The sequence below is a fragment of the Streptomyces sp. NPDC096323 genome (assembly GCF_040302845.1).
Classification (GTDB): Bacteria; Actinomycetota; Actinomycetes; order Streptomycetales; family Streptomycetaceae; genus Streptomyces.
The window spans coordinates 109,896-167,031 of the sequence record NZ_JBEOSI010000002.1; the positions used below are offsets into that span (position 1 = coordinate 109,896).

Sequence of the window (57,136 nt, forward strand, 5' to 3'; positions counted from 1 at the left end):
GACGTCGTAGACATTAGCATCCTGATCCGGGCGAGGAAAAATCGAAATCCTGGGCGACGGGGCGGGCGCCGACCTGGCCACCCGGACGCAGGCCCAGAGCAGCACGTCCGGCCCCGGGAGCCAGGGGCTGCGGGTGTCGGGGGCGACCAGCCAGCGAGGCCCGGAACCGGACGGGCCGCAGGTCAGCGGGGGCACCGTCACCGCGTCCCCCGCCCCGTGACAGAGCAGCGGGGGCACCTTCGGGCCGCCGTCGTCAGGCGCCGACGAGTCCCCGGCGGACCGGGTCCCCGGGCCCGATCCCCACTCCTCCCAGTCCAGCAGCGAGGGAAGGCGCTGGGCGGTGCCGGGGGAGGCGAACAGCAGCATCCGGCCGCGGTGCGTGGCGACCGGGCCGGAGCCCGGACCGTCGGCCCACAGGTGCTCCAGCATCCGGCGTCCGAAGAGCGTGGGCACGTTCACCACGTCGAAGGCGGAACCGCACGGCAGGACCCCGGGTGCGCAGGGGTGCGACTCCCATTGGGCCAGGGTGCTGCGCGGATACGCGGTCGCCCCGGCCAGCCAGGCGGCACCGGCCGCGGTCACCTGGGCCGTCTGATGGCCGGCCTGCTCACGCAGGACGGCGAAGATGTCGGCGCCCTCACCGCCGTGATCGTGAGGACGGGGTCCGTCGCCGAGATGCAGGGTCGTTTCGTCTGGCAGCCATGCGGTCATGCACCCAGGTCTACCGGGAGTGACCGTCCGGAATCTGTGAGTTGCCGAAAATCGGGACAGGGTGGGGTGGCGAGGAGTATCTTGCCCACCTGGCATATGCCAATGGTTGTACCCGGAGTGATCGCGGGGGAAGGACTGTCGCTGCGTCAGGGCCTGGGGTCGTTCAGCAGGCTCCGGCCGAACTCGACCATCTTCACCGCGTAGTCCTCGGTCCACTCCGCCCGCTGCGCGATGTCCGCGGTCGTCAGCCGGTCGAACCGGCGCGGATCCGCCAGCTGCGCCGCCGCGATCGCCTGGAACTCGACCGCCCGGTCCGTCGCGGCCCGGAAGGCCAGCGTCAGCTCGGTGGCACGGCTCAGCAGCTCCTTGGGATCGTCCATCGACTCCAGGTCGAAGAAGTGCTCGGGATCGGCGACGGCGGCCGACGGCTCGAAGAGCAGGGGTGCGGGGCGCAGCCGCTGCTGCTCGTTCCGCTCGGGTTGTGCCATGGGGTTCTTCCTCCTCCGGTCGGCCCGAATCGGCCACCCTCCATTGTCCAGGCCGCCGCAAGGGCGCTTTCGGGCGTGCGCGACGGTCCGCCCGCGCGCCGTCGCGCCGCACGCGCCCCCGTGCACAACGCGCCCGGCGCACCCCGTGTTCCGCCAGGTGCGCCGGCACCGAATGGCTGGCCGCCCGTTCCCCTCGAGTTCCCCTGCACGACACCGCCCGGAACCGGGGCACCGGCCCCGACGCTCTCCGGCCCGCGCATGACGTGCGGACCGGAGAGCCTCAGGGCCGGTGGGAGTCGAGCCAGCACCATCGCACCAGCTCCCGCGCCTCCTCCGGCAGCAGATGCTCCGCGGCGAGCAGCTCCTGGTAGAGCCGGTAACCCTGGCCCGCCAGAGGCCCGGTGAAGGGCGCGATGACCGTGATCATGACGGTCGGACGCGTCGGCTCAGGCCTTCCGGTCGCCACGGGGGAACCTGGTGTTGAGCAGGGCATGCGTGAGCAGACCCAGTACCAGTCCCCAGAAGGCGGAGCCGATGCCGAACAGGCTCATGCCCGAAGCTGTGCACAGGAAGGTGACCACCGCGGCGTCCCGGGTGCCGGCCTCACCGAGGGCCGTGGTCAGGCTGCCCTGGAGTGCCCCCAGCAGCGCGACGCCGGCGACGACTGCGATCAGCGCGGTCGGCAGACCGGCGAACAGGATGACCAGCACGCCGCCGCAGGAGCCGATCAGCAGGTACCAGAAGCCGCAGGACATGCCGGCGATGTACCGGCGGCGCGGGTCCGGGTGGGCCTCCGGGCCGGTGCAGATGGCGGCGGTGATGGCGGCAAGGTTGACCGCGTGCGAGCCGAAGGGAGCCAGCAGGACGGACATCGCGCCGGTGGAGCCGATCAGCAGCCGGTCGTCCGGCTTGTAGCCGGCTCCCTCCAGCACGGCGGTGCCCGGGGCGTTCTGCGAGGCCAGGGTGACGACGGCAAGCGGGATCGCGATGCCGATCAGCGCGGCCACCGAGAAGTGCGGCATGGTGAGGACGGGATGTACCAGGACACTGCCCGAGCCAAGGGCGAAGTCCAGCCGGGTCGTCACGAGAGCGGCGCCGACTCCGGCGAGCAGGGCGACCGGTACGGCCCAGCGGACGCTGATCCGCTTCATGACGAAGAAGGCGAGGAAGGCGCTCAGCACGATGGCGGGGGAGACCTTCAGCTCGGTGAAGATGCTGACACCGAACGAGAAGAGGATGCCCGCGAGCATCGCGTTGATCACACCGGTGGGCACGATCCGCATCAGCCGGCCGAACAGGCCGCTGTATCCGATCGCGGCGATCGCCACGGCGCTGATGAGGAAGGCACCGATGGCCTGCGCATACGGGTAGTCACCGAGGTTGGTCATCAGCAGGGCGACGCCGGGCGTCGACCAGGCGGTGATGATGGGCATCCGGGTGCGCCAGCTCAGGAAGAGACAGGTCAGCCCGGAGCCGATGGAGACCGCCCAGACCCAGGACGCCGTGTGGGCCTGGTCGAGGTGGCCGGCGCGGGCTGCCGCGAGGACGACGACCAGCGGTCCGGAGTAGGAGACGATCACGGCGATGAGACCGGCGAGGACCGCGGAGAACGACCCGTCCCGGCGTAGCGAATACCGCGGAGCGGCTTCCGGGGCCCCGGGGCCCTCGGCGGTTGTGTCGCCGTCGGGCGTGGCTTCAGGGGTGTTGTCGGAGGGTGGAGCGGTGGGTTCTGTGGCAGTGGACACGGTGTCAGATTTCCTTTGCGGCTTTCTCGAGGGCGTGTTCGAGGTCGTTGATCAGGTCGGCCGGGTGCTCGAGGCCGATGGAGAGGCGGACCATCTCACGCGGCGAGCGGCTGCCCGCGCCCTCGAAGGTGAAGCGGTGCTCGATCAGGCTCTCCGTGCCGCCGAGCGAGGTGGCGCGGATGAAGAGCTCGCAGTTCTTCGCCGTCTGCAGTGAACGCTCCCAGGGGCCGTCCACGTAGAGGGAGAGCATCCCGCTGAAGCCGCCGGTCATCTGACGCGCGGCCACCGCGTGGCCCGGGTCGGAGGCCAGGCCCGGGTAGCCGACCCGGCTGACCAGCGGGTGGCCGTCGAAGTGCTCGGCTATCTCCATCGCGGTCGCGGAGATCTGCCGCATCCGCGGGTGGAGTGTCCGCATCCCGCGCACCAGCAGGTACGTCTCCAGCGTGCCGAGAATCGGGCCCGCGAGCTTGCGGTGCAGGTCGATCCGCTCCCACAGCTCGTCGAGCACCGCGCCCCGGCCCGCCTCGCCGCGCTCTCCGGCGACCAGAAAGCCGGCCATGATGTCGGAGTGGCCGTTGAGGTACTTGGTCGCGGAGTGCATGACGAGGTCGGCGCCGAGCTCCAGCGGGCGGGTGTGCACGGGCGTCGCCACGGTGTTGTCCACGGCCAGCAGGGCGCCCGCCGCATGGGCCAGTTCGGCGCAGGCGGCGATGTCGGTGACCAGCCAGGTCGGGTTGGCCGGCGTCTCGATCCACACCAGGGTCGTCGGCGCCGCCGCCACCGCCTCGGCGACCGCAGGGAGGTCGGTGGTGTTCACCCGGACCACCTCGAGATTGCGCTGCGGCGCGAACTCCAGCAGCCACTTCGTCAGCCCGAAGTAGAGCGTCTCGGAGACCACCACACGCGACCGGTCGGGAAGGCACTGGAACACGGCGGTCGCGGCCGCCATACCGGAGGAGAACAGGGTGGCGTCGCTGCCGCCCTCCAGGCCCGCCACGACCAGTTCGGCCTGCTCGTAGGCGGGCGTCCCCTGGTCACGGAGGTATGCGCGTCCGCCGGGGGTGTCGTACGCGCCGTCACGCCCGAAGGTGACGCCCAGGGCGATCGGCGGCGGTACGGCGCCGGTCGCGGGGCAGCGCCAGCCGTCGGCCTGGGCGGCGAGGGTCTCGCGCCGCATCGTGCCGGGCGCCCACGGGGTGTAGAGCTCGCGGTTTCTGATCTTCATGACGCTGCTTCCTGGTCGAGCCGGAGAAGTCTCGCGGCCAGCCGGTCCGCCTCACGCAGGGCGCGCGAGGGAGAACCGGGCGACGGAACATAGTGGTTGTAGAAACTGGACCCCTCGGTGAGCGGTCCGAAGGCTGAGACGGTGGACGACGCGTCACCGGCGGCGTCCCGCACCCGCAGGGCGCCGTCCACCTCGATGCCGAGCGACGCCCCGGCCGCGCCCAGCCGGCGCAGCCGGCCCCGTACGAGAAGTCGCCGCAGCAGCTCCCCGTCCGTGTCGGGGGACCCGGGAGCCGCCAGATGCGCGCTGACCAGCCAGTCGACCCGTACGCTCGCCGTCGTGGCCAGCGCGGTGGACTCCAGCCGCCAGCCGGAGCCGTCGCGGACGGTACGGGGCGCGGGTCCCGGCCCGGGGGTGAGCATGCCCGCATCGGCGAGGGCCAGCACCTCGGCGGTGCGCTCCGCGTGAGGGCCCGTCACCAACCGGTTCAGCTCGCCCGTGAACCGGGTGAAGAACCAGCGGGTGGACGCCTCGGTCAGGCCCGGGGCGTCCACCGCCTGCCGGATGGTCTCGCGGTGGTCGCGCAGCACTTCGAGGGCGGCCTTCAGAGGGCTGGCCTCGACCCCGCGCAGCGCCTCTGTCAGGTCCTCGTTGACCGAATGCAGGAACCACTTGCCGTACCGGTCGGCGTCGGCCAGCGCCTCACGAGGCACCGTCTCCGCGAGCAGCCCGGCCGCGGTGCAGGCCGGGTTCGCAGCCGGTCCCGTGCCGATCCGGTCGTCCAACTCCGCCCGCAACAGGGGCAGTACCTGGCTCTCGAAGTCCAGCCGGCCGTCGGCGGCACCGTGGCGCAGCTCCCGTACCGCTTCGGGGGTGAAGTGCCGTGCAGGGGAGACAACCCGGTCGGGGCGGAACTCCGGCCGGGACCGGTAGGGCAGTCCGGAACGGCTGACCCAGGTGATCCGGGGCTCCCGCCCGCTCGGCACATACCGCGGCCGCTCGTCGGTCCCGGTCCCGAAACGTCCGCCCCGGCCCACGGTGAGCGCCGCGATGACGTCCATCGCGGCGAGACCGGTGCCGAGGACGGCCACCCGGCCGCCGTCGGGGACGCCCGCCACGGCTTCGGGCAGCGGGTAGGGGGTGCGGACCCACCGGTCGGCGGGTACCGGCGCACGCTCGGGCAGCGCATGGCCGAGCGTGAGCACCACGGAGTCGGCCGTGAGCTCCCGCCCGTCGGCCAGCATCACCCGCTCGCGGCCGTCCCGCCGGACGACATCCGTCACTTCGCTCCGGTGGTGCGTGACGTGGACCCAGGGCGCCGCCCTGTCGCAGATCTCGCGCCAGCACCAGGCGAGGTACTCGCCGAGCACCCGGCGGGGCAGGTAGTCGGCCGGACACACCGGGCGCCCGTGGCCGCCGTACACCCAGCCGTCGCCGGTGCGGCCGAGGCCGCGCTCGCGCGCCCACTCGAAGAGCGTCGGGCCGCCCGGTGCGGTGACCGGACGGCCGAGCATCGGCCCGTCCGCGAACCCGGTGACCTGCGCGGCGATCGTGTTGAGCAGCAGGTAGTCGGGCTGCGGCCGGTGCAGCCCGGTGCCCGGGACGCCCGGGTCGCACACCTCCACGGCGGCGGGTACCCGGTGTTCGGCGCAGAGCGCGACGATCCGTTCGAGTACGGACAGGGCGCGCGGCCCCGCGCCGACCAGGGCTATGCGTACCGCGTCGGTGCCGCCGGCTACCACCTGCGCTCCTGGCCGAAGAAGCCGGGGACGGCGACCGTCTCTTCCCGCTTGCGGGCCTGGTCCAGGACGTACGCGCCGACCGCCAGGTCGAGCACGCCGAGCCCGAACGGCGAGAAGACCACGGCCCGTCCCGGATCGGTCGTCACCTCGCCGGACAGCACCTGGGCGAGCGTGCCGGTGACGAACTCCCGCCCGCCGGTGAGCTGTTCGGCCAGATGGGGTGAAGTCTGCGCCTTCATGCAGTGCTCCACGTCATCGAGCACGTTGTCGGCACCGAGCAGCAGCTCCGGCGGCAGGTCGCGCAGCGAGATGTTCAGCACCACCTGCCCGGGCCGCAGCCGGGTGTCGGCGGGCACATACGGCTGTGCGGCGGTGGTGGCGAAGACGACCAGGTCGCAGTCGAGCGCCTCCTCCAGCGAGCCGGTGGTGCGGGCGTCGAAGCCCAGTGAGCCGACGTGCGCCGCGAGGCGGGAGGCGGACGGCTCGTGCAGGTCGTGGCAGAGCACCTCGTCGGGCTGCCAGCCCGCCGCGGCCAGGTAGTCGGTGATGGTGCGGGCGATGACGCCCGCACCGATCACGGCGGTACGCCCGCTCAGCGCGGCCCCGCCGCCCAGGGTCCGCGCCGCCAGGGCCGCCGAGGCCGCGGTACGGGCGGCGCTGATGCCGGCCGCCTCGAGGAGCGCGATCGGGTAGCCGGTGCGGTAGTCGTTGAGGACCAGTACGGCCGAGGCCCGCGGGTTCCCCTCGGCGACATTGGACGGGAAGCTGGCGATCCACTTGATGCCGGCCAGGTCGGTGCCGCCGCCGAGGTAGGCGGGCAGCGCGATGATCCGGGCGTCCGGCTTCTCGGGGAAGCGCAGGAAGTAGCTGTCGGGGTTGACGCTTTGTCCGGCCTCATGGGTGAGGTACGCGGAGCGCACCAGCGCGATGACGGCGGCGCGGTCCTCGTCGAGGACGCGGGAGGCGACGTTCCCGGGAACGATGTCGAAGGTGGTCATGATGGTGGGCCCCTTATGTGTGGGCGGGCGTGGTGTGCGCGGGCTCGCTGCGCCAGTCGGGCAGTCGCCGGTCCGCCCAGCCGTCGTCGTACACGGTGTCGAGGTAGCGGTCGCCGAAGTCGGGTGAGATCACGACGACGGTGCTGTGGTCCTCCAGCTCCCCCGCCAACTGCTCCACGGCCGCGAGAACGGTGCCCGTCGAACCGCCCACGAGCAGGCCGTAGTCGGCGGCGAGCCGGCGGCACATGCGTACGGCGCTCTCCTCGGGCACGGACACCGTCCGGTGCACCTGATGCTCGTCGAAGAGCTGCGGCTCGCGGCTGGACCCAAGGCCCGGGATGTGCCGGGGCCCGGCCGGCTCCCCGAAGGTGACCGAGCCGACCGAGTCGACGGCGACGACCTTGGTCCTGGAGGGCGGCCCGAAGTAGGCGGCGCAGCCCATCAGGGTGCCCGCGGTCCCGGTGCCGACGAACAGGTAGTCGGGGTCGCCGACCGAGATGCGGATGGAGTGGGCGGTGCGGACCGCGTGGGCGGCGACCGAGGCCTGGTTGGCGTACTGGTCGAGCCAGATCAGCCCCGGGTCCTCGGCCAGCTTCCGCTCGATGCAGCGGATCCTGGTCTGCAGGAAGCCTCCGTTGGCGTCGCGTTCGCGGACGACCACCAGGTCCGCGCCGAGCACCTGCATCAGCCGGATGCTCTGGGCATTGGCGTTGGGGTCGGTGACGACGGTCAGCCGGTACCGCTTGGCGGCACAGACCATCGAGAGAGCCACGCCGAGGTTTCCCGAGGTCGACTCGATGAGGCGGGAGCCCTCCTTGAGGAGGCCCCGCTCCTCCAGGTCCTCCACCAGCGCGACGGCGGTCTTGAGCTTGACCGATCCGGCCGGGTTGAGTCCCTCCAGCTTGAGCAGGACGCGCAACTGGTTATGGAACCCGTGGAGATTGAGGAACAGGTCGTCGGTGACGACGTCGTGAACGCTTCCGAAAATCACGTTTGCTTCCTGGGCTCGCGGACGATTCCTGTACGCAGGGCGGCGGTGCGACGCCGGGCCCTCATCGGGCGGGCAGGGGCACGGGCGCCGCGGAAGCTGCGGCCGGCGCAGGGTGGACGGTGGTGGGTATCGCGCCCCAGATGAGAGAGGCGGCGGTACCGGCGAGAAGGGCGCGAACGAAAAAGCGCATGGCTGAGAAACCCCGTTGGTCGTGATGAAGGAGACGTGAGAAAGCCGTGAGAGCGGTGGTCGGCGCGTTGGTCGAGAAGCGCCCTCAGCCCCCGGCGACTTCTCGATACTCACGCACCGCCGGTCCTGTGCCCAGCGATCAAGGTTGCCGGATCAGGCCGTGGCCGTTCCCGGACACGAGGTTGGTCCAGCGTTCACATATCTCACGAACTGGCCATCTCTTACACGGCACTTGTCCTTCCAGTACATTGCGCAGTCGGTTGGGCACCTGTAGTGCACGAGCGGGGGGATAGATGGAGGACAACGAGACTCACGAACGCACGAGGCTGCTGTACGCCCATGCGCTGCGGGATCCCGACTGGGATCCGCACGCATTCGCGGACGCCCAGAGCTGGTCGAACGACCAGGTCACGCAGGCGATCCTGCACCTGGCGGATCTGCAGCTGCTCTGCCCCAACCCGCACGCGCCGAGCGGCTGGGCCGCAGCGGCGCCGAGCGGCGCGCTGGGACATCTGCTGGCCCACGGGCACCGCACGGTCGACGGGCTCACGAAGGAACTGCACCAGGTGTGGAACGCGGTGAGCAGGGTCATCGCCGACTATCACCCCGTGCACGCGGACCAGTTGGCGCACACCAGCACCGAGTTGCTGACCGGAGTGGCCCGGGTCACCGCCGCGCTGGAGGACATCACCCGATCCGCGAAGCAGGAAATCGTCTCGCTTCACCCGGGCAAGGCCGTACCCCCGGAGATGATCGAGGAGGGCCTGGCTCGCGACCGCCAGGCGCTCGCGAAGGGCATACGAATCCGGACAGTGCATCTGCACACCACCGCCTGCACCCCACACATGGCTGCCTACCTGGACGATCTCCAGGCCCTCGGCGGCAAGGTCAAGACCACACAGATGCTGCCGCTGCGGATGATCGTGGTCGACGGCACGTCGGCGATGGTCCCCGCACCGGCACCCGAGGGCGAGCTGGCGGCCCTGCTGGTGCACGGAGGCCCGCTCGCCGCTGTGTTCCTCCAGATGTTCGAGCACTGCTGGGTGACCTCGGCGCCCCTGCCGCTGTCCGGTCCGCGGGCCGCTGACCACTCGAAGGCCGGCCTCGGCGACCGCGAGTCCACCGTGCTCGCGCTGCTCGCGACCGGCGCCACCGACGAGTCGATCGCCCGCCGCCTCGGCGCCTCCGAACGCACCGTGCGCCGTATCGTCGCCGAGCTCATGGAGCAACTGGGCGCTACCAGCCGGTTCGAGGCGGGTGTACTGGCCACTCGCAGCGGCTGGCTCGGCCCGCTCCACGCCGAGCCCAGCCCGGAGCCGGCGAGGAGCGGGTCCGTACGGTAACGGCTCTTCCTAGGGCCGCCACGCGACGCGGTGGTTGGACCAGAAGTCGTACGTGGCCATCATCGCCTCCCAGCCGTCCGGGAATTTCACCGTCACGCCCAGCTGCACCGGCTCCGTCGACGGGTGCTCGTCCAGCAGGTCCGAGACGCCCTCGCGGCACACCACGATGCAGGCGTGACGGTGGCGGGAGGCCAGTACGCACAGCCGGCCGGTCTCCAGATGGAACGCGGTGGCGTCCGGGCGGCCCGACAGCGGGTGCAGGACCACCGTCACATCGAACTCACGGCCCTGGAGCCGGTTCGCGGTGTCCACCGCCACCCCCGTCACCCCGAGCTCGGCGAGCGCCGCCCGGACCGCTGCCGCCTGGTCGCGATGGGCGGTGCCGACCGCGACCCGGTCCGCCGTGACCGGGGCGGGGTCCGGGGAGCGCTCGCTGGTCGCCGCGCCGCCCCGGTCCAGCAGTCTGCGCACCACCAGGGCCACGGCCCGTACCGCCTCCGGGTCCGTGCGCGGGGTGTGGCGGGCCGGAAGCTCCAGCAGACCCCAGCCCGACTCCGCCGCCTCGTCCAGCACCCGGTCGGCCGCCGACCCGTCCGAGGCGACCCCGAACGACAGCAGCCGGTCGCCGTGGTTCGTACCGCTGCGGAACGGGGTGTACGGGTAGAACGCGTCCGAGACCAGCGGCGCCGCCGAGGCCGGCAGCCGCCAGGAGACCGGCAGCCGGTGCTGCGGCAACTCCGGGTTGTGCGCGAGCAGCGTGGTGACCGCGCTCGCCGACGGGTCATAGCTCAGCCCCGCCCACTGGTCCGCGCCGACGATCGAGAACGGGTCCAGCTGGCCCGGATCGCCGACGAACAGCGCCCGCTCGAAGAGCCCCGCCACCGCGAGCAGGGCGTCCGAACGCATCTGGTACGCCTCGTCGACGATCGCGTGGCCCCAAGGCTCGACGTTCTTCACATGGGCCCACTTCGCCGCCGTCGAGATGACGATGTCGAGCCCGGCCAGATCCGCCGCCTTCGCCGACTTCCGTACGTTGGCCAGGCCGTCCAGCACCTTGTCGTACGGATCGGAGTCGCTGCTGTGCAGCCGGCCGACCGGCAGGCCGGGTTCCTTCTCGGCGAGCCGCACCACCAGGTCGTCGACCTGGGCGTTCGTCTGCGCGACCACCATCAGCGGACGTCCGGCCGCCGCGAGCTCCAGCGCGGCGCGCACCACCAGGGTCGACTTGCCCGCGCCCGGCGGCGAGTCCACCACGATGCCGCGGGCGGAGCCGTTCAGTGTGTCGTCCAGGATGCGGCCGGTGGCCAGACCCGCCGCCGCGCCCGGGTCGAAAACAGCCGTCACAGCAGGTCCTCCGTGGTCACGGGGTCGGGGAGCTCGGCGGCCGTCGCGCCGCCCGGCGGGCCGCCGTGGGTCCACGGGGTCTCCTCCGGGTCCGGCAGCTGCGCGCCGCCGCGCTGGTCGTGCTCGAAGAGCGTCCAGGCGATGACGTCACCGGGCTCAGGCACCGAGCCCGGGGCGGGCTCCTTGGCGCGGCCCATCCGGTCGGTGATCCGCAGCACCAGCGACTGCGTGCCGTCGCCGCCGGCCCCGTCCGCCGCCGCGCTGCCCGCGAACTCGGCGGTCTGCGGCTTGCCGTCCAGCGAGCGGTAGACCTTCACGCGTTCGCCCAGATGCGGCTGCTCGGCCGTGCGGACCGTGACCAGCGGGCGCGGGGAGGAGCGCTTGGACTCGCTGTACGCCATCTCCACCGCGGTCACCTCGCCGACGAACGCCTCGCCCGCCAGCCGCCGCCCGGCCAGGACCAGCGGATCGTCCAGCGCCTCCTGGGCCTCCAGCTGCGCCTGCGCCGTCTCCCGCGCCGCCAGCTTCCGGGCGGCGGTCACCGCGTCGTCCCGGCGGGGCTGCGGCGGCTCACCGGCGCGCACCCGGTCGCGGTGGCCGGTGAACGACCAGCGGTCGCGCGTCCAGCGGTCCTCGGCCCTGGCCCCCTCCGGCAGTTCCCGCAGCAGATCCAGGCCCCGCCACACCGCGTCCCACGTCGGCCGCAGCACACCGGCCAGCAGTCCTCGGATCTCGCGCTCCGCCGCGGTCAGCTCGGCGAGTCGGGCATCGGCCGCCAGACCGTCCTCGGCGGCGGCGAGCGAGGTCCGCGCCCGGTCGTACTTGTCGATCGCGGGGGCCAGCAGCCGGTTGTCGAAGTCCGGATCGGTCGCCGGTCCGGCCGGCGGGCACAGCAACTGGTGTCCGGCGTCCCGGGCCAGCTCGGCGCGCAGCGCGGCCTCGGCCCCGGACTCGCCGGCCGGCGGGTCGATCCAGGCGAGCAGGGCGCCCAGGTGCTGGTCCTCCAGGGAGGACTGGCCGGTCGCCCAGTGCCGGTTCAGGAGATCGGTGCCGGCCAGCAGCAGCGAGGAGCCGGGCACCCGGGCCCGCTCGCCGTAGTGCGTCAGCCAGCGGCCCAGCAGCGGGACGCGGGCGGGCGCCGGATACGGGGTGTCCGGGTCGTCCTCGGCGGTGCGCCGGAACCGCATGGAGCGGCCGAGCAGCCGGACGAACTCGATGCCCGCCCGGCTCGGCACGATCAGCTGCGCCGCGTCCGTGCACAGCTCCGTCTCGACCTTGACCCTCTTGCCGGTGCCGGGGTCGGTCTCGCTCCGTTCGGCGGGCTCGACCCCGTCGGCGTACGACTCGATGTACGGCAGGACCGTCTCGGCCAGCTCGGCGAGGAACGCGAACCGCAGGTCCCGGTCGCGCGGCTGGGCGACGGCCAGCAGCCGGGGCGCGTCCCGGTCGGTGCCGACGAGCGCGCCGAGCGGGGCGCCCGCCTCGCCCGCGGTGGTGAGCGGCACCAGCACGAGCGGCCGCTCGCCCAGGTGACGGTGGCGGACGGTGGCCATCGGCTGGGCACGGCCGCTCTCCACGGCCTCCAGCCGGGCCAGGGTGCCGATCAGCGACATGGGGTGCTGCCCTCCAGAGCCTCGGCGCGCAGCGCGGCCGCGCGGAGCAGTGCGGCGACCGTCGGGTCCGCCGGATCGCCCTCCTTGCCGGCGGCCGCGGCGAGCACGCCGGTGACCGTGGTCAGCCCGCCGAGCTCACCGCGCACGCTCCGCCCGAGCGCCTCGACCGCACCGGCGGCGCGGGCCTTCGCCCGGCAGTGGAAGGCGAGCTCGCAGGCGGCCAGGCACTCCGGCGCGTACGCCGCCGTGACGGACTCGACCGCGGTGTCCAGCTCCTCCGGGGAGCACTCCGGATCGAAGGTCGTGCCCTCGGGCAGGGCCGCCGCTATGTCCTCGACGCGGGTGAGCCGGGTCAGCTGCCGGCGGGTGACCGCGCGCTGCTTGCGTACGTCGACGACGGAGGCGGCCGGCAGGTTGGAGAAGTCCTTGGGGCAGACGAGCAGCACCCGGTGGCCGACCTCCGCGCCCTCGGTCATCGCGGCGACCTGCTCCAGTGCCAGTACGTACACGGCGGACTGGCGGGCGGCCGCGCCCACCTTCGCCGCGTCGGCGGAGCCGTCGATCATGGGGAACGACTTGATCTCGACGACCGTCCAGGTGCCGTCGGGGTGGACCACCACCGCGTCCGGCTCCAGATAGGCGGGGGACCCAGCGACCTCCAGGGCCAGCATCGGGTGGTCCAGCAGCGCCCAGCCGCCCGACCCGGTCGCCTCGCGCAGGGCGAGCGCGGTGCGGGCCGCGCGGCCCTCGGGGCCGGCGGCGGTCAGATCGGGCGTCGACACGCCCCCGGGCGGTTCGCCGGGCTCGCCGAACGCCTGGTGCAGCAGGCGCATCAGCTCCGTGCCCCCGTCGGCCTTGACCCGGGCCTCGAAGGCGTTGCCCCGCATGAAGGCGAACTGGGACTGGCCGAAGGCGGCCGGTGAACCGAGCGCCGCGGCGAGCGCGCCCTTGTCGACCCCGGCCCCGTCGAGCAGGGCGCGCCGCTTGCAGCCGGGGTTGGCGGCCAGCGCGGCCAGCGCGCGGGCGTCCAGCGGGCGGGGCGCGACGGCCGGGCCCCTCAGCTCAGCGAGCCGCCGTCGCAGCGTCACCGCCTGCGGCTCTTCCCGCGGAGGCGGGGACATCGGCCGGGGCAGGCGGGCCGCCCGGTGCTGCTGCATCGGCGGGATCTGCGGAGGAGGTCCGCTGGCCGGGGATTCGCTCACCCGCGGAAGTCTTGCATCCGGCACTGACATCCGGGGACTTCGTGGCGACGGACACCTGTGCGAAACGGGCCTGGACGGCGTCCTTGACCCGGTCGGCCAGGCGCAGTACGGGCCTGGCCAGCAGCGCACCGACGCCCATGACGGCGGCTCCGGCGACGGCGTCGAGGAAGTAGTGGTTGGCGGTGCCCATCACCACGATGACGGTGATCAGCGGGTAGGCGATGCCGGCGGCCCGCAGGAGCGGGTGCCTGCCGTGGCGCCACAGGAGGATGCCGCACCAGAGCGCCCAGCCGACGTGCAGGCTCGGCATCGCCGCGTACTGGTTGGTCATCCCGCCCATGCCGCGCGGTGCGCTCGCCTCCGTACCCCACCAGCCGTACGAGCTGTACTGGGCCATCGTGTCGACGAAGCCGTGCCCGGCGGCCAGCAGCCGCGGCGGGCAGGTCGGCATCAGCGTGAAGCCGATGAGGCCCAGCATCGTCGACGTCATCAGCCAGGTCCTGGCCCTGCGGTACGCGGCCGCGTGGCGGCGGAACATCCAGATCAGGACGGCCGGGGTGACCAGATAGTGCAGCGAGGCGTACGCGAAGTCGGCGGGTATGCCTATCGAGGGGTGCGCGGTGAACAGCCGGTTGAGCGGGTGCTCGGCGTTGAGGAAGAGGGCCTTCTCCAGATCCAGGATGCGCAGCCCGTGGTCGACGGCGGTGGACACGTCGCCCCGGACCAGGAGCCTGCCGCCCGAGTACGCTGCGTACACCAGGGCCAGGAGCGGGAGCTCGGTCCACCAGCGGGGCCGGGGGCGCGGCGCGGGCGCGATGGTGGCATGCGGCATCCGGAAGTTCTCCATCAATGTGTTCACGCGGCCGACGGCGGGCGTTCCACCGTACGGTGCGGGTCGGCCTTCGTTCGCCCGGGGTGCACTTTCGCCGCACCCCTCAGCTGCTCGGATTCGTCTGTGGTCAGCTCTGTAGTCAGTGGGACGCCGGTGCGGCCCCACGGGTTGCCTCCCGCGAAGGTACGCGATGATGGAAATCCGGACGATCCGTTCCCCGTTCGTCCCGTCGACGTCCAAGATCTCAGATCCCGCATCTCAGGTCTCAGTTTTTCAGGGAGAGCTGTTCACATGGCACCGCGCATCCTGCTGGCCCGGCACGGCCGGACGGAATGGTCCGTCAAGGGCAATCACACCGGCAGGACGGACATTCCGCTGCTCGACTCCGGGCGCGAGGGAGCCAAGCTGCTCGGTGAACGGCTGCACCGCGGGCCGTGGGCGGACCTGCCCGGCCTGGAAGTCCGCACCAGTCCGCTCGTCCGGGCGTCCGAGACGTGCGCGATCGCGGGGTTCGGCGACCGGGCCGAACCGTGGGACGCGCTGATGGAGTGGGACTACGGGGCGTACGAGGGGATGACGCCCGCGGAGATCAAGGCGATCCGCCCCGACTGGTTCATCTGGCGCGACGGGGTGCCGTCGGGGGAGACCCTGGCCCAGGTGTCGGCCCGCGCCGACGAGGTCGTCGCGTGGGCGCGCTCGGCCGACCGCGACGTCCTGGTCTTCGGCCACGGCCACATCCTGCGGGTGCTGGGGGCGCGGTGGCTGGGCGAGGACGCGTCGTTCGCCGCCCGCATCCGCCTGGACCCGACGTCCCTGTCGGTCCTGGGCTGGGCGTACGGGGCGCCGGCGCTGGAACGCTGGAACGACACGGGGCACCTGGAGCGGTAGCGCGCGGCGCGGTGTTTCGGGGTGCGGTGTTTGCCCTCAAGCGCCGGGCGGGCTGGTTGGTGCGGGTCCTCCGCGGGGCGGCGGGGTTCCGTCCTCAATCGCCGGACGGGCTTGGTGGTGCGGCTCCCCCGCCGATGCGGCCGCCTTTGCCCGGTGGGTGGGGGTGGGGTCCCTCCGGGGCGTCTCCTCAGAAATGGCATGTGCGGCTGGGTGGCCTTCTGACCGCCGTCATACGCCATTTCCTGCGACGAACATCGACCCGGGTTCATCGCGTACCGGCGGAACGTTCGTCGTTTGAGGAGACGCCCCGGAGGGACCCCGGACCCCCACCCAGGCGCCTGAGGCGCGCCCCGCGGGGACCCGCACAACCAAGCTTGAGGGGCGGGCCGGCGGACGCGCCCTCCTAGGCCCCCGCCCCCGACACCGCATGGCGGTCCAGGAAGTCCCTGACGTCCACGGAGCCGCGGCCCTGGGGGCGGAGGACCGTGACCGCGTCGGACAGCATCGTCCGGATGCGGGACGACTGGACCTGGTCCAGCAGGTCGAGCACCCGGTGGCCCGTCGCCGCGGCCTCCTCCGTGAGGCCCGCCCGGGCCAGGTCCCAGGTCAGCTCGGCCCGGTACAGCGCCATGTTCCGCGTGAAGTGCGGGTCCTGCAGCCGCGTCGCCCGGCGTGCGTGGCGGGCGGCCCGCGACCAGTCGCCCAGCGCCGACCAGCACTGCGCCTCCAGCATCTCCAGCTCCGCCTCGCGGAAGAAGGTCATCCACTCCGGGTCCGCCGCGGACGGCCCTTTCCCGAACGCGGTGTGCGCCCGGCCGAGCGCCTTCTCGCAGCCGGTACGGTCCCCGAGTCCCGCCCGGCCCCCCGCCTCCCGCAGCGCGAGCAGCGCCAGCAGCCGAGGAGAGCCCAGCGGCCGGGCGGCCCGCTGCCCCGCCTCCGCCGCGCGCACGGATTCGCGCGGCCGCCCCGTGTCGCGGGCCAGGAAGGACGCGTTGCAGAACGCGTGCGCCTCCAGCGCCGGGTCGCCGGCCAGGCGCGCGGTGGCCAGCGCCTCCGCGTAGTGCGAGCGGGCGTCGTCGAACCGGCCGGAGTCATGGGCCAGCCAGCCCACCGAGATGGCCAGCTCACCGGCGCCGGCGTGCAGGCGGTCCGCCGTGGAGCGGCGGGTCGTGGTGCCGGAGTCGAGCAGCGCGTACGCCGCCCGCAGCGGCTGCGAGGCCCGCCGGTACAGGCCGTCACCGCCGTGCCGGTCGTCCAGCAGACGGATCTGCCGCACCGCCTTCTCGACGGCACTCACCTCCGCCTCGCCGACCCGGCGCTGCGCGGGCACGGAGGCGGCCGCCGGGCCGCCGAGCCCGAGGCCCAGGGAGGCGGCCGCCACCGCGGTGGTGCCGCTCGTCATGAATGCGCGACGCAGCACGTCGCTCTCCTCGTCGGTGTCGCTGCCGAGTACCAGCAGCGGGGAAGTCTGTGGTGGAGCGTCCGCCGCGGCCCGGGCTCCCCGGCCGCGTACCGATTCGCGCGGTGAGAAGCCCAGGTCCGCCAGGGTCGCCCCGGGGAACATGTGCAGGAAGACCCGCTCGTACGCGTAGTTGGGACAGCGGATCTCGCCGGACTCCACGCGGCCGATGTACCGGGCGTCGCACGCGACCTGCTCGCCGATCTCGCGAGCCGACCTGCGTACCGCGGCAGCGAACTCCCCGGCGGAGCGCGGTCCGCGCAGCCGCCGGAAGGCGAGGTTGGGAACTGCCCCTGTCGACACCATGGCGGCGCCCTCTCTGGTGCGAGCCGGGCGCTGTTTCCGGTGTCCCGGCGGAGCAAGAACGTACCTGCTGTGACAGTGCGCACACGCTGCGTTTAGTAATAAAGCAGACATCTCGCCCACAATCCGCCATGAACTGCCACCCTTTGCGGCGGTGCTGCACCGTAGCCCTTGACGTGTTCGGCGCGTTGGTCCATGTGGAGACGGAGTCCGGCTCCGCCCGGCGATGAGAGGAGAGGTCCCTTGTTGCACCTCGGCATGGCGACCGGATCGCGAACGACCGCGACGACCGGGAAGACGGCGGCCGCGCCGACCGGCACCACGACGCCCGCGGAGGGACGCGGCACGCCCCCCGAACCCGAACCCTGCGATCTCGTGACCGTCCCGGCCCGCCAGGGCCTGGAGGCCGTCGACATCCTGCGGCGCGGCGCCGACCAGGAGGCGGTCGGCCCGGTGCTCCACGACGGGGCCTGCGCCACCCTCGGCTTCCTGGTGCCCCCGGGCACCGCCCAGGCCTGGGACGTACCGGGCAGCGCCTGTACGCGGACCGACGGCCGCGGGCTGCGCATCCCCGCCGAGCCGCCGGTCCAGGGCAGCGGCTGGCTGCTGCCGCCCGCCGACGACACCCCGGTCACCGACCCCGCCGCGCTGCGGGCCGCGCTCGACCAGGCCGCCCGCCTGATCGAGGCGGCCGACAACTGCCGCTGAGCTCATAATGGCCGGACGAGGGGAAACACCTCGGTGCACGGCACGATGAGCGGGGACGAGGGGCAGTGGCACGTCGAGGAGCGGCCGGCGGCGCGGGCGACCGCAAGCAGCGCGCGGACCGCAGGACCGACCGCAAGGCGGGGCGCGGCTCCGAGCGCCCCGCCGGCAACGTCACCGAGCCCGTGGACAGCGGGGTCGCCGAGCTGGTGCCCGACCGGGAGCGCCGGCGCGCCTGGACCCTGACGATCGACGGCGCCCCGCAGTCCCATGTGGACCTCGACGATCCGACGTACCTCTCGTTCGAGTACCAGCGCCGGATCGGCCACATGGCCGACCTGGTCGCGCCCCCGGGTCAGCCGCTGCACGTCGTGCATCTGGGCGGCGGGGCCTTCACTCTCGCCCGGTACATCGCCGCTACCCGCCCCCGCTCCACCCAGCAGATCGTCGAGGTGGACGCCGCCCTCGTCCAACTGGTGCGCCGGGAGCTGCCGCTGGACCCACAGGCGAGGATCCGGGTCCGGGCCACCGATGCCCGCGCCGGGCTCGGGAAGATCCAGGACGGCTGGGCCGACCTCGTCATCGCCGACGTCTTCAGCGGGGCCCGCACCCCCGCCCACCTCACCAGCACCGAGTTCCTCGCCGAGGTGCGCCGCGTCCTGAAGCCCGGCGGGAGTTACGTGGCCAACCTCGCCGACGGGCCGCCGCTGGCCCACCTGCGCGGCCAGATCGCCACCGCCGCGACCGTGTTCGGCGAGCTGGCGCTCGCCGCCGACCCGACCGTGTTCCGCGGCCGCCGCTTCGGCAACGCCGTACTGCTCGCCTCGGACGTGGCGCCGAAGGTCGCGGAGCTGACCCGCAGGGTGGCGACCGATCCACATCCGGGGCGCGTCGAACACGGGAGGGCGCTCGCCGACTTCACCGGCGGCGCGGCCGCGGTGCACGACGCGGACGCCCGGCCCTCACCCGCGCCCCCGGCGTCCGCCTTCGACTGACGGCGAAAGCAAGGGGTCTCAGGAATTGACGATCTCGACCTGCGGCGGATGGTCGTTCCAGGTGCAGAAGACCGACACCGTCGTGCCGTCGTCCTTGGTGAAGTTGACCCGGATCCATGTCGTGTTCGTCCAGACCTGCACCGACCAGCCCTGTTCCGGCGTCGCCGACACGAGCTTCGCCTCGTCCGCGCCGATCTCGAAGACGATCAGTCCGCCGTCCGTCCGGTAGCTCTTAGCCGTCCCCGACGCGGTGGCCGTGGCCGTCGCCGCCGCCGTCGGCCGCGGAGTGGCCGCCGGGGTGCGCGACGGCTTCCGGGACGGGGACGTGGGCGGCTTCGGTGTGGCCCGGCGGGAGGCCGACGGGCTCTTCGACGGGGTCGGCCGGGGGCGGTGTGTCGAGGACGACAGGTTCTCGGTGATGTCCCGGTCGCTCCGGGCACCCGCCGCGATCGGCACCGCGCGCGGCGGATCGTACGCCGTGCCCGCCATCACGGTGCGCACACCCCACCACGACAGCGTGACCGCCGCGCCCGTCGCGAGCGACCACGCGAGCGCGTGTACGAGACCTCGTTGCATCCGGCACATCCTGCACCACGCGCCCCCGTGCTGTCCCGCTACCGCCACCGGCCGGACCGTACGGCGTCCGATGGCGTACGGTGCCGCCCATGCCAAGTGTGCTCGTGGTCGAGGACGACCAGTTCGTACGTTCCGCCCTCATCCGGCACCTGACCGAGGCCTCCCATACGGTGCGGAGCGTCGGGACCGCGCTCGAAGCGCTGCGCGAGGTCGCCCACTTCAGGTTCGACGTGGTCATCCTCGACCTCGGGCTGCCCGACCTCGACGGGGCCGAGGCGCTGAAGATGCTGCGCGGCATCACCGACGTACCGGTCATCATCGCGACCGCGCGCGACGACGAGAGCGAGATCGTCCGGCTGCTCAACGACGGCGCCGACGACTACCTGACCAAGCCGTTCTCCGTGGAGCACCTCTCGGCCCGCATGGCCGCCGTGCTGCGCCGCTCGCGGGCGGCCGGCGGCGAGGCCCCGCCACCGCGCGTCATCCAGGTCGGCGGGCTCTCCATCGACCCGCTGCGGCGCCTGGCCGAACTCGACGGCAAGGAACTCGACCTCACCCGACGCGAGTTCGACCTTCTGACCTTCCTGGCCGGCCGCCCGGGCGTCGTCGTCGCGCGCAAGGAACTGCTCGCCGAGGTCTGGCAGCAGTCCTACGGGGACGACCAGACCATCGACGTCCACCTCTCCTGGCTGCGCCGGAAACTGGGCGAGACCGCCGCCCGGCCGCGCTATCTGCACACCCTGCGCGGCGTCGGCGTGAAGCTCCAGCCGCCCGCCGCACCCCCGGAGCAGCCCGCATGAGATGGGCCCTGGTCAAGGTCTGCCTGGCCGTCACCGCGATGGTCGTCATCGCCTTCGCCGTCCCCCTCGGCCTCGTCATCAAGGAGATGGCGCGCGACCGCGCCTTCTCCGACGCCGAACGGCAGGCCGCGACGATCGGCCCCACCCTCTCCATCACCACCGACCGCGCCGAACTCGAAACGGCCGTCCTCACCACGGAACCCGGAGCCGCGGGCCGGATGGCCGTGCACGTGCCCGCGTCCGGCAAGGCCGGCAGCGTCGCGGTGGAGATCGGCAGCCGGCGCGCGACCCGCAAGGACCTGGAGACCGTACGGGAATCGGGGCGCGCCTCCATCACCGAGGTGACGGGCGGCTCCGCGCTGCTCCAGCCCACCGTGCTGGGCTCCGGCGGCACCGCCGTCGTCGAGGTCTTCGTGCCCGAGAACGAGGTGTCCAACGGGGTCGCCACGGCCTGGCTGATGCTGGCCGGCGTGGGCATCGCGTTGATCGTCGGCTCGGTCGCTGTGGCCGACCGTCTTGGCGTACGCATGGTGCAGCCGGCCCGCCGCCTGGCGGGCGCCGCACAGGACCTGGGGGAGGGCAGGCTCGGCACCCGGGTGCCGGAGGAGGGGCCGACCGAACTGCGGTCCGCCGCCGTCGCGTTCAACTCCATGGCCGACCAGGTCGTCCAGCTCCTCGCCAACGAGCGCGAACTCGCCGCGGACCTCTCGCACCGGCTGCGCACCCCGCTCACCGTGCTCCGGCTCAACGCCGCGTCCCTCGGCGAGGGACCGGCGGCCGAGCAGACCCGGGCGGCCGTCCAGCAGCTGGAGCACGAGGTCGACACGATCATCAGGACCGCCCGCGAACAACGCCCCCAGACCCAGGGCCCGAACGGCGGGCCCGGGGCCGGCTGCGACGTCTCCGAGGTGATCCGCGAGCGGATGGACTTCTGGTCCGCGCTGGCCGAGGACGAGGGCCGCGAGGTGCGCCTCGCGGGAGTGGACCGTACGGTACGCATTCCGGTCGCCCGCCCCGAACTGGCCGCCGCACTCGACGCGTTGCTCGGCAACGTCTTCCGGCACACCGCGGAGGGCACCGCCTTCGCCGTCGACGTCCACCACAGCGGGGACGCGGTGATCGTGCTCGTCTCGGACGCCGGCGGCGGCATCGCCGACCCGAAGGCCGCACTGGCACGCGGCGGCAGCGGGGGCGGCGGAGCCAGGGGAGCGGTGGGCTCGACCGGGCTGGGCCTCGACATCGTCCGCAGGGTCGCCGAGTCCACCGGCGGCGATGTGCGGATCGGGCGCTCCGTGCTCGGCGGCACGGAGGTGCGTATCTGGATCGGGCTCGATGGCCAGCGGCCCCAGCGGCGCGGGCGCGGCCACCGGGTGGGGCGGCAGCGGCGCGGAGTGACCGGGCGCGGCGCAAAGCTCCCATTCCGCTCCGGGGCGGGCCCGAACCTTTAGACCGGCCGATGCGCTCCTTAAGCGCACCCTAAGAACATCAACCCCGGTCCGGATCGTGCCCTTTGCCGGATTCGGTGCCGCTAGCGTGCTCCCGCATCCCCCACTTCCGTACACGAGGCAGGAACGCGATGGGCACCAGCACGCACCGGCGCACGGCGAGCACCAGGACCAAGGCGATCGGCGCGGTCGTCGCCGCGGCCGTGATCGGCGGCACGGTCTTCGCCCTCACCGGCACGGCCCAGGCGGCGGCGGTCGGCGCGGCGTACACGAGGACCAGCGGCTGGACCGGCGGATACACCGGGCAGTACGTCGTCACCAACGACACCGGCACGGCCAAGACCGGCTGGACGCTCGAATTCGACCTGCCGGCGGGCACCAGGATCAGCTCGCTGTGGAACGGCGAGCACACCGTCACCGGCCGCCACGTCACCGTCGAGCCGGCGAGCTGGAACAAGGAGCTCGCGCCCGGCAAGTCCGTCACCGTCGGCTTCGTGACCAGCGCCGACGGCACGGCCGCCGACCCCACCGGCTGCCTCATCGACGACGCCCCGTGCTCCGTCGACACCGGCGCGACCCCCGAGCCGAGCGGCCGCCCCACCGAGACCGCGACCCCCGCCCCGACCGCCTCGGCCAGCCCCACGGCCACCCCCACACAGAAGCCCACCCCCACGCCGACCCCCACCAAGACCGAAGGCGGCGGTGGCGGCACGGCGAGCGGTGCGGGCTTCGCCCCGTACGTCGACACCTCGCTCTACCCGGCGTACGACCTGCTCGACACCGCCACCAAGGCCGGTGTGAAGCAGTTCAACCTCGCCTTCATCACCTCCGGCGGCAGCTGCGCCCCGCTCTGGGGCGGCGTCACCGGCCTCGGCGACGACCACGTCGCCTCCCAGATCGGCGCCCTGCGCGCGGCCGGCGGCGACGTCCGGGTCTCCTTCGGCGGCGCCTCCGGCTCCGAGCTGGCGCTGAAGTGCGCCTCGGCCGCCGACCTGGCGGCCGCGTACGGCAAGGTCGTCGACACGTACAAGCTGACCAAGGTCGACTTCGACATCGAGGGCGGGGCGCTGCCCGACACGGCCGCCAACTCCCGGCGCTCCCAGGCCATCGCCCAGCTCCAGAAGTCCCACCCCGGCCTGGACGTCTCCTTCACCCTGCCGGTGATGCCCGAGGGCCTGACCCAGCCCGGCGTGGACCTGATCGCCGACGCGAAGAAGAACGGCGTGGACGTCGGGGCGGTCAACGTCATGGCGATGGACTACGGCGCCTCGTACAGCGGCGACATGGGCACGTACGCCATCCAGGCCGCGACGGCCACCCAGGCCCAGGTCAAGGGCGTGCTGGGGCTCTCCGACGCCGAGGCGTGGAAGAGCGTCGCCGTGACCCCGATGATCGGCGTGAACGACGTCAGCACCGAGATCTTCAAGGTCGAGGACGCCACCCAGCTGGTGGCGTTCGCGAAGGAGAAGGGCCTCGCCTGGCTCGCGATGTGGTCGGGCACGCGGGACAAGGCCTGCGCGGGCGGGCCGAAGCCGTCCGCGGACGCTTCGTGCAGCTCGATCGCCCAGGAGCCGCTCGCCTTCACGAAGGCGTTCGGCGCCTATAACTAGCCACCCTCCCCCCGCGCATCCCGGCCGGCCCCCACATCCCCCACGCCCGGCCGGGGTGCGCCCCCTTTTTTTGTCGTCGTTTTTTGTCGTGGAGCCGCCCCGCCCCGCGGCGGATTCAAGGGGCCGTGCAAGCCGCGCCCTCGTCACTCGGCCTGCCATCCGGCCCCTCCCCGGAGCCCCTCCCCAGGGGCCCCGTACATACACCGTTCCGGTCACCCGGCGGGCTGCCGTTTCGGCCACCATCCGGCGCTCGGCTTCGGGGAAAGAACGCGGAAGGGCCCCAGGACGCCCCCTTGGTGCGAGGTCTCGTTCACCTTCCGGCGGGCGCCACCGGTGAAATCGGGGCGGGCGAGGGGTGTTTCCGGGGGTTGTCGCGAAACCCGCACGGTCGGGTTCACTTCGCGGCACAGGGCGCAAGATCCACTGTCAACAGGGCTGTCACCTGCGGAAATTCGGGAAGCCCATCGTCCGCTTCCCCTGGGGGTGCGCTTTGGCAAGCCTTCGGCCGGACACGGTCTCGTGACTTGCAGGACACGCTCGCGCAACGGAAGCGTCTTCAACTCTTGACACCCACCCCCCTCAGGCAGCAACCTTCCGACATCGGCGCATGGGAGCGCTCCCACATCGCATGAGGAATTCTTGTGCGAACGGCACTGCCCGTGTCCTCCCCCCTGAACCATCTGGCACCCGCACTCACCAGCGCGTATGCCACGCAGTGAGCCAGTCCCACCCTGGAACAAGGAGTAGTGGAATGCGTATCACCCGCACCGCCGCCAGTCGCAGCCGCAGAGTCGCGGTTCTGGCCACCACGGGCCTGACAGCCACGGCCCTGTTGCTGACCGGCTGCAGCAGCGACTCGGACTCGTCGGACGACACGTCCTCCGATGCGAACGGGAAGATCACGCTGACCGTCGCGGACTTCGGGCAGTTCGGCTACAAGGAAGCCGGCCTCTTCGAGAAGTACCACGAGCTGCACCCGAACATCACGGTGAAGGAAGAGACCACCGCCGAGGAGAAGAACTACTACCCCAAGCTGCTCCAGCAGCTGAACTCGGGCAGTGGTCTCGCCGACGTCCAGGGCCTCGAGGTCGGGCGCATCAAGGAGCTCGTCGACACGAAGGCGGACCAGTTCGCCGACCTGAGCAAGATCATCGACGTCAACGAGTGGGTGTCCTGGAAGGAGAAGCAGGCCACCACCAAGGACGGCAAGGTGATCGGCGCGGGTACCGACATCGGCCCGATGTCGCTCTGCTACAACAGCGAGCTCTTCAAGAAGGCCGGCCTGCCGACCGACCGCAAGGAAGTTGCTGCGAAGATCGCCGGGGGCTGGGAGGACTACCTCAAGCTCGGTGAGGAGTACAAGAAGAACGCGCCTGCGGGCACGTACTTCATGGACTCCGCCAGCGCGATGTTCAACGCCGTCGTCAGCTCGAACGCCAAGCAGTACTACGACGAGAACGGTGAGGCGATCTACAAGGACAGCCCCAGCGTCAAGCAGGGCTGGGACCTGTCGGCCGAGGCCGTGGACAAGAAGCTGACCCAGGGCCTCGCCCAGTTCGGCGACCCGTGGAAGGCCGCTCTGCGCAAGAGCACCATGGCCACCGTGGTCTGCCCCGCCTGGATGGCCGCTCAGATCTCTGTCAACGCCGGTGACGGAAACAAGGGCAAGTGGGACATCACCACCGCGCCCGGTTCCAGCGCCGCCAACTGGGGTGGCTCGTTCCTCGGTGTGCCGACCGCCGGCAAGCACGTCAAGGAGGCCGGTGAGCTGGTCAAGTGGCTGACCGCCCCCGAGCAGCAGGCCGCCGTCTTCAAGGCGACCGGCCTCTTCCCGTCCAACAAGGGCGCGTACGAACTGGCCGACGTGAAGACCGGCAAGCTCGAGTACTTCAACAACGCGCCGATCGGTGAGATCTACGCGGGCGAGGCCAAGTCCATCCCCGAGGCGATCATCGGCCCGAAGGACGCCACCATCAAGGAGAGCATCTCCACCCAGATCAACAACATGGAGCAGCGCGGCACCAAGCCCGACAAGGCATGGGACGCGGCGGTCGACACGATCGAAAAGGCGATCGGCTGACGCTCGCAACAGCGGGCGGCCCCAGGGCCGCCCGCACCTGCGTGTTCCCGCCCCCTCACGGGGGCAGGGGGCCGCACCGGCCCGCGTGCCGTGGGCTTCCACGGGGCGACCGGTAAACCCCGGCCGTCCCGTGGAAGCCCACCACGCCGCCGGCCCGTCCGGCCCCCGTCAGTTGCTGTGGTCCGACACCCGCCGGGCCCGAACCCCCAGCCCGAACCCCCGGCCCGAACGCCCGGTGCGCCGCTCGCCGCGTCGCCGAACTGCCCGCACGGCTCCGCCTTGAGGTCACTCCGGCGCCCTGCGATCGACCGCACCGGCCGCCCCGAGCCGGTCCCGTCGGGAGTGGGACAACAGCTTCCACCCGGGTAACCCAAGCAATCCAGGGAAGGAATATCGCCCGTGGCCACCTCGTCTCCCACCCGGGATGTATACGCCCCGCCGCCCCCCGGCTCGCAGCGGAAGCCGGTGAACGCCCGCCGGCAGGCGTGGCGCAGCCGCCTCTGGCGGTTCGACGACAAAGCGTCGCCGTACGCCTACATAGCCCCGTTCTTCCTCATCTTCGGGGCCTTCGGGCTCTATCCGCTGATCTACACCGGCTGGATCGCCCTGCACCGGGTCGAGATGACCGGCCTGGACCAGATGGAGTGGGTCGGCTGGGACAACTTCGACCGGATCCTGCACGACTCGGAGTTCTGGACGGCCGTCACCAACACCTTCCTCATCGGTGTCATGTCGACGGTCCCGCAGTTGCTCGTCGCGCTGGGCCTGGCGCACCTGCTGAACTACAAGCTCCGCGCCAGCACCTTCTGGCGGACGGTGATCCTCACCCCGTACGCCACCTCGGTGGCCTCCGCCGCCCTGGTCTTCGCGCTGGTCTTCCGGCTCGACGGCGGTCTGCTGAACTGGGCGCTGGAATTCGTCGGCCTCGGCCACACCAACTGGGCCAACGGGCACTGGACGTCCAAGATCGCCATCTCGGTCATCGTGATCTGGCGCTGGACCGGTTACAACACCCTGATCTACCTGGCCGCGATGCAGGCCGTGCCGTCGGATCTGTACGAGGCCGCCTCGCTCGACGGCGCCTCGCGCTGGCAGCAGTTCCTCAAGGTGACCATCCCCTCGCTGCGGCCCACGATCCTCTTCACGATCGTCATCTCGACCATCGGTTCCATGCAGCTGTTCGGTGAACCTCTCCTGCTGGAGGGTGGCGCCATCGGAGCGAGCGGGGGAACCGAGCACCAGTACGAGACCCTCACCCTCTACCTCTACAACTACGGCTGGAACCTGGGGCATCTCGGTCCGGCCGCCGCAGTGGCCTGGGCGATGCTCGCCCTCCTGCTGCTCATCGCCGCGGTCAACTGGCTCATCGGCCGCTTCGTACGCAAATCCGCGGTCTGACCGGGAGCGATATTCATGACCATCACCAGCCCCACCAAAGTCCCGGGCTCCGTCCGCCCGGTGCGCACCGCGCACCGCGCGCAGAAGCGCCCGAGCCGTTTCAAGCCCGGTGCCGGCCAGCAACTGAAGGGCGGCCCCTTCGCCTACATCGCGCTGACTATCGTCGGCATCGGCTCGCTGCTGCCGCTGTACTGGACCCTGGTGGCCGCGTCCCACACCCAGGACGAGGTACTGGCCTCCACCCCGCCGTTCCTGCCCGGGGGCCGGCTGTTCCACAACCTCGAAGCCGCCTGGACGCAGGCGCACCTGGGCAAGGCGATCCTCAACAGCTTCATCGTCTCCAGCTGCATCACACTGGCGACGCTCTTCTTCTGCACCCTGGCCGGCTACGCCTTCGCCAAGATGCGCTTCCGTGGTCGCGGCGCGCTGATGACCGCGGTCATCGCGACCCTGACCATTCCGCCGCAGCTCAGCGTCGTCCCGCTGTTCATGATGATGTCCGACCTCGGCTGGGGCGGGAGCCTGGAGTCGGTGATCTTCCCGACCCTGGTCAGCGCGTTCGGTGTGTTCTTCATGCGTCAGTACCTGATCGAGGCGCTGCCGTACGAGCTGATCGAGGCCGCGAAGATCGACGGTGCGAGCAACTTCCGTATCGTCCGAAGCGTCGTGCTCCCGGTGGCCCGCCCCGCGATGATGGTGCTGGGCATGCTCACCTTCGTCCAGGCGTGGAACGACTTCTTCTGGCCCTACCTCGCCCTGAACCAGCAGGAGCCCACCCTCCAGGTGGCCCTCGGCCTGCTGAAGGCCTCGTTCACCCCCGACGAGAGCATCGTGATGGCCGGCGCGCTGATCAGCACGCTGCCGCTGCTCGCGGTGTTCGTCATCTTCGGCAAGCAGATCGTCGGCGGAATCATGTCCGGCGCCGTGAAGGGCTGACGTCTTCCCCGGCCGCCCCGTCTTCCCGGAAGTCCCGTACGGCCCCGCTCGACCGCGGCCGTACGGGCTCCGGAGTTCCACGTCCCGCCCCTGTCCGTCCACCCCTGGGAGCGCTCCCGCATGACTGCCGTACGACCCGACATCGCCCCGAAGCAGGCGCCCGCGGCCACGAAATTCCCGACGGGCTTCGTCTGGGGAGCGGCCACCGCCGCCTACCAGGTCGAGGGCGCCGCAGCCGAGGACGGCCGCACCCCTTCCATCTGGGACACCTTCAGCCGTACCCCGGGCAAGGTCCGCAACGGCGACACCGGTGACATCGCCGCCGACCACTACCACCGCTACCGCGACGACGTGGCGCTGATGAAGCAGCTGGGGCTGAAGGCGTACCGCTTCTCCATCTCCTGGTCCCGCGTGCAGCCCACCGGCCGCGGCCCCGCCGTCGAACGCGGCCTGGACTTCTACCGCAAGCTCGTCGACGAGCTGCTCGAGGCGGGCATCGCCCCCGTCGCCACCCTCTACCACTGGGACCTGCCCCAGGAGCTGGAGGACGCCGGCGGCTGGCCGCAGCGGGTCACCACCGACCGGTTCGCCGACTACGCCGTCATCATGGCGGGCGCGCTCGGCGACCGGGTCGCGACCTGGACGACCTTCAACGAGCCGTGGTGCTCGGCCTTCCTCGGATACGGCTCCGGAGTGCACGCCCCCGGCCGCACCGAGCCCGCCTCCGCCCTGCGGGCGGCCCATCACCTCAACCTCGCCCATGGCCGGGCGATCGAGGTCCTGCGCGATCAACTCCCCGCTGGTGCGCAGACCTCGGTCACCCTCAACCTGCACCAGGTCCGCCCGCTGACCGCCAGCGCGGCCGACGCGGACGCCGCCCGCCGGATCGACGCCGTCGGCAACCGGATCTTCACCGGTCCGATGCTGCGCGGTGAGTACCCCGAGGACCTGCTCACCGACACCGCGCACCTGGTGGACTGGTCGAAGCTGGTCCAGGACGGCGACCTGGCCGCGATCTCCCGTCCGGTCGACGTCCTCGGCATCAACTACTACACGCCGACTCTGGTCTCGACCCCGGAGAAGGGCGAAGCGGGCTCTGGCAACGATGTCCACGGCTCCAGCCAGTTCTCCCCGTGGCCCGGCTCCGACCACGTGGCCTTCCACCTCGCCGAGGGCAAGGCGCGCACGGCGATGGACTGGCCGATCGACCCCGACGGCCTCTACAACCTGCTGATGGACGTCACCCGCGACCACCCCGGCCTGCCGCTGATGGTCACGGAGAACGGCGCCGCCTTCGACGACTACGTCTCGCCCGAGGGGCGGGTGGAGGACCCGGAGCGGATCGACTACCTGCACGGCCACCTCGACGCCGTGCAGCGGGCGGTGGCCGACGGCGCGGACGTCCGTGGCTACTTCCTGTGGTCGCTGATGGACAACTTCGAGTGGGCGTACGGCTACTCGAAGCGCTTCGGCACCGTGTACGTCGACTACGCCTCCCAGCGCCGCATCCCCAAGGCGAGCGCCTACTGGTACTCCGACGTCATCCGCCGTCACGCCCTCCCGGAGTCCGACCTCGGCTGACCCGGCCCGCCTGCCTGCGCGCTCCGCCCCTTCGGGGGGAGGGCGCGGCCCGCGCGACAGGCGCCCCCTGCTGAGAGCGTGACATGCGCGACCCTGAGACCCGGCCCCGTGGCCGGGTCTCAGTCGTATCCGCAGCCCCTTCCGCCCCTTTCCTCCTGGGGCGGGCGCGGGGCGCTTGACCACGCGCGTAGAGTGGGAGCGCTCCCACGGTGCGGCTCGGGGAGCGGCGGCCCGGTCACCCCGAGTGTCAAGCGAACCAACGCCAGGACTTGGTTTGGTTATCCGACTGTGAGAAATTGACCGCGAACGGGAGGCAGCCATGACGGCAGCGCGAGTACGGAGCGGGGGCCGGCCCACGCTCGAAGAGGTCGCGGCACGGGCGGGGGTGGGGCGCGGCACCGCCTCGCGGGTCATCAACGGTTCGCCACGGGTCAGCGCGCACACGCGCGAGGCGGTGGAGGCGGCCGTCGCCGAGCTCGGCTACGTACCCAACCGCGCGGCCCGCGCCCTGGCCGGGAACCGGACGGAGGCCATCGCGCTCGTCGTGCCCGAGTCGGAGACCCGCTTCTTCGCGGAGCCCTACTTCTCCGGCATCGTCCGCGGAGTGGGCGCCGCTCTCGCCGACACCGAGATGCAGCTGCTGCTCACCCTCGTCGGCAGCGACCGCGAACGCCGCAGGCTCGCCCAGTATTTGACCGCGCACCGCGTGGACGGCGTGCTGCTGGTCTCCGTACACGCCGACGACCCGCTGCCCGATCTGCTGGAACAGCTCGGCATGCCCGCCGTCATGAACGGCCGCCGGTCCGTCTCCGAGCCGCTGCCCTCGGTCGACTCGGACAACTTCGAGGGTGCCCGCGGCGCCGTCGAGCACCTGGTCTCCCGGGGCCGCCGCTCCATCGCCACCATCACCGGCCGGCTGGACGTCTACGCCGCCCAGCGGCGCCTCGACGGCTACCGCAGGGCCCTGGCCGACGCGGGCCACGAACCGGACGAGCGGCTGATCGCCCCCGCCGACTTCTCCGAGGAGGCCGGCGTCCGGGCCATGCGCGAACTGCTCGCCCGCCGCCCCGACGTGGACGCGGTCTTCGCCGCGTCCGACCTGATGGCCGCGGGCGCCCGCCAGGTGCTGCGCGAGGCCGGCCGCCGCATCCCGGACGACGTGGCCCTCATCGGCTTCGACGACTCGGCGGTGGCCCGCCACATGGACCCGGCGCTGACGAGTGTGCGCCAGCCGATCGAGGAGATGGGCCGCACGATGACCCGGGTGCTCCTCGACCAGATCGCGGGCGAGAACACGGACCGCCCGCAGATCGTCCTGCCGACCGAACTGGTGGTCCGCGACTCGTCGTGAGGGCGGGCGGGGGCGGCGCGCCCCTCCCGTGTACGCGGAAGTTGAGATCGATGTGGGCACTTTTCGACGCCCTGGGGACCTCCTTTTTCGCCTACTTCGATCTCGACTTCGCTCCCGGACCGCGCCCGTGGTGAGTATCCGAGCATGCGTCGCTGAGTATGCGGGCTCAGGGTTCGACGGCGGCCTGCGGCGAGAGTTGAGGCGGTAACGAAGGACCGGAGTCAGGAGAGAACCATGCGCGCCGCCCACAGGACCAGCCCCTTGGCCGCGATCCGCCCCGCCCGCATCATCGCGGCCGCTCTCGTGAGCGCTGCCGCGGTCGTGGCACTCACCGGATGTTCCGGGTACGTGGAGAGCATCTGCGGCGGCGGCGAGTACCCCGTGATGACCGTGGGCGGCACCGGTTCCGCGTGCGTCAAGGACAGCGAGGAGCCCCCGAAGGGATACACGCGGTACCCGGAGGGCAAGGTGCCGAAGCATGTCGACGACAAGTGGGACGTGTACTGGCGCACCCACACACTCGACAAGAACGGCAACATCATCGAGGCCCCTGAGGCGGGCTGACCGGCGGGCGCCCCGCCTGTCGACGTTCCTGTCGCCACTGCTGCCCGCGGCGCGTGCCCTCTGGGCACGGACCGGGACTACGCCGGTCACAGACGTACGTATGGCCCACCCAGGCCCTGTACGTCTCCTCACCCCGTGGAGGCAGGGGCGGTTTCGCCTTGCTGGCTGGAGCCCGAGCACGTCGGCGTATCCCCGTCGGCGGCGTTCTCCCGGGCTGTGGCGGATGCGCGGGAGGGGGCGGGCTTGGACGGTGGGCTCCTCGCCCTGGTGGATGCTGACGGCCCGTCGCGGGGTGTCGACGGGCCGGCGCGGGAGGAGGTGGTCGAACTCCGCTCGGTCGCGGCAGCCGATCCGGGCCTGATGTCGGACCCTCTGCCTGCTCGGCAACGCCGCCCCACCCGTCCTGGGGATCGCCTCCGTGATCAAGCGTTGGCCCCGTGCGGACGTGGCGCTGTTCGCGGCGGTCAACCTTCAACAGCCTGAACTTCTGAGTGCTGAGAGACACTTCGAGCCTTGTCGTGGGCTTCGCGGCCGAGGCGATCGGGAAAGGCATCCCGCTGCGGGCTGAGGTTGCCCTGTCTGCTCGCTACGCGGGCGTCGCCTCTCGGCGTCCCGTCGCGGTCGGTGGGGTGGCGGCTCCGTTGAGGCTGTGGTCGAGGAGAGCGTGCATACGGGCCACGGGGAGGGACGGGTTGGCCGCGGCGCCTTCTGCGGTGCGGGGGTCGGCGAGGAGGGGCTCCAGGGCCTCCGGTGTCAGGCTCGGGTTGGCGGCGGCGGCCCGACGCACCGCCTCGTCGGCGTCGTCCACCGGGGGTTCGGGCAGGGTGGGATCGGCTGCGGCCAGGGCGCGTACCTCGGGATCCGGGTGGCCGATCAGGTGGGTCCGGCCGGTGCGCGGAAAGCCGGGCAGCGCCAGCAGGTGCGAACGGTGGGCCGGGCGGGTGACGAAGACGTCCAGGAGGAGGTGTGGCGGTGCCAACGGGTGGTTGCAGGCCAGCCGGATACGGACCTCCTCGTCCTCGTCCTGCGCGAGGGTCTCGACGAGTTCTGCGGGCAGGCCGGACCAGCTCGCCGCAACCCGGCGGAGCACCGGTTCCCCGGACACCGCGCAGGCGGCGAACCAGTCGGGCGACGGCGCGGTGGCCGGGTCGGGGTCCGGCACGGTGATCGGGCAGATGCATTCAGGACCGTGCCCGATGACCAGGTCGATCACGTCGTACTCGGCCCAGGTGCGGGGGAAGGGGTGGAGGCATGCGCGCATCCGCACGCCCTCGTCGGGGTCCTCCCTCAACTCCGCGACCAGGTCCGGTCCCAGGTCGGGCCGGGCGGCGACCATCTCGCGGACCTTCGCCTCGGGATGCCGGGCGAGCCGGGCGACGGCGTCGGCCGGAGTGTGGGGGTTCCGGGCCAGGGGGTGCAGCGTGTCGTCCGCGAAGCACTGCTCGACGAGCGCGGGCGACAGAGCACACCTGCCGAGCACGAACAGCCTGCCGCTCGGCCGCATGGACGGCAGCTCGGCCTCCACCCGTTCCGGGTCCAGCTGCCAGTTCCCGTTTTGCGCCGCTTCACGGACCGCAGGGTCAGGATCGTCGAGCAGCTCCGCCCGCTGCGCCGGGGTGAGCGACTGCCACCGCCAAGTGGCCCGTATCCGGAGCGCGGGGTCCTCGCGGCCGGCCATGGAGCGGAAGAAGGACAGTGGCATCTGCCGGGACGACTCGAGCTCCCAGATGATCTCGTTCGCGGTGACCTTGCCGTCCTCGCCCCCGTCCTGGGCAGTCAGGAGGGTGACGAGGATGTCGTCCGGCAGCGGTCGGACCCAGCGGGGCCAGTAGTGGAGGTAGGGGTTGGCGAGCCGCGCGCGTACGAGTCCCGACGGGTCCGTTGCCAAGGGGGCGAGTCGCGAAGGGTCTACGTGCTGGTTGCGGGCGAGCGCGCCGCGGATCCGCCACTCCGGGTGGCGCAGGGCCGCGTCGATGACGGCGTCGGGCAGGTCGCGGTCCTTGCACATCAGCTGCCCGAGCTCACCCGCCGCTTGATCCATCAGGCGTATCAGTACGTCGGAGGGCGCCGCCGGATTGAAGGCGAGGCCGCGCAGCCAGAGTTCATGCAGAAGGTCGGACACCGCGTCATCCTTCCACCCCGTCGCACGCCCGGGCCGGGCCGCCTGGTGACCACGCCGCTCGCCGGCAGCTCCGTCCGCAGGCTCCGGTCCGGGCGGCGAGGGCCTTCCCCGTCGGTGTGCGGAGGACGAAGGCCTCCGGTGACATCCCAAGTGTCAGCGTTTGGGCGAGGTCCGCCTGCGTCGGGGCGGGGCCCGACCGAATGGCGCGCCCTCTTTGTCCTGGGGCCCGGGGAAGAGAGGCGTGCCCGCCGGTGGGAGACCTCTTCCAGGAACGAGAAAGCCCCTGACCTGCGCTTCCGCAGATCAGGGGCTTCCTCGAAGAGGGTGAGTAACGGGACTCGAACCCGCGACATCCTGGACCACAACCAGGTGCTCTACCATCTGAGCTATACCCACCATGTCCGGGCGTTTCCGACCGGCCGAGAAAAAGTGTACAGGGTCCGAGAGGGTGCTCGCGCCCCCATTGTTCAGCCGCCGGCCCCAGGCCCCGGAAGGGCTGTGACCAGCGGCTTCCCAGGAGTCTAGGCCGAGGGCTGCGTCAGGCGGGCAGCGATCGACTTCGCGCGTTCGGAGTCCGGACCCGGCTGCGGGACGAACACCGCCTCGCGGTAGTACCGCAGCTCCGTGATGGAGTCGCGGATGTCGGCGAGCGCCCGGTGGTTGCCGTTCTTGTCCGGGCTGTTGAAGTACGCCCTCGGGAACCAGCGGCGGGCCAGCTCCTTGACCGAGGAGACGTCGACGATCCGGTAGTGGAGGTAGCTCTCCAGCGCGGGCATGTCCCGGAAGAGAAAGCCACGGTCGGTACTGACCGAGTTTCCGCACAGCGGGGCCTTGCCGGGCTCCTTCACGTGCTCGCGGACATAGGCCAGGACCCGCTCCTCGGCGTCCGCCAGGGTGGTACCCCCGGCCAGCTCGTCGAGGAGGCCCGAGGCGGTGTGCATCTGCCGCACCACCTCGGGCATGGTCTCCAGCGCCGCGTCCGGCGGGCGGATCACGATGTCCACCCCTTCGCCGAGCACGTTCAACTCCGAGTCGGTGACCAGTGCGGCCACCTCGATGAGTGCGTCTTCCGTCAACGAGAGCCCGGTCATCTCGCAGTCGATCCACACCATGCGGTCGTTCATGCGCCCCACCCTACGGGGCGCTCCGCTGTCCCGGCAGGGCCGGGCGGCCCGCGGCGTACGCCTCGGAACCCGGTTTGCCGTACTCGCCGCGGCCCGTGTCCGCGGCGGCCGTGGACGACGGACCCGGCTGGCCCGCCGGAGCCGGCACCGGGGCACGCCGGGTCCCTGAGGGGCCCTGGGCGGGTACCACCGGTTCGGTCGCCGTGACCGCGGGCTCGGGACCACCGCCCTGCGGACGACGGGCCCGGTAGGCGGCCCGGTACGCGGCGGGGGACGAGCCCAGCTGGCGCCGGAAGTGCCCGCGCAGCGCGACCGGCGAGCGGAAGCCGCAGCGGCCCGCGACCTCGTCGACCGAGTAGTCGGACGTCTCCAGCAGCCGCTGCGCCTGCAGCACCCGCTGGGTGATCAGCCACTGGAGCGGCGCGCTGCCGGTGAGCGAGCGGAACCTGCGGTCGAAGGTCCGTCTGCTCATGTAGGCGCGCGCGGCCAGCGTCTCCACGTCGAACTGCTCGTGCAGATGCTCCAGCGCCCAGGCCACGACCTCGGCGAGCGGGTCGGAGCCGATTTCCTCCGGTAAAGACCTGTCGAGGTAGCGCTCCTGGCCGCCACTGCGCCGGGGTGGCACGACGAGCCGGCGGGCCAGTGCCCCGGCGGCCTCCGTGCCGTGGTCCGAGCGGACGATGTGGAGGCAGAGGTCGATCCCGGCCGCGGTGCCGGCGGACGTGAGCACATCGCCGTCGTCGACGAAGAGCTCGCGCGGATCGACGTGCACCGACGGGTAGCGCTTGGCCAGCGTCGGTGCGTACATCCAATGGGTGGTCGCCGGGCGGCCGTCCAGCAGCCCGGCGGCTGCGAGCACGAAGGCGCCCGTGCACAGCCCCACGATGCGCGCACCCTCTTCGTGGGCGCGGCGCAGCGCGTCGAGCGCCTCCACGGGCGGTGGTGAGGTGATCGAGCGCCAGGCGGGCACCACGACGGTGCCGGCCCTGCTGATCGCCTCCAGCCCGTGGGGCGCGGTCAGTTCTAGTCCCCCCGTGGTGCGCAGCGGTCCTTCTTCGCCGCTGCACACGAGCAACCGATAACGCGGAACCCCCGCGTCCTGGCGGTCGATCCCGAACACCGAGAGCGGAATGGAGCTCTCGAAGATGGGGCCACCGCTGAACAGCAGCACGGCGACGACCTCACGGCGTCGGCGCCCGCTCAGCTTCCGTACAGCCTCCGTTGCGGTGGCGGAGTCCTGGCTCATGACGCTAAGCCCCCCTCGGTGTTCGCGTCTCCCTGGTCCTTACGGGCCTGTCGCACCTGCACATGTCCCCTCGGTCGTGCACGAGTCCCCCGCCTTCGACACTCAAGATCGAATCTACTGCGTCCCGTGGTGCCGTCGTGACAAGTTCACCAACCGGCTTTATGTCGACAAGGCAACCTGGCGGGAAGCATTCGATCACGAAGCGTTTCACTCGTGAGTCGTGCAGGGAAGTGCGCCTGGCGTTCATGGCCCGTCCCCATGGGGTGGAAGCGTACCGCTTGGTCTCTTCCTGCCTGCTGGCAAGGGGGTTGATCGGCCAATTCGACAAGCATTCGACCGCGCCCTGAAGTTGGCTGAAAATAAACGGTCGCATGTGCGGAAATCAGTCGTTCTACCGGCGCACGACCCGAACGGGGCGGTCACTCCTGTGCGCCCCCTCGGCCCGGAGGCAGGCCGGAGGGGGGTCCTCGAGGGTGGCTGTCCGGGCGGACCGGCGGAGCAGGATCCGGCAGGCCACGGTGACGGCGGCCAGGCCGAGCGCGACGGCCGCGGCCCCTCCGGCGGAGTCGCCGAGGGCGAGGAGGACGACCGGAACGAGCAGGCAGCCGAACACCGCCCAGCGGACCACGTCGCTCGCCGGCTGTCCGGCGGGTTCCGGAGGGGAGGGCGGGACGGGTGCGGGCACGGGATGCTCCCTGGGGCACGGACACACGGGGCTGACGGACACGGGACCGACGGGCACGGGGGCTGCCGACGGACACGGGGGCTAACGGACCGAGCTCCGCCCGGTCACCGGTTGCGGCCGTCCGGGGGGCCGTGACGTCGGTGTATCGCGCAACCGGCATTGCCATACGGGGCCGCTCTCGGGCATGCTCCGTGGAACGTCGCACGCGCTTTGCGCGGATCTGGGCAGTGGAGGAGTGACGCCGTACCCTTGGGGGTAAGGGGCTGGGAAGATGATTCCCGGACACCGCAACACCGCCCGCTGACGCAGCTCCCCACGTCGCTCTCCTCACGAGGACTCTCTTCGCCGAGACACCGATGGCCGGTTACGAAATCCCCGAACCCGCGGACCGCAAGCAGGTAACCGACCCCCGGTCGGACCAGCAGGCGGCCGAAGACGCACGCCCTTCCTGCGATCCCGCCTTCCGGCACGGAGTGGTCGTCGGCTTCGACGGCTCCACCTCCAGCGAGCGGGCTCTCGCGTACGCCATCGGCATGGCCCGGCGGACGGGCTCCGGCCTGATCATCGTCCACGTCGCCAACCGGCTGCCGACCACGGTCTGGGCCGGCTGCGAGCCGCCCGTCTTCGTGGACGTCCCCGATCACCGCACCGAGGTCCTGGGCTTGGAGCTCGCCTGCGCGGACTACCTCTCCGAGGTCCCCTGGGTGCTCGTCGAGCGCGGCGGGGACATCTGCCACGAGCTGGAGGAGGTCGGCCGGGAGTACTCGGCCGACGCGATCGTCGTCGGTTCCACGCACGGGATCGTCGGCCGGATCTTCGGTTCGGTCGCGGGCCGTCTGGCGCGCCGCGCACAGCGCCCGGTCGTCGTCATCCCGTAGCCCCCGCCGCGTCATCCGGTAGCCGCCGCACCCGCACCTGCACCCGCGCCCGGCCCGCACCGGGCGCCTGCGATGCCCCGTGGGTCTTCGCGCCCGTTTCTCGCGTCAACCGGGGGCGGGCGGTCCGTTTCCGGATCCGCCTTCCGTCCGTCCTGATCCGACCCGGCCAACGGCCGGTCTCTTTCCGTCCGGATCGGTCGGACATGGCGTCAACTCGCCTACGGAAACAGCGGAAAAGCCGAAGCTACCGATCCGTAGATGTGGATTGTGCGCTTGTGAAGGGTAGATAAGCGTCACAGGAAACAGCACGATCGCATGCGAAGGGAGCCCGCCGTGGACAACGACGTCTCTGCGGGAAACACCAGCACCTCCACCCTCGGCCATCTCGCCCTGGGACTCACGCTGTTGGCATTCGGGATCGGTCATACCGGGGCCGTGGACGGGGTGACGGCGGCCGATGCCGTCTCGCTCGCGTTGTATGTCGGCGGTATAGCCCTGTTCGTCGCCGGACTCCTGGCGTTCCGCTCGGGCGACGGCTTCGCCGGCACCGCGTTCGCCGGACTGGGCGCCTTCTGGTTCACCTGGGGCACCGGCGCCGGCGCCCAGGCCTCGGACCATGCGGCAGGGCTCTTCCTGCTGCTGTGGGCCCTGTTCGCGCTCACGCTGACGGTCGGCGCGGCCGGTCGTGGCCTGCTCGGTCAGGGGACGTACGGACTGCTGTTCCTGGCCCTTGTTCTGCTGGGCCTCGGGCAGTTCGCGGACAGCGGCTTCCTGGGCAAGGCGGGCGGCTGGTTCGCCGCGGCCGCCGGTCTGGCCGCCTGGTACGGGGCGACCGCCGCGCTGGCCCACTGGCCGACGTCGGTGCCGAGGCGTGCTGCCGGCCGAGGAGTGACGGCCACCGGCTGAGGCAGCGGCCCGGGCCGGTCCGGGGGCGGCACCGGCCCGCACGGGAGAGCGGCCCCGCACCTACGGCGGACGTGGGTGCGGGGCCGCTCTCGGCGTGTGTGAGGCGTGACTACTCCACCGTGACGGACTTCGCCAGGTTGCGCGGCTTGTCGATGTCCCGGCCCATGGCCAGCGCCGTGTGGTAGGCGAGCAGCTGCAGCGGGATGCCCATCAGGATCGGGTCCAGCTCGTTCTCGTTCTTCGGGACGAGAATCGTGTGGTCGGCCTTCTCCTGCTCGCGGTGGGCCACGGCGAGGATGCGGCCGCTGCGGGCCTTGATCTCCTCCAGGGCCGCACGGTTCTTCTCCAGCAGGTCGTCGTCCGGGACGATCGCGACCGTGGGGAGCGCCGGCTCGATGAGCGCGAGCGGGCCGTGCTTCAGCTCCGAGGCGGGGTAGGCCTCGGCGTGGATGTACGAGATCTCCTTGAGCTTCAGGGAGGCCTCCAGCGCGACGGGGTAGCCCCGGACGCGGCCGATGAACATCATCGACTGCGCGCCCGCGTACTCCTCGGCCAGCTTCTTGATCTCGTCCTCCGACTCGAGGATCCGGCCGATCTGCTCGGGCAGCTTGCGCAGGCCCTCGATGATCCGCTTGCCGTCGGCGACCGACAGGTCGCGGATGCGGCCCAGGTGCAGGGCGAGCAGCGCGAAGGCGACCACGGTGTTGGTGAAGCACTTGGTGGAGACGACGCAGACCTCGGGGCCCGCGTGGACGTACATGCCGCCGTCGGCCTCGCGGGCGATCGCCGAGCCGACGACGTTCACGACGCCGAGGACCCGGGCGCCCTTGCGCTTGAGCTCCTGGACGGCGGCCAGCACGTCGTACGTCTCACCGGACTGGGAGACGGCGACGTACAGGGTGTCGGGGTCCACGACCGGGTTGCGGTAGCGGAACTCGGACGCGGGCTCGGCGTCCGCGGGGATGCGGGCCAGCTCCTCGATGAGGCCGGCGCCGATCATGCCCGCGTGGTACGAGGTGCCGCAGCCCAGGATCTTGATGCGGCGGACCCCGCGGGCCTCGCGGGCGTCCAGGTTGAGGCCGCCCAGGTGCACGGTGGAGAAGCGGTCGTCGATGCGGCCGCGCAGCACGCGGTCCACGGCGTCGGCCTGCTCGGAGATCTCCTTGTGCATGTACGTGTCGTGGCCGCCCATGTCGTACGACTCGGCCTCCCACTCCACCGTGGTGGGCGTGGCCGTCGTCGTCGAGCCCTCGGTCGTGTACGTACGGAAGTCGTCGGCCTTGAGGGTGGCCATCTCGCCGTCGTCCAGGGTGACGATCTGCCGGGTGTGCGCGACCAGGGCCGCGACGTCGGAGGCGACGAACATCTCCTTCTCGCCGATGCCGAGCACGACCGGCGAGCCGTTGCGGGCGACGACGATGCGGTCGTTGAAGTCGGCGTGCATGACGGCGACGCCGTACGTGCCCTCGACGGACTTCAGCGCCTCGCGGACCTTCTCCTCCAGGGTGACGGCCTGCGAGCGGGCGATCAGGTGGACCAGCACCTCGGTGTCGGTCTCGGAGAGGAAGACGATGCCGTCGGCGACGAGCTTCGCGCGGAGCTCGGAGGCGTTGTCGATGATGCCGTTGTGGACGACGGCGACCTTGTTGTCGGCGTCCATGTGCGGGTGGGCGTTCTCGTCGCTCGGGGCGCCGTGGGTGGCCCAGCGGGTGTGGGCGATGCCGGTGGTACCGGTGAAGCGCTTGGGCACCCGGGACTCCAGCTCGCGGACCCGGCCCTTGGCCTTGACCATCTTCAGCGCGGCGGGCTTGCCGGCCGCCGGCTTGCCGGTGATGACGATGCCCGCGGAGTCGTAACCCCGGTACTCCAGCCGCTGGAGACCCTCCAGCAGCAGCGGGGCCACATCACGCTTTCCGATATAACCGACGATTCCGCACATAGAGTTTCTGCCCTCCATCGACGTACAGGTACAAGCAAGTAAGTGGTGCCCGGCCGGGCGGCGGTCCGAAGGCCTCAAGACCCGAAGGCCCTCAAGACCCGAAGGTCCGCCGGTCTCAGCCGTAGACGATGCGGCGCAGCTGGCGGAGCGAGAGTTCCGGCGGCGCGACCGCCCGGTGCGGCAGCTCGGCCGAGATCCGTTCGAAGATCTCCGTGTTGACCAGGCCGCCGGACTGGAGTTCGCGGTGGCGGCGGCGGACGAAGGCATCGGTCGTCTCGTCGAAGTAGGCCAGCACATCGAGGATCACCCGGGCCGCCTCACCGCGTGGGAGCGCGGTGCTGCGCACCAGGTGGTCAATGAGGTCGTCGTACGACGAGCGGCGTTCGAGCACTCGTCGATATTGCGGCGGAAGGGGCTCCGGCGCAACAATCCTGCCCGATATCGGGCAGAAGTGGGGGCGAGTGGCGTTCGTTTTTCCGTTCTGGGTGATTCGGGAGCCTTCGGCCGGCCTCGCGGGCTCCCGGCCGGCCCTCCGCGGACGGCCTCCGGGGGTGACGGGATGGATCCGGCCAGGTGCCCCGGACGGTCGGCCAGGTTCGGGCCCGGCCGATGCGGGAAGAGGTCTACACCTTGACCGTCCGTGAGGCGCGCGGTACGCATGGCGACGGTGCGAATGGTCAGGAGATCCAGGTGTGAACCAGTAGAAAGGGATCCGGCTGTGACACTGCACACGCCGCGGCACCGTGCTCTTCCCCGTGTTCTGCCCCGACTTCTCGGCTCGCTGCTTCTCGTCGCGGCAGCCGGCGTCTCCACCGCCTGCGCGGTCCCCACGGCGTCCGCGGTGGCCGGTGACGCCGCCGCGTCGGTGCCCCGGCCGCTGGACCAGATCGTGCCCGCCCCCGCCTTCGTGAGACCGGGCGGATCCCCGTACTCCCTCACGAGTGCCACCAGGATCCGCGTCGACGGCTCGTCGGGCGAGGTCCGCGGGATCGGCGAGTACCTGGCGGGCGTGCTGCGCCCCTCCACCGGGTACTCCCTGCCGGTCACCGGCCGGGCCGGCCCCGACGGCATCCGGCTCCGGCTCGGCCCGGACGACGGCGGACTGGGCGACGAGGGCTACACGCTCACCTCCGGGCGAGGCTCCGTCACCATCACCGCCCACAAGCCCGCAGGGCTCTTCCACGGCGTCCAGACGCTGCGTCAGCTCCTGCCCGCCCAAGTGGAGAGCGACAGCCGCCGGAAGGGGCCGTGGAAGGTCGCGGGCGGCAGCATCACCGACAAGCCGCGCTACGCCTACCGGGGCGCGATGCTCGACGTCTCGCGGCACTTCTTCTCGGTCGGCGAGGTCAAGCGCTACATCGACCAGATCGCGCTGTACAAGATGAACACCTTCCACCTGCACCTCTCCGACGACCAGGGCTGGCGCATCGCCGTCGACTCCTGGCCGCGGCTGGCCACGTACGGCGGCTCCACGGAGGTCGGCGGTGGGCCGGGCGGGTACTACACCAAGAGCCAGTACCAGGAGATCGTCCGGTACGCGGCCTCCCGCCACCTGGAACTGGTGCCGGAGATCGACATGCCGGGCCACACCAACGCCGCCCTCGCCTCGTACGCGGAACTGAACTGCGACGGCGTCGCGCCGCCGCTCTACACCGGCATCAAGGTCGGCTTCAGCTCGCTGTGCGCGGCCAAGGACGTCACGTACCGGTTCATCGACGACGTCATCCGTGAACTGGCCGCGCTGACACCCGGCCGGTACATCCACATCGGCGGTGACGAGGCGCACTCCACCAGCCACGAGGACTACGCCAGGATCATGGAGCGGGCACAGGCCACCGTCGGGAAGTACGGCAAGACCGTGATGGGCTGGCACCAGCTCACCGGGGCCGCACCGGTCGCGGGCGCGGTCGCCCAGTACTGGGGCTACGACAAGACGAGCGCCGCGGACCGGCAGAAGGTCGCGGACGCGGTGAAGAAGGGCACCAAGCTGGTGCTGTCCCCGGCGGACCGGGTCTACCTCGACATGAAGTACGACGAGCAGACCGTGCTGGGCCTCAAGTGGGCCGGCCTCGTCGAGGTGCGGCGGTCGTACGACTGGGACCCGGCGACCTACCTCGCCGACACCCCGGCGGACGCGGTGCTCGGGGTCGAGGCGCCGATCTGGGCGGAGACGCTGACCGACAGCGACGACATCGACGTGATGGCCTTCCCGCGGCTGCCCGGGGCAGCGGAGCTGGGCTGGTCGCCGGCCGAGACGCACGACTGGGACACGTACAAGGTGCGCCTCGCGGCGCTCGGGCCGCGGTTCACCGCGCTGGGGATCGACTACTACCGGTCGCCCCAGGTGCCGTGGCCGGCGGAGCCGGCTGCGGCGGGGTGAGTTGCCGTCCCGGGGGCGGGGGTGAGCCCTCGGCCCCCGGGACGGGCGTTTTAAAGGTGTCCTCAATCGCCGGACGGGCTTGATTGCCGGGCTGGCCGTTAAAGATGTCCTCAATCGCCGGACGGGCTTGAGGTGCCGGACGGGCTTTGGGGTGCCGGGTAACGGGATCGAGGTGCCGGGCGAGGCCGGGGTGCGGGGGCGAGGTCTCAGTCGTCCGACGGGGTGGGGGTGGCTTCCGCTTCCTCGCGGAGTTGTTCCTCGCTCAGGCCGCGGCGCCAGTAACCCACGAACGTCACCCGCTTGCGGTCGATGCCGCGTTCGCGCACCAGATGCCGGCGCAGCGCCCGCACCGTCGACGCCTCGCCCGCGATCCAGACGTACGGGGTTCCCTCGGGCAGTTCCGCCGCGCGCACGGCCTCCACGGCGTCCGGGGTGCCCGCCTCCTCCCGCACCAGCCAGTCGATCCGGGCGTCGGCGGCGGTGTCGACCGTCATGCGGTTCCCGGTGTACGGGACTTCCAGCCAGACCCGGGCGCGCAGCCGGGCCGGCAGCCACTCCAGGGCGGCCGTCGCGGCGGGCAGCGCCGTCTCGTCGGCCCAGAGCAGCACCCAGTCGGTGTCCTCGGGCGGGCGGAAACGGACGGCCGTGTTGTCCTCGACGGCCGGTCCGAGCGCCTTGAGGACATCGCCGGGCGAGGCCGCGGCGGCCCAGCGGCAGGCCGGACCGCCGTCCTCGTGGAGCGCGAAATCGATGTCGACCTCGGTGGCCGAACCGCCGGCGGTGCGACGCTGCGCCCGGACCGTGTACGAGCGCAGCACGGCTCGTACATCGGCCGGAAGTGCGCGCCAGGCGCCGAACCAGTTGCCCTCGTTATCGACCGGAACGACTGGTTCCGGCTGGCCGGGGTGCGGCAGGAACAACGACAGGCTCTGATCGCGGCCCCCGGAGGCGAACCCGTCGAGCCCCGGGCCGCCGAACGTGATCCGGAGCATGGACGGCCCCAGCCGCCTGGTGCGCAGGACGGTCAGCCGGAACAGCCGGAAGGGGTCGAGATCGGGCGCGGCGGCGGTCGTCATGGTCAGGCGACCTTCTTGGCATCCTCGATGGCCTTCGCGAGGTCTTCGAGGATCGGCGCGCACTTGTCGTAGCTGTAGATCGGCTCGGTGGTGCGCGGGACGACCTGGCCGGCCTTGACGGCCGGCAGCTGGGCCCAGGTCGGCTTGGAGGTCAGGGCGGCGGGCTGCAGGGCCGAGGACCGGTTGTCCATCATGATGATGTCGGCGTCGTACTTGTCGACGTTCTCCCAGCTCAGCTCCTCGAAGAAGCCGGCCGCGTTCACCTTCGGCTCGACGAACTTCACGCCCAGCTCCTGGAAGTACAGGGTGTCGGCGGAGGTCTTGGCGAGCGAGACGTAGAAGAGGTCCTGGCTGGCCGAGCCGACCATCACCTTGATGTTCGGCTTGGACTTCGCGGCGGCGCGCAGCCGGGCCGCGGCCTTCTCGAAGCGGGCCTTGGCATCGGTGACCGCCTTGGCCGTCACGTCGGCGCCGAGCGAGGCGGCGAGGTCCTCGTGGCGCTGGATGGCCTTGGGAACGGTCGTCTGTGCGGCCCACAGGGCGACGCTGGGGGCGAGCTTCAGGATCTTGTCCTTGGACGCATCCGGCACGTACCAGAGGGCGTCCTTCTCCCACATCGCGGTGACCAGCAGGTCCGGGCCGAGGGCCGCGTACTTCTCGACGTTGAACTCGCCCCAGACGTTGCCCAGGATCTCGACCTTGCTGATGTCGAGGTCGCCGGCCTGCACATCGGCCTTGCCGTCCTTGGTCTTCGTCGGACCGAAGACGGCCTTGACCTCCACGCCGTAGTCGTGGAGCGCGGCGGCGACACCGGTGAAGGCGACGATGTTCTTGGGGACGGACTTGGCCTCGGCGGTCTGCCCGCGGTCGTCCTTGAAGCTCCACGGCCCGGCGTCGGCGCTCTTGGAGCCGGTGGAACCGGAGTCCTTCGAGTCGCTGTCACCGCAGGCCGCGAGGACGGCTCCCAGGCCGACGGCACCGCCCATGGCCAGCAGGCCGCGGCGGGTGGGACGGGACACTCGGGCAGTGCGCATGACGGAGTCCGCTTTCGTACGAGCCGGAGACCGGCCGGTGACAAGTTCGAGGGAAGGTTAGCCTAACCTCACGACTTGTCCAGCCTGCGGATACCCCTGCCCGCCCCGGTCACCAGACGATGACGCCGCCGTCCACGTCCAGGGCCCGCTCGGCGGCCGCCACGATGTTGGCCAGCCGGTCCGCCACGTACTGCTCGAAGTAGCCGCTGTGCGCGGCGAGTTCCGTGATGTGCCCGCCCAGCAGCGCGCACTCGGCGAGGAAGGCCGGGACGTCCTCCGGCTCCACGGTCAGATTGCCGGAGGCCAGTTCCGGAAAGAACCGGGCCCCGAGGTCGCGCACGGGCTGCGATCCCCACAGCTTGGTCCGGCTGCTCTCGAACCCGGCGAGGGTGAGCCCGTGCTCGGGGTCCTCCAGAAAGTGGTCCTTGCCGCTCCGGCCCCGGACGTAGGTGTGCACCAGGAGGGTCATGCCGCGGGGGTTGCGTCGTCGAGGGGCCGGAGCCGCACCGTTTCGAGGACGTCGACGTCCACGAGGATTCCGGACACGGGGGCCTCCCGGATGCGCAGTTGATGTATGCGTCGGCTCAGTATGCAGCGCGTCCGAGCGTGCGTCCCGCCTGCGGCCACCGGCCCGGCAGCCGTCGTGGCGCTTGAGGGCCGGCGCCGTGGCGCCGGGCCGAGCAGCCGGTGGAGGTCAGGCGTTGTCGCCGTTGAGCATGGCGGCGGTCAGGACGTTGCCGGCGACGCCCCAGCCGCCATCGGGGACCTCGTCGATCAGCACGACGGTGGTGGGGCGGGCCCGCTCACCGTAGATCTCGGCGTACAGGTCGGTGGTGCGCTCGACGATCTTCTTCTTGTCCTCGGCGGTGAGGGTGCCCGCGGGGACCTTGAAGTTGGCGAAGGGCATGGGCGTCTTGTCTCCTTGAGTGGGTTCTTCCGGGAGCGGAGTCAGAGGTCCGTGGATGTGCGGCCCCTGGGGTCGTTTCCCGGCTGAAGCGAGGATGCGCGGCACCGGCCGGCGGAACCAGGGGATGTCATCCCCTGTGTCCGCAGGACCGGCCGGACGCAGAATGGCAGGCATGGGTTCTGTGAAGTACGCCGAGCTGGGAGCCTTCCTGCGTTCGCGGCGTGCCCGCATCCGCCCGGCCGACGTGGGACTTCCCCACGGGCCGCGCCGCCGGGTGCCCGGGCTGCGCCGCGACGAGGTCGCCCAGCTCGCCGGCGCATCGGTGGACTACTACAACGAACTCGAACGCGGCGCCGGATCGCAGCCCTCCGAGCAGATGATCGCCGCGCTGGCGAGAGCCCTGCGCCTGACCGCCGACGAGCGCGACTACCTCTGCCACCTGGCCGACCGCCCGGTGCCCGCGCACGGCGGCCCGGCCTCCCACGTCCACCCCGGCATGCTCGACCTGCTCACCCGTCTGACGTCAACGCCCGCACAGGTCATCACGGACCTGCACGTCACCCTCGTACAGAATCCCCTGGCGGTGGCTCTGCTCGGGGACCACTCCGGCCTCCGGGGCGCCCGGGCCAGCTTCGTGCACCGGTGGTTCACCGAGCCCGACGCCCGGCGGCTGTATCCCGAAGCCGACCATGCGCACCAGTCCCGGGCCTTCGTCGCCGACCTGCGGGCGGCCGCCGCCAGACGAGAGGGCAAGGACACCGAAGCCGGCTCGATGATCAGCTCGCTGCTCGGCACCTCCGCGGAATTCGCCGCCCTCTGGGCGGATCACGACGTGGCATTCCGGCGCGACGACCGCAAACGCCTCAACCACCCCGCACTCGGCCTGATCGAGGTCAACTGCCTCAACCTGTTCAGCGAGGACGGCCGGCAGCGGCTGCTCTGGTTCACCCCCGCGGTCGGCACGGACAGCGCCCAGCTCCTGGAGCTGCTCGCCGTCCTCGGCACCCAGGAGGTCGCCGGACCGGCACACTGACAGCGGATCCGCCGCGTAGTGGTCGAAGTGGCCGCTGTGGGCGGCGAGTTCCGCGATGTTCCGTCCGGTCCGGGTGCAGGTGTGCACCGCGAGGGTTATGCGTCGGGGAGTCGGCCGTCGAGGGGCTGGAGCCGGACCATCGCGATGTCGGGGCAGACCTTGGCGATGGAGCCGAAGTCGTCGTCCACGTGGAGCACGGTGAGCCGGTGCTGTCGTGCTGTCAGGGCGATCAGGATATCGATGGGTGAAGGGCCCCGGTGGTGGCCGATCCGTCCCAGCTCGCGCTGGACGCCGATGATCCTCGGCCAGGGGTCTTCGAGGGCCGGCACCCAGCCGAAGGTCTGGCCGAGCATCGTGAAGAAGGGCTCGTGATCGCGGTCCGCCCGAAGCGCCGGCATGAGTTCGGCCTCGACGGGCGGGCACAGGGAGACCAGCCCCTGGGAAACGCGCTGCGGCCATGGGTCCCCGACCTGCTTGCGGAGCAGACGCCAGACCGCCGAGGTGTCGGCAAGGTACGTCACAGGCCGGACCGCTCCCGTTCCTCGAGAACGTCGAAGTCCAGGAACTGATCCGCGTTGTCCTGCAGCCACCGCAGTGCGCGCCCGCGGTCGTCCGCGCTGATCGCCGCCGCTATCGTCAGCGCGCGATTGATCGTCTCCCGCTTGGTGGAGGTGCCGAGCTGCTGCTGGGCGAAGGCAAGCATCTGATCATCGACGTCCACGAGGGTCTTGGACACGAGGCCTCCTGGCATTGTTCGATATATACGTTGGCTCAGCATATATCGCGTCGCGCCCCGCCGGTACAGGGACGAGCCGCCGCCATGCGCCAGAGCGTACGAGGGTGGTCACTCATCGCGCCGGAGACCGCCGCGTCGGAGACCGCCGCGTCGGCGCACTGCCCGGCCGCGCTCGGCGGGCGGGCAGTCGCCCGGCCCCACTGTCAGGCCTGCATGCCCAGTTCCCGGGCGATCAGCATCCGCTGCACCTCGCTCGTGCCCTCGCCGATCTCCAGGATCTTCGAGTCGCGCCACATCCGCGCCACCGGGTACTCGTTCATGAAGCCGTAGCCGCCGTGGATCTGCGTCGCCTCGCGGGCGTTGTCCACCGCGACCGTCGAGGAGTACAGCTTGGCGATCGCCGCCTCCTTCTTGAAGGGCTCGCCCGCCAGCAGCCGCGAGGCCGCGTCCCGCCAGCCGATGCGGGCCATGTGGGCCCGCGTCTCCATGTCCGCGATCTTGAACTGGATCGCCTGGTTGGCGCCGATCGGCTTTCCGAAGGCGTGCCGCTCGGCGGCGTACTTCACCGACTCGTCCACACAGCCCTGCGCCAGGCCCGTGGAGAGCGCCGAGATGGCGATCCGGCCCTCGTCCAGGATCCGCAGGAACTGCGCGTAGCCGCGGCCCTCCTCGCCCAGCAGGTTCTCCAGCGGGACGCGTACGTCGGCGAAGGAGAGCTCGCGGGTGTCCGAGGCGTTCCAGCCGACCTTGGAGTACGGGGCGGCGACCGTGAAGCCGGGGGTGCCGGACGGGACGATGATCGACGAGATGCGCGGGGCGCCGTTCTCCTTGCGGCCGGTCACGGCGGTGACCGTCACCAACTCCGTGATGTCCGTCCCCGAGTTGGTGATGAAGCACTTGGATCCGTTGATCACCCACTCGCCCGCCGCCTCGTCGCGCACGGCCGTCGTGCGGGTGCCGCCCGCGTCCGAGCCGGCGTCCGGCTCCGTCAGGCCGAACGCGCCGAGCGCCTCGCCCGAGCAGAGCCTCGGCAGCCACCGCTGCTTCTGCTCCTCCGTGCCGAAGCGGAACACCGGCATCGCGCCGAGCGAGACGCCCGCCTCCAGGGTGATCGCCACCGAGGAGTCGACCCGGGCCAGCTCCTCCAGGGCGATGCCGAGGGCGAGGTAGTCGCCGCCCATCCCGCCGTACTCCTCCGGGAACGGCAGCCCGAACAGGCCCATCCGCCCCATCTCGCGCACGATCTCGTACGGGAACTCATGGCGCTCGTAGAAGTCGCCGATCTTCGGAGCGACCACGTCGTGGGCGAACTCCTCGACGGTGCGTCGCAGTTCCTCGTGCTCGGCGGTCAGCCGGTGGTCCAGGGACATGGGGGAATCACTACTCCTTGTGGGACTGTGCTTGCTGCACCGAGAGCGCGCGGACGGTACGGGACGGGCTGGGTCGGCCCAGGTGTCCGGCGAGCCACACGCTCGTGGCGATGAGCTCGTCGAGGTCGACCCCGGTTTCGATGCCGAGGCCGTCGAGCATCCACACGAGATCCTCGGTGGCGAGATTGCCGGTCGCGCTCTTCGCGTACGGGCAGCCGCCGAGGCCGCCCGCCGAGGCGTCCACGGTGGTGACGCCGTGCTGGAGCGCGGCCAGGGTGTTGGACAGGGCCTGCCCGTACGTGTCGTGGAAGTGCACCCCGATCGTGTCGGTGGGCACGCCTGCTTCGTTCAGTCCGGACAGCAGGGCCTGTACGTGGCCGGGCGTCGCGACCCCGATCGTGTCGCCGAGCGAGAGCTCGTCGCAGCCGAGGTCCAGCAGCGCCCTGGCGACCCGGACGACCTGGGGGACCGGGACGGGCCCTTCCCACGGGTCGCCGAAGCACATCGACAGGTAGCCGCGCACGTGTACGTTCTCCGCCTTGGCGCGGGCCACGACGGGCGCGAACATGGCGAGCGACTCGTCGATCGTGCGGTTGAGGTTGCGGGCGGCGAACGTCTCCGTCGCCGAACCGAACACGGCGATCCGGCGCGCCCCGAGCGCCAGCGCCCGGTCCAGCCCCCGCTCGTTCGGCACGAGGACCGGCAGCGCCACGTCCCCCACGTCCCCTATGTCGCCGAGCATCGGGAACAGCTGCTCCGCGTCGGCGAGTTGGGGCACCCACTTGGGGTGGACGAAGCTCGTCGCCTCGATCGTGGTCAGCCCGGCGACCGCGAGCCGGCGGATGAACTCCGCCTTCACCTCGACCGGCACGACCGTCTTCTCGTTCTGCAGCCCGTCACGGGCGCCGACCTCGTGGATACGGACCCGGGCGGGGAGATCCGGTGCCGCGACGGTCATGGGCAGGGTGCGCTCGGTCGTCATGCTTCCTCCCCTGTGGCCACGGGGACGACCACGGCCAGTACCTGGTCCATGGCCACCGTGGATCCGGCGGTCACGTCGAGTTCGGTCACGGTGCCGGCGTGCGGGGCGGAGATGACGTGCTCCATCTTCATCGCCTCCACGACGAGCAGGCTCTGCCCCGCAGCCACCTCGTCCCCGACGGCCACCTTCACCACGGTGACCGTCCCGGGCATGGGCGCGGCGAGGGTGTCCGCACCGGAGCGGGCGGCGCCGGACAGTGACGCCTCCACCGGGTCGTGGTCCCGGACGTGCCAGGTGTCGCCGTCCCGGCCGAGCCAGTGGCCCTCCGGGGATGCGGCGTACGCGAACGCGTGCGTGACACCGGCGAGTTCGAGGGTGATCCTGCCCCCGTCCGCCGTGAGTGTCCTGGCCGTCTCCGCGCCGCCGGGCAGTGGGCCCAGCGGGCCGCAGGCGCCCGATTCGGGGGCCGGTGGCCGCACTCCCTCGCCGATATGGCCGAAGGTCAGCTCCATGCCCGCGCCGCCGCACGGCCGCAGGCTCACCTGCACCGGGTCGTGGCCGGGGATCCGGAAGTGCCGCACCGTCCGCGCCGGGGTGCCGCCGAGCCGCCAGCCGTCACCGGCCGAGAACGGGTCGGACCAGACGTCCGCTCGGGCCGGCCCGGGGGAGTGCTGCCGCAGCAGCGCCGCCGCCGCGTACACCTCCTCCGGCACGCCGTCCGGGACCAGCGCGTCCACCTCGCGCTCCACCAGGCCGGTGTCCAGGTCGCCCGCCACCACGGCCGGGTGGCCGAGCAGCCGGCGCAGGAAGCCCGCGTTGGTCGGGACGCCGAGGACCACCGTGTCCGCGAGGGCCGCCCGCAGCCGGCGCAGCGCCGTCGCCCGGTCGGGGCCGTACGCGATCACCTTCGACAGCATCGGGTCGTACAGGCTGCCGACCTCGCCGCCCTCGGCGAGTCCGGAGTCCGTCCGCACCCCGCCGCCCTGCGGCTCGCGCAGGGCCAGCACGGTGCCACCCGAGGGCAGGAAGCCGCGGGCCGGGTCCTCGGCGCAGACCCGGGCCTCGATCGCGTGCCCGGTGAGAGTGATGTCTCGTTGTGCGTACGGGAGTTGCTCGCCGGATGCGACGCGCAACTGCCACTCCACCAGGTCGAGGCCGGTGATCAGCTCCGTCACCGGGTGCTCGACCTGAAGGCGGGTGTTCATCTCCATGAAGTAGTACGACGCCGGGTCGTTGCCCGGGACGATGAACTCCACCGTGCCCGCGCCGACATACCCGCAGGAGCGGGCCGCCTGGACGGCCGCCTCGCCCATCGCCGCGCGCGTCTTCTCGTCGAGCAGGACGGACGGCGCCTCCTCGATGATCTTCTGGTGGCGGCGCTGGAGCGAGCACTCGCGCTCGCCGAGGTGCACCACGTTGCCGTGCGCGTCCGCCAGCACCTGGATCTCGATGTGGCGCGGCCGGTCGATCCACCGCTCGACGAGCAGCGTGTCGTCGCCGAACGAGGCGCGCGCCTCGCGCCGGGCGGCGGCGATCTCGTCCGCGAGGAGCGCTGCGTCGCGCACGAGCCGCATGCCCTTGCCGCCGCCGCCCGCCGAGGGCTTCAGCAGCACAGGCATGCCGATCTCGTGGGCGGCGTCCGCGAGCTGCCCGTCGGTCAGCTCGCTGCCCGAGGAGCCGGGTACCACCGGGACACCGGCAGCGGAGACGGTCTCCTTGGCGCGGATCTTGTCGCCCATCAGCGAGATCGCGGCGGCGGGCGGCCCGATGAAGGCCAGCCCCGCCTCCGCGCAGGCCCGCGCGAAGCCGGCGTTCTCGGCGAGGAAGCCGTAGCCGGGGTGGACGGCCTGCGCGCCGGTGCGGCGGGCGGCCTCCAGCAGCCGGTCCACGCTCAGATAGCTCATCGAGGCCGGTGCGGGTCCGATCCGTACCGCCGTATCGGCCTCCCGCACGTGCCGGGCGTCCGCGTCCGCGTCGCTGAAGACGGCGACCGAGCGCACGCCCAGCTCGCGCAGGGTCCGGATGACCCGGACCGCGATCTCGCCGCGGTTGGCGACGAGCACCGTGTCGAACATCGTCATCTGTTCCTCACATCCGGAAGACGCCGAAGCCGGCATCGTTCAGGGGAGCGTTGGCGCACGCGGTCAGGGCGAGCCCCAGCACCTGCCGGGTCTCCATCGGGTCGATCACGCCGTCGTCCCAGAGCCGGGCGGTGGCGTAGTACGCGTTGCCCTGGGTCTCGTACTGCTCGCGGATCGGGGCCTTGAACGACTCCTCGTCCTCCGCGCTCCAGTCGTCGCCCAGCTGGTCGCGCTTGACCGTGGCGAGGACGGAGGCGGCCTGCTCGCCGCCCATGACGGAGATCTTCGCGTTGGGCCACATCCACAGGAAGCGGGGGCTGTAGGCCCGGCCGCACATGGAGTAGTTGCCCGCCCCGTACGACCCGCCGACCACCACGGTCAGCTTCGGGACGCGGGTGCAGGCGACGGCGGTGACCATCTTGGCGCCGTGCTTGGCGATGCCGCCGGCCTCGTAGTCGCGGCCGACCATGAAGCCCGAGATGTTCTGCAGGAAGACCAGCGGGATGCCGCGCTGGTCGCACAGCTCGATGAAGTGCGCGCCCTTCTGGGCGGACTCGGAGAACAGGATGCCGTTGTTCGCGACGATCCCGACCGGGTGGCCGTGGATGTGCGCGAAACCGGTGATCAGCGTCGTCCCGTACTCCGCCTTGAACTCGGCGAACCGCGAGCCGTCGACGACCCGGGCGATCACCTCCCGTACGTCGTACGGGGTACGGGAGTCGACCGGGACCGCCCCGTACAGACCGGCGGGATCCACCTTCGGCTCTTCGACCGCCGTCACGGACCACGGCAGCGCGCCCCGGTCCGGCAGCGTGGCCACGATGTTCCGCACGATCCGCAGCGCGTGCGCGTCGTCCTCCGCGAGATGGTCGGTGACCCCCGACGTACGGGAGTGGACCTCGCCGCCGCCCAGCTCCTCGGCGGTCACGACCTCACCGGTCGCGGCCTTCACCAGCGGCGGCCCGCCCAGGAAGATCGTCCCCTGGTTGCGGACGATCACGGCCTCGTCGCTCATCGCGGGGACGTACGCCCCACCGGCCGTGCACGACCCCAGCACCGCCGCGATCTGCGGAATCCCGGCGCCGGACATCCGGGCCTGGTTGTAGAAGATCCGCCCGAAGTGCTCGCGGTCCGGGAACACCTCGTCCTGCATCGGCAGGAAGGCACCGCCCGAGTCCACCAGGTACAGGCACGGCAGCCGGTTCTCCAGCGCCACCTCCTGGGCCCGCAGGTGCTTCTTCACGGTCATCGGGTAGTACGTGCCGCCCTTGACGGTCGCGTCATTGGCGACGATCACGCACTCCCGGCCGCTGACCCGGCCGATTCCGGCGATCACCCCGGCGGCCGGCGCCGCGCCCCCGTACAGCCCCTCGGCCGCCAGCGGGGCCAGCTCCAGGAACGGCGAGCCCGCGTCGAGCAGGGTGTCCACCCGCTCCCGGGGCAGCAGCTTGCCGCGCGCCACATGCCGGGCGCGGGCCTTCTCACCCCCGCCGAGCCTGGCCGTGGCGAGCCGCTTGCGCAGCTCGTCGGTGAGCGCGTGATGCGCCGCCTCGTTGGCCTGCCAGGCCTCCGAGGCGGGATCGGCCGCGCTCGCCAGCACCGGTGCCTGCTGCATCCTGTCGAGCCCCCTTGCCCGTACCGCTGCGTTAATGAGCGTTAACCTTGCCTCCACAGGTTAACGACCGCTAACCCACCTGTCTAGAATGACTCAACATGAGCACCCATGCCGCCGCCCGCGTCGCGGCGCCCACCCGGCGCGAGCAGATCCTCAAGGAGGCCGCCCGCCTCTTCGCCGAGCGCGGCTTCCACGGCGTCGGCGTCGACGAGATAGGCGCCGCCGTCGGTATCAGCGGCCCCGGCCTCTACCGGCACTTCCCCGGCAAGGACGCGATGCTCGCCGAACTGCTCGTCGGCATCAGCGAGCGGCTGCTGGCCGGCGGACAGCGGCGGGTCTCCGAGGACGCCGCCGGCGACAAGTCACCCGAAGCGCTCCTGGACGCGCTCATCGAGGGCCACATCGATTTCGCCCTCGACGACCGCCCCCTGATCACCCTGCACGACCGTGAGCTGGACCGCCTGCGGGACACCGACCGCAAGCGGGTGCGCCGGCTCCAGCGCGAGTACGTCGAGGTGTGGGTCGCCGTCGTCCGCGACGTCCACCCGGCACTCCCCGAGCACGAGGCCCGCGCGACGGTCCACGCCGTCTTCGGCCTGCTGAACTCCACCCCGCACCTGGGCCGCCCCGGTGCGCTGCCCGGCCGTACCGACACGGCGGCACTGCTGCACCGGCTGGCGCGCGGGGCCTTCGCCGCGGCGGGGGAGCGGGAAGCGGGCTGAGCGCCCGCCGTCACGGGCCGGCGTCTCCCGGCACGACACCGTGAGCTGTGCCCCTCAGGCACAAGAACGTGAACGTCCCGGGCCGCTCCGGCTTCACCGCGTCCGCGTCCGCGCGAGGGACTTCGCCCGCTGCGCGACCCGGACGGGGCCGGGCTCGATGACGACGAGGACCGGCGCGGGACCGGCCGCGACCCGGACGGGTCCGGGTCCGCTCGTTCGGCTCCGCGGCGCGCGGGGTCAGGAGTCGCGCGGTGTCACCAGGCCGGATTCGTGACGGTATACGAGCCCTTCGCGGTGCCGTCACCGGACCGATCGAAGTGCCGTTGCCCGTCGGCCGCGTGTGGAAGCGGGGACCGGCGCCCACCCTCGTGCCCGCGTCCGCCGGTCAGTAACGTGCCCTGGCAGAAGAGCACTTGGCGTCAACGGCCGTACCGCTGGTCCCATGCCGTCATACGACCGGCACACCGCGCACACCCCACGGCACAATGGGTTCATGCCGATACCCAGCCGCGCCGCCCTCGTCGACCACCTCGTCCGTACGCGCATAGCCGGAGACGTCGCGACCCCGCGCGACAACAACCTCTCCCACTACCGCAAGCTCGCCAACGGCGATCGCCACTTCTGGCTGGGACTCGAACTGGGCGACCGGTGGCGCGACGAGCAGGACGTCCTGGCGGTCATGGCCGAGCGATGCGGCGTCAGCGACGACCCGGAGCACCGGTTCGGCCAGGACACCATCGACCCCGAGCTGACCGTCGCCGCCCTGGACCGCGCCGCGGCCCGGCTGCGCAAGGCCGCCGACGCGAGCGAGCGGGTCCTCTTCGCCACCGGCCACCCGGGGGGACTCCTGGACGTCCACCGGCAGACCGCGGCCGCGCTGCGGACGGCCGGCTGCGAGATCATGCGGATCCCGGGCGGGCTCACGGCCGACGAGGGCATGGTCTTCCAGTTCGCCGACGTCGCCGTGCAGGAGCGCGGCGCGACCCTCTGGCACACCCACTCCCCGGCCCCGATGGCCGCGATCCTGGACGGCCTGGAGCGGGAGGGGCGCCCCCTGCCCGACCTGGTCGTCGCCGACCACGGCTGGGCCGGATGCGCGGCGCAGCGCGGCCTGGACGCCATCGGCTACGCGGACTGCAACGACCCCGCACTCTTCCTGGGTGAGTCCGAGGGCACCCTCCAGGTGGCCATCCCGATGGACGACCACGTGCTGGACCCGCGGTTCTACGACCCCATGACCGACTACCTGCTGGACGCGGCCGGGCTGCTCTGACCGGGAGCCCGGGTCAGAGCCCGCTGTCCGGGCCGTCCTCCGCGGCCCGGGCCCGGCGCCGCTGCGCCACCCCCGGCGTCGGGTCCAGATACACCCGCCGGATCGACGGATACCGCTCCCGCAACTGCTGCTCCGCCTCCTCGCAGGCCCACTCGACCTGCTCCGCACTGGCCACGTCCCGGAAGTCGACCTTCGCCGCGATCAGGATCTCCGTCGGCCCCTGGATGAGCGTGGTCAGTTCCAGTACGTCGATGATGTGCGGCACCGAAAGCAGCTCCTCGCGCACCCCCGCCCGCATCGCCTGTGGAACCGGCCGCCCGATCAGCAACTGGGCGTTGGACCGGCCGAGCACCCAGGCCACGTACACGAGCAGCGCACCGATCAGGACCGACGCGATCCCGTCCCAGACCCCGGACCCCGTCAGCTGCCCGCCCAGCAGCCCGCCGGCGGCCAGGACCAGACCCGCCAGCGCCGCCGAGTCCTCCATCACGACGGCCTTGACCGCCGTGTCCGGAGTGATCCGGAAGTAGCGCGTAGCGGGCGTGCCCAGCCGGACGGCCTCCCTGCGCACCTGCCGCAGCCCGGTGCGCAGGGAGAAGCTTTCCAGCAGGAAGGCCACGGCGAGCACGACGTACGAGACCAGGGGGTCGCCGAGATCCTCGCCCGCGACCAAGGTGTGGACGCCGTCGTAGATGGAGAAGACCGCGCCGCCGACGAACGTGGCGACGGAGGCGAGCATCGCCCAGATGTACCGCTCGGGGCCGTAACCCAGAGGGTGTTCGTCGTCGGCGGGCTTCTCGCTGCGCTTGAGCGCGGTCAGGAGCAGCACCTCGGTGACCGTGTCGGCGACGGAGTGGGCCGCCTCGGAGAGCATCGCGCTCGATCCGCTGATCAGCCCGGCGACCGCCTTCGCGACGGCGATGCCGAGGTTGGCGGCCGCCGCGACGATGACCGTGAACGTCGACTCCCCACCATCAGCCGTATCGGATTTCTCGTCACTCATGGTGGGGAGTATGTCGGAATCAGCCGGGTACGGCCCGTTCAGCTTTCGCGCGGAACCCGGACCACGCCCTCCTGGATGACGGTGATCGCCAGCCGGCCGTCCTGGGTGTAGATGCGGGCCTGGCCGAGCCCGCGACCGCCGGACGCGGACGGCGACTCCTGGTCGTACAGCAGCCATTCGTCGGCGCGGAACGGCCGGTGGAACCACATCGCGTGGTCCAGGCTCGCACCGACCACGTCGCCGACCGCCCAGCCGCCGCGCCCGTGGGCGAGGAGCACCGAGTCGAGCAGCGTCATGTCGGAGACGTACGTCGCCATGCAGACGTGCAGCAGCGGGTCGTCCGCCAGCTTCCCGTTGGTGCGGAACCACACCTGCGAGCGCGGCTCGCGCGGCTGCCCGACGGTGCCGAACGGCGGGGCGTCCGCGTACCGCAGGTCGACAGCGGCCCGGGCCTCGATCAGCCGGTCCACGACCGCGGGGTCGCTGAACCGGTCCGCGTACCGCGGCAGCATCTCGGCGGCCGTGGGCAGCGTGTCGGGGTCGGGCGCGGCCGGCATGTCCGCCTGGTGCTCCAGCCCCTCTTCGTACGTCTGGAAGGACGCGGAGAGGTGGAAGATCGGCTGCCCGTGCTGGACGGCCACGACCCGCCGGGTGGTGAAGGAGCGGCCGTCGCGGATGCGGTCGACGCTGTAGACGATCGGCGCGCCGGGGTCCCCCGCCCGCAGGAAGTACGAGTGGAGTGAGTGGGCGGGCCGGTCCGCGGGGACGGTCCGGCCCGCGGCGACGAGCGCCTGGGCCGCGACCTGTCCGCCGAAGACGCGGGGCACGATCGCCGAACGGCTGGTGCCCCGGAAGATGTCCTGCTCGATCTGCTCGAGATCCAGGAGATCGAGCAGATCGAGCAGGGCGG

General features: G+C 71.7%; 51 protein-coding genes and 1 tRNA gene (2 of these 52 only partly in view). 19 read left to right on the top strand and 33 right to left on the bottom strand.

Translation table 11 applies throughout. The features are described 5' to 3' along the window. From ABTX18_RS04555 to sbnA, 8 genes are all read right to left on the bottom strand, one after another. Positions 1-711, bottom strand: the 5' portion of a protein-coding gene (locus ABTX18_RS04555) for a bifunctional DNA primase/polymerase (RefSeq protein WP_352121266.1). 15 nt of this gene lie to the left of the window's left edge; only the first 711 of its 726 coding nucleotides appear in the window; the start codon lies at positions 709-711; the stop codon falls past the left edge of the window. A 146-nt stretch (positions 712-857) separates the two neighbouring features. Continuing rightward, entirely contained in the window at positions 858-1,199 is a 342-nt protein-coding gene (locus ABTX18_RS04560) for a DUF8844 domain-containing protein (RefSeq protein ID WP_352121267.1), read from the bottom strand. Between the two features lie 280 nt (positions 1,200-1,479). Further along, the gene (locus ABTX18_RS04565) at positions 1,480-1,665 is read right to left on the bottom strand and encodes a hypothetical protein (protein ID WP_352121268.1); all 186 of its coding nucleotides are present in this window, start codon (positions 1,663-1,665) and stop codon (positions 1,480-1,482) included. Further along, on the bottom strand, positions 1,646-2,944 hold the full coding sequence (locus ABTX18_RS04570) for a benzoate/H(+) symporter BenE family transporter (RefSeq protein ID WP_352121269.1): 1,299 nt from the start codon (positions 2,942-2,944) through the stop codon (positions 1,646-1,648). The genes ABTX18_RS04565 and ABTX18_RS04570 overlap by 20 nt, the downstream gene beginning before the upstream one ends. Before the next feature lie 4 nt (positions 2,945-2,948). After that, on the bottom strand, positions 2,949-4,169 hold the full coding sequence (locus ABTX18_RS04575; protein WP_352121270.1) for a trans-sulfuration enzyme family protein: 1,221 nt from the start codon (positions 4,167-4,169) through the stop codon (positions 2,949-2,951). Further along, the gene (locus ABTX18_RS04580) at positions 4,166-5,911 is read right to left on the bottom strand and encodes an FAD/NAD(P)-binding protein (protein WP_352121271.1); all 1,746 of its coding nucleotides are present in this window, start codon (positions 5,909-5,911) and stop codon (positions 4,166-4,168) included. The genes ABTX18_RS04575 and ABTX18_RS04580 overlap by 4 nt, the downstream gene beginning before the upstream one ends. Next, a complete protein-coding gene (gene sbnB, locus ABTX18_RS04585; RefSeq protein ID WP_352121272.1) occupies positions 5,905-6,909 on the bottom strand; it encodes a 2,3-diaminopropionate biosynthesis protein SbnB in 1,005 nt (334 codons plus the stop codon). Before sbnB ends, ABTX18_RS04580 begins: the two co-directional genes overlap by 7 nt. Before the next feature lie 13 nt (positions 6,910-6,922). Next, positions 6,923-7,900, bottom strand: a complete 978-nt coding sequence (gene sbnA, locus ABTX18_RS04590) for a 2,3-diaminopropionate biosynthesis protein SbnA (protein WP_352121273.1) — start codon at positions 7,898-7,900, stop codon at positions 6,923-6,925. Positions 7,901-8,382: 482 nt separating this feature from the next. On the opposite strand from sbnA, the gene ABTX18_RS04595 reads away from it, so the two are divergent. Beyond that, entirely contained in the window at positions 8,383-9,432 is a 1,050-nt protein-coding gene (locus ABTX18_RS04595) for a LuxR C-terminal-related transcriptional regulator (protein ID WP_352121274.1), read from the top strand. Between the two features lie 9 nt (positions 9,433-9,441). Here ABTX18_RS04595 and ABTX18_RS04600 read toward each other — a convergent pair whose 3' ends face one another. Genes ABTX18_RS04600 through ABTX18_RS04615 form a run of 4 tightly spaced genes read right to left on the bottom strand, consistent with a single transcriptional unit; the run spans position 9,442 to position 14,423 of the window. Beyond that, entirely contained in the window at positions 9,442-10,776 is a 1,335-nt protein-coding gene (locus tag ABTX18_RS04600) for an AAA domain-containing protein (RefSeq protein ID WP_352121275.1), read from the bottom strand. Continuing rightward, complete coding sequence (locus tag ABTX18_RS04605) at positions 10,773-12,389, bottom strand: hypothetical protein (RefSeq protein WP_352121276.1); 1,617 nt, start codon at positions 12,387-12,389, stop codon at positions 10,773-10,775. Before ABTX18_RS04605 ends, ABTX18_RS04600 begins: the two co-directional genes overlap by 4 nt. After that, positions 12,380-13,546: a hypothetical protein gene (locus ABTX18_RS04610; RefSeq protein WP_352121277.1), complete on the bottom strand. Its 1,167-nt coding sequence runs from the start codon at positions 13,544-13,546 to the stop codon at positions 12,380-12,382. Before ABTX18_RS04610 ends, ABTX18_RS04605 begins: the two co-directional genes overlap by 10 nt. Continuing rightward, a complete protein-coding gene (locus ABTX18_RS04615; RefSeq protein ID WP_352121843.1) occupies positions 13,452-14,423 on the bottom strand; it encodes a phosphatase PAP2 family protein in 972 nt (323 codons plus the stop codon). Before ABTX18_RS04615 ends, ABTX18_RS04610 begins: the two co-directional genes overlap by 95 nt. Positions 14,424-14,714: 291 nt before the next feature. Here ABTX18_RS04615 and ABTX18_RS04620 point away from each other — a divergent pair, with 291 nt between their 5' ends. Then, positions 14,715-15,311, top strand: a complete 597-nt coding sequence (locus tag ABTX18_RS04620; protein ID WP_352121278.1) for a histidine phosphatase family protein — start codon at positions 14,715-14,717, stop codon at positions 15,309-15,311. A 403-nt stretch (positions 15,312-15,714) separates the two neighbouring features. On the opposite strand, the gene ABTX18_RS04625 is transcribed toward ABTX18_RS04620, so the two are convergent. After that, complete coding sequence (locus ABTX18_RS04625; protein WP_352121279.1) at positions 15,715-17,076, bottom strand: NsdA family TPR-like regulatory protein; 1,362 nt, start codon at positions 17,074-17,076, stop codon at positions 15,715-15,717. Positions 17,077-17,316: 240 nt separating this feature from the next. On the opposite strand from ABTX18_RS04625, the gene ABTX18_RS04630 reads away from it, so the two are divergent. After that, the gene (locus tag ABTX18_RS04630; protein ID WP_352121280.1) at positions 17,317-17,781 is read left to right on the top strand and encodes a hypothetical protein; all 465 of its coding nucleotides are present in this window, start codon (positions 17,317-17,319) and stop codon (positions 17,779-17,781) included. A gap of 65 nt (positions 17,782-17,846) precedes the next feature. Further along, a complete protein-coding gene (locus tag ABTX18_RS04635; RefSeq protein WP_352121281.1) occupies positions 17,847-18,773 on the top strand; it encodes a spermidine synthase in 927 nt (308 codons plus the stop codon). Between the two features lie 18 nt (positions 18,774-18,791). Here ABTX18_RS04635 and ABTX18_RS04640 read toward each other — a convergent pair whose 3' ends face one another. Beyond that, positions 18,792-19,349, bottom strand: a complete 558-nt coding sequence (locus ABTX18_RS04640) for a hypothetical protein (protein WP_352121282.1) — start codon at positions 19,347-19,349, stop codon at positions 18,792-18,794. A gap of 89 nt (positions 19,350-19,438) precedes the next feature. On the opposite strand from ABTX18_RS04640, the gene ABTX18_RS04645 reads away from it, so the two are divergent. The 9 genes from ABTX18_RS04645 to ABTX18_RS04685 all read left to right on the top strand — a co-directional run bounded on the left by ABTX18_RS04645 (position 19,439) and on the right by ABTX18_RS04685 (position 31,114). Beyond that, positions 19,439-20,149, top strand: coding sequence for a response regulator transcription factor (locus ABTX18_RS04645; RefSeq protein ID WP_352121283.1), 711 nt, complete (start codon positions 19,439-19,441; stop codon positions 20,147-20,149). After that, positions 20,146-21,597: a sensor histidine kinase gene (locus tag ABTX18_RS04650; protein WP_352121284.1), complete on the top strand. Its 1,452-nt coding sequence runs from the start codon at positions 20,146-20,148 to the stop codon at positions 21,595-21,597. Before ABTX18_RS04645 ends, ABTX18_RS04650 begins: the two co-directional genes overlap by 4 nt. Positions 21,598-21,725: 128 nt before the next feature. Continuing rightward, a complete protein-coding gene (locus ABTX18_RS04655) occupies positions 21,726-23,204 on the top strand; it encodes a glycoside hydrolase family 18 protein (protein ID WP_352121285.1) in 1,479 nt (492 codons plus the stop codon). A 751-nt stretch (positions 23,205-23,955) separates the two neighbouring features. Continuing rightward, a complete protein-coding gene (locus ABTX18_RS04660) occupies positions 23,956-25,284 on the top strand; it encodes an ABC transporter substrate-binding protein (protein ID WP_352121286.1) in 1,329 nt (442 codons plus the stop codon). Between the two features lie 399 nt (positions 25,285-25,683). Then, positions 25,684-26,682 carry a carbohydrate ABC transporter permease gene (locus tag ABTX18_RS04665; RefSeq protein ID WP_352121287.1) on the top strand — a complete coding sequence of 333 codons (999 nt, stop codon included), beginning with the start codon at positions 25,684-25,686 and terminating at the stop codon, positions 26,680-26,682. Between the two features lie 15 nt (positions 26,683-26,697). Then, positions 26,698-27,618, top strand: a complete 921-nt coding sequence (locus ABTX18_RS04670; protein ID WP_352121288.1) for a carbohydrate ABC transporter permease — start codon at positions 26,698-26,700, stop codon at positions 27,616-27,618. Between the two features lie 120 nt (positions 27,619-27,738). Further along, complete coding sequence (locus ABTX18_RS04675; RefSeq protein ID WP_352121289.1) at positions 27,739-29,199, top strand: GH1 family beta-glucosidase; 1,461 nt, start codon at positions 27,739-27,741, stop codon at positions 29,197-29,199. 319 nt (positions 29,200-29,518) lie between these two features. Beyond that, positions 29,519-30,550 carry a LacI family DNA-binding transcriptional regulator gene (locus ABTX18_RS04680; protein ID WP_352121290.1) on the top strand — a complete coding sequence of 344 codons (1,032 nt, stop codon included), beginning with the start codon at positions 29,519-29,521 and terminating at the stop codon, positions 30,548-30,550. Positions 30,551-30,784: 234 nt separating this feature from the next. Further along, complete coding sequence (locus ABTX18_RS04685; RefSeq protein WP_352121291.1) at positions 30,785-31,114, top strand: SCO0607 family lipoprotein; 330 nt, start codon at positions 30,785-30,787, stop codon at positions 31,112-31,114. 586 nt (positions 31,115-31,700) lie between these two features. Here ABTX18_RS04685 and ABTX18_RS04690 read toward each other — a convergent pair. The 5 genes from ABTX18_RS04690 to ABTX18_RS04710 form a co-directional block, all read right to left on the bottom strand. Beyond that, positions 31,701-33,236 carry a hypothetical protein gene (locus ABTX18_RS04690; RefSeq protein WP_352121292.1) on the bottom strand — a complete coding sequence of 512 codons (1,536 nt, stop codon included), beginning with the start codon at positions 33,234-33,236 and terminating at the stop codon, positions 31,701-31,703. A gap of 323 nt (positions 33,237-33,559) precedes the next feature. Beyond that, positions 33,560-33,632, bottom strand: a tRNA-His gene (locus ABTX18_RS04695). Positions 33,633-33,757: 125 nt separating this feature from the next. Then, complete coding sequence (gene orn / locus ABTX18_RS04700) at positions 33,758-34,360, bottom strand: oligoribonuclease (RefSeq protein WP_352121293.1); 603 nt, start codon at positions 34,358-34,360, stop codon at positions 33,758-33,760. 10 nt (positions 34,361-34,370) lie between these two features. Next, entirely contained in the window at positions 34,371-35,606 is a 1,236-nt protein-coding gene (locus ABTX18_RS04705) for a GlxA family transcriptional regulator (RefSeq protein ID WP_352121294.1), read from the bottom strand. Between the two features lie 391 nt (positions 35,607-35,997). Beyond that, positions 35,998-36,291, bottom strand: a complete 294-nt coding sequence (locus ABTX18_RS04710) for a hypothetical protein (RefSeq protein ID WP_352121295.1) — start codon at positions 36,289-36,291, stop codon at positions 35,998-36,000. A 356-nt stretch (positions 36,292-36,647) separates the two neighbouring features. Between ABTX18_RS04710 and ABTX18_RS04715 the strand changes: the two genes are divergently transcribed. Then, on the top strand, positions 36,648-37,169 hold the full coding sequence (locus ABTX18_RS04715; protein ID WP_352121296.1) for a universal stress protein: 522 nt from the start codon (positions 36,648-36,650) through the stop codon (positions 37,167-37,169). A gap of 333 nt (positions 37,170-37,502) precedes the next feature. Then, positions 37,503-38,075 (top strand): acetate uptake transporter, encoded by a 573-nt coding sequence (locus ABTX18_RS04720; RefSeq protein WP_352121297.1) that lies wholly within the window; start codon positions 37,503-37,505, stop codon positions 38,073-38,075. Between the two features lie 109 nt (positions 38,076-38,184). Here ABTX18_RS04720 and glmS read toward each other — a convergent pair whose 3' ends face one another. Both glmS and ABTX18_RS04730 read right to left on the bottom strand, forming a co-directional pair. Further along, entirely contained in the window at positions 38,185-40,014 is a 1,830-nt protein-coding gene (gene glmS, locus ABTX18_RS04725; RefSeq protein WP_352121298.1) for a glutamine--fructose-6-phosphate transaminase (isomerizing), read from the bottom strand. A gap of 115 nt (positions 40,015-40,129) precedes the next feature. Then, entirely contained in the window at positions 40,130-40,405 is a 276-nt protein-coding gene (locus ABTX18_RS04730) for a hypothetical protein (protein ID WP_136325395.1), read from the bottom strand. Between the two features lie 327 nt (positions 40,406-40,732). On the opposite strand from ABTX18_RS04730, the gene ABTX18_RS04735 reads away from it, so the two are divergent. After that, complete coding sequence (locus ABTX18_RS04735; protein WP_352121299.1) at positions 40,733-42,394, top strand: beta-N-acetylhexosaminidase; 1,662 nt, start codon at positions 40,733-40,735, stop codon at positions 42,392-42,394. A 206-nt stretch (positions 42,395-42,600) separates the two neighbouring features. Here the strand turns inward: ABTX18_RS04735 and ABTX18_RS04740 are convergent, their stop codons facing one another. The 4 genes from ABTX18_RS04740 to ABTX18_RS04755 form a co-directional block, all read right to left on the bottom strand. Further along, complete coding sequence (locus ABTX18_RS04740; protein WP_352121300.1) at positions 42,601-43,470, bottom strand: siderophore-interacting protein; 870 nt, start codon at positions 43,468-43,470, stop codon at positions 42,601-42,603. A 2-nt stretch (positions 43,471-43,472) separates the two neighbouring features. Then, positions 43,473-44,504, bottom strand: coding sequence for an ABC transporter substrate-binding protein (locus tag ABTX18_RS04745; protein WP_352121301.1), 1,032 nt, complete (start codon positions 44,502-44,504; stop codon positions 43,473-43,475). A gap of 109 nt (positions 44,505-44,613) precedes the next feature. Next, the gene (locus ABTX18_RS04750) at positions 44,614-44,973 is read right to left on the bottom strand and encodes a hypothetical protein (RefSeq protein ID WP_352121302.1); all 360 of its coding nucleotides are present in this window, start codon (positions 44,971-44,973) and stop codon (positions 44,614-44,616) included. 225 nt (positions 44,974-45,198) lie between these two features. Further along, the gene (locus ABTX18_RS04755) at positions 45,199-45,411 is read right to left on the bottom strand and encodes a 4-oxalocrotonate tautomerase family protein (RefSeq protein ID WP_352121303.1); all 213 of its coding nucleotides are present in this window, start codon (positions 45,409-45,411) and stop codon (positions 45,199-45,201) included. A gap of 163 nt (positions 45,412-45,574) precedes the next feature. Between ABTX18_RS04755 and ABTX18_RS04760 the strand changes: the two genes are divergently transcribed. Beyond that, positions 45,575-46,444, top strand: a complete 870-nt coding sequence (locus ABTX18_RS04760; protein ID WP_352121304.1) for a helix-turn-helix transcriptional regulator — start codon at positions 45,575-45,577, stop codon at positions 46,442-46,444. 95 nt (positions 46,445-46,539) lie between these two features. Here ABTX18_RS04760 and ABTX18_RS04765 read toward each other — a convergent pair whose 3' ends face one another. The 6 genes from ABTX18_RS04765 to ABTX18_RS04790 form a co-directional block, all read right to left on the bottom strand. Next, entirely contained in the window at positions 46,540-46,965 is a 426-nt protein-coding gene (locus ABTX18_RS04765) for a PIN domain-containing protein (RefSeq protein WP_352121305.1), read from the bottom strand. Next, positions 46,962-47,180, bottom strand: coding sequence for a type II toxin-antitoxin system VapB family antitoxin (locus tag ABTX18_RS04770; RefSeq protein ID WP_352121306.1), 219 nt, complete (start codon positions 47,178-47,180; stop codon positions 46,962-46,964). The genes ABTX18_RS04765 and ABTX18_RS04770 overlap by 4 nt, the downstream gene beginning before the upstream one ends. A gap of 203 nt (positions 47,181-47,383) precedes the next feature. Beyond that, a complete protein-coding gene (locus tag ABTX18_RS04775) occupies positions 47,384-48,550 on the bottom strand; it encodes an acyl-CoA dehydrogenase family protein (protein WP_352121307.1) in 1,167 nt (388 codons plus the stop codon). A gap of 10 nt (positions 48,551-48,560) precedes the next feature. Then, positions 48,561-49,508 (bottom strand): hydroxymethylglutaryl-CoA lyase, encoded by a 948-nt coding sequence (locus ABTX18_RS04780; protein WP_503061107.1) that lies wholly within the window; start codon positions 49,506-49,508, stop codon positions 48,561-48,563. 20 nt (positions 49,509-49,528) lie between these two features. Then, a complete protein-coding gene (locus ABTX18_RS04785) occupies positions 49,529-51,613 on the bottom strand; it encodes an ATP-binding protein (protein ID WP_352121309.1) in 2,085 nt (694 codons plus the stop codon). A gap of 7 nt (positions 51,614-51,620) precedes the next feature. Beyond that, entirely contained in the window at positions 51,621-53,228 is a 1,608-nt protein-coding gene (locus ABTX18_RS04790) for a carboxyl transferase domain-containing protein (protein WP_352121310.1), read from the bottom strand. Between the two features lie 98 nt (positions 53,229-53,326). On the opposite strand from ABTX18_RS04790, the gene ABTX18_RS04795 reads away from it, so the two are divergent. After that, complete coding sequence (locus ABTX18_RS04795) at positions 53,327-53,950, top strand: SACE_7040 family transcriptional regulator (protein WP_352121311.1); 624 nt, start codon at positions 53,327-53,329, stop codon at positions 53,948-53,950. Positions 53,951-54,443: 493 nt separating this feature from the next. Beyond that, entirely contained in the window at positions 54,444-55,223 is a 780-nt protein-coding gene (locus ABTX18_RS04800; protein WP_352121312.1) for a phosphatase, read from the top strand. A 13-nt stretch (positions 55,224-55,236) separates the two neighbouring features. On the opposite strand, the gene ABTX18_RS04805 is transcribed toward ABTX18_RS04800, so the two are convergent. Together ABTX18_RS04805 and tesB are read right to left on the bottom strand one after the other, a co-directional pair. Next, a complete protein-coding gene (locus tag ABTX18_RS04805; protein WP_352121313.1) occupies positions 55,237-56,226 on the bottom strand; it encodes a cation diffusion facilitator family transporter in 990 nt (329 codons plus the stop codon). A 38-nt stretch (positions 56,227-56,264) separates the two neighbouring features. Beyond that, on the bottom strand, positions 56,265-57,136 hold the 3' portion of the coding sequence (gene tesB / locus ABTX18_RS04810) for an acyl-CoA thioesterase II (protein WP_352121314.1). The gene runs 19 nt beyond the window's last position; only the last 872 of its 891 coding nucleotides appear in the window; the start codon falls outside the window, past its right edge; its stop codon occupies positions 56,265-56,267.

Bases quoted from the DNA above. Each gene is read 5' to 3' on its own strand.
- ABTX18_RS04750 (WP_352121302.1), bottom strand. From the start codon at position 44,973: ATGACCCTCCTGGTGCACACCTACGTCCGGGGCCGGAGCGGCAAGGAC.
- ABTX18_RS04775 (WP_352121307.1), bottom strand. From the start codon at position 48,550: ATGTCCCTGGACCACCGGCTGACCGCCGAGCACGAGGAACTGCGACGC.
- ABTX18_RS04780 (WP_503061107.1), bottom strand. From the start codon at position 49,508: ATGACCGTCGCGGCACCGGATCTCCCCGCCCGGGTCCGTATCCACGAG.
- glmS (WP_352121298.1), bottom strand. From the start codon at position 40,014: ATGTGCGGAATCGTCGGTTATATCGGAAAGCGTGATGTGGCCCCGCTG.
- ABTX18_RS04790 (WP_352121310.1), bottom strand. From the start codon at position 53,228: ATGCAGCAGGCACCGGTGCTGGCGAGCGCGGCCGATCCCGCCTCGGAG.
- ABTX18_RS04595 (WP_352121274.1), top strand. From the start codon at position 8,383: ATGGAGGACAACGAGACTCACGAACGCACGAGGCTGCTGTACGCCCAT.
- ABTX18_RS04785 (WP_352121309.1), bottom strand. From the start codon at position 51,613: ATGACGATGTTCGACACGGTGCTCGTCGCCAACCGCGGCGAGATCGCG.
- ABTX18_RS04605 (WP_352121276.1), bottom strand. From the start codon at position 12,389: ATGTCGCTGATCGGCACCCTGGCCCGGCTGGAGGCCGTGGAGAGCGGC.
- ABTX18_RS04610 (WP_352121277.1), bottom strand. From the start codon at position 13,546: ATGCAGCAGCACCGGGCGGCCCGCCTGCCCCGGCCGATGTCCCCGCCT.
- ABTX18_RS04805 (WP_352121313.1), bottom strand. From the start codon at position 56,226: ATGAGTGACGAGAAATCCGATACGGCTGATGGTGGGGAGTCGACGTTC.
- ABTX18_RS04575 (WP_352121270.1), bottom strand. From the start codon at position 4,169: ATGAAGATCAGAAACCGCGAGCTCTACACCCCGTGGGCGCCCGGCACG.
- ABTX18_RS04660 (WP_352121286.1), top strand. From the start codon at position 23,956: ATGCGTATCACCCGCACCGCCGCCAGTCGCAGCCGCAGAGTCGCGGTT.
- ABTX18_RS04675 (WP_352121289.1), top strand. From the start codon at position 27,739: ATGACTGCCGTACGACCCGACATCGCCCCGAAGCAGGCGCCCGCGGCC.
- ABTX18_RS04620 (WP_352121278.1), top strand. From the start codon at position 14,715: ATGGCACCGCGCATCCTGCTGGCCCGGCACGGCCGGACGGAATGGTCC.
- ABTX18_RS04670 (WP_352121288.1), top strand. From the start codon at position 26,698: ATGACCATCACCAGCCCCACCAAAGTCCCGGGCTCCGTCCGCCCGGTG.
- ABTX18_RS04795 (WP_352121311.1), top strand. From the start codon at position 53,327: ATGAGCACCCATGCCGCCGCCCGCGTCGCGGCGCCCACCCGGCGCGAG.
- ABTX18_RS04715 (WP_352121296.1), top strand. From the start codon at position 36,648: ATGGCCGGTTACGAAATCCCCGAACCCGCGGACCGCAAGCAGGTAACC.
- ABTX18_RS04705 (WP_352121294.1), bottom strand. From the start codon at position 35,606: ATGAGCCAGGACTCCGCCACCGCAACGGAGGCTGTACGGAAGCTGAGC.
- ABTX18_RS04740 (WP_352121300.1), bottom strand. From the start codon at position 43,470: ATGACGACCGCCGCCGCGCCCGATCTCGACCCCTTCCGGCTGTTCCGG.
- ABTX18_RS04640 (WP_352121282.1), bottom strand. From the start codon at position 19,349: ATGCAACGAGGTCTCGTACACGCGCTCGCGTGGTCGCTCGCGACGGGC.
- ABTX18_RS04685 (WP_352121291.1), top strand. From the start codon at position 30,785: ATGCGCGCCGCCCACAGGACCAGCCCCTTGGCCGCGATCCGCCCCGCC.
- ABTX18_RS04560 (WP_352121267.1), bottom strand. From the start codon at position 1,199: ATGGCACAACCCGAGCGGAACGAGCAGCAGCGGCTGCGCCCCGCACCC.
- ABTX18_RS04760 (WP_352121304.1), top strand. From the start codon at position 45,575: ATGGCAGGCATGGGTTCTGTGAAGTACGCCGAGCTGGGAGCCTTCCTG.
- ABTX18_RS04650 (WP_352121284.1), top strand. From the start codon at position 20,146: ATGAGATGGGCCCTGGTCAAGGTCTGCCTGGCCGTCACCGCGATGGTC.
- ABTX18_RS04745 (WP_352121301.1), bottom strand. From the start codon at position 44,504: ATGCGCACTGCCCGAGTGTCCCGTCCCACCCGCCGCGGCCTGCTGGCC.
- ABTX18_RS04680 (WP_352121290.1), top strand. From the start codon at position 29,519: ATGACGGCAGCGCGAGTACGGAGCGGGGGCCGGCCCACGCTCGAAGAG.
- ABTX18_RS04800 (WP_352121312.1), top strand. From the start codon at position 54,444: ATGCCGATACCCAGCCGCGCCGCCCTCGTCGACCACCTCGTCCGTACG.
- ABTX18_RS04655 (WP_352121285.1), top strand. From the start codon at position 21,726: ATGGGCACCAGCACGCACCGGCGCACGGCGAGCACCAGGACCAAGGCG.
- ABTX18_RS04755 (WP_352121303.1), bottom strand. From the start codon at position 45,411: ATGCCCTTCGCCAACTTCAAGGTCCCCGCGGGCACCCTCACCGCCGAG.
- ABTX18_RS04645 (WP_352121283.1), top strand. From the start codon at position 19,439: ATGCCAAGTGTGCTCGTGGTCGAGGACGACCAGTTCGTACGTTCCGCC.
- sbnB (WP_352121272.1), bottom strand. From the start codon at position 6,909: ATGACCACCTTCGACATCGTTCCCGGGAACGTCGCCTCCCGCGTCCTC.
- ABTX18_RS04615 (WP_352121843.1), bottom strand. From the start codon at position 14,423: ATGCCGCATGCCACCATCGCGCCCGCGCCGCGCCCCCGGCCCCGCTGG.
- orn (WP_352121293.1), bottom strand. From the start codon at position 34,360: ATGAACGACCGCATGGTGTGGATCGACTGCGAGATGACCGGGCTCTCG.
- ABTX18_RS04625 (WP_352121279.1), bottom strand. From the start codon at position 17,076: ATGGTGTCGACAGGGGCAGTTCCCAACCTCGCCTTCCGGCGGCTGCGC.